Annotated in this window: 48 protein-coding genes and 1 pseudogene (2 of these 49 cut by a window edge); 25 read left to right on the top strand and 24 right to left on the bottom strand. The window is 58.0% G+C overall.

Annotated elements, in window-relative coordinates; genetic code table 11:
* The 4 genes in view from GC165_04750 to GC165_04735 are tightly spaced (each overlapping or abutting the next) and all read right to left on the bottom strand, a layout consistent with a single transcriptional unit that may run on beyond the window.
* A protein-coding gene (locus GC165_04750) for a mechanosensitive ion channel (protein MBI1332172.1) crosses the window boundary here: on the bottom strand, positions 1–418 show its 5' end (the start). 692 nt of this gene lie to the left of the window's left edge; the window shows 418 of its 1,110 coding nt (coding positions 1–418); its start codon is at positions 416–418; the stop codon falls past the left edge of the window.
* Positions 415–1,965, bottom strand: coding sequence for an ABC transporter permease subunit (locus GC165_04745; GenBank protein ID MBI1332171.1), 1,551 nt, complete (start codon positions 1,963–1,965; stop codon positions 415–417). The genes GC165_04750 and GC165_04745 overlap by 4 nt, the downstream gene beginning before the upstream one ends.
* The gene (locus GC165_04740) at positions 1,962–2,747 is read right to left on the bottom strand and encodes an ATP-binding cassette domain-containing protein (GenBank protein MBI1332170.1); all 786 of its coding nucleotides are present in this window, start codon (positions 2,745–2,747) and stop codon (positions 1,962–1,964) included. The genes GC165_04745 and GC165_04740 overlap by 4 nt, the downstream gene beginning before the upstream one ends.
* On the bottom strand, positions 2,731–3,609 hold the full coding sequence (locus GC165_04735) for a methyltransferase domain-containing protein (GenBank protein MBI1332169.1): 879 nt from the start codon (positions 3,607–3,609) through the stop codon (positions 2,731–2,733). Before GC165_04735 ends, GC165_04740 begins: the two co-directional genes overlap by 17 nt.
* 461 nt (positions 3,610–4,070) lie before the next feature.
* Between GC165_04735 and GC165_04730 the strand changes: the two genes are divergently transcribed.
* The 9 genes from GC165_04730 to GC165_04690 all read left to right on the top strand — a co-directional run bounded on the left by GC165_04730 (position 4,071) and on the right by GC165_04690 (position 14,451).
* Positions 4,071–5,000: a PEP-CTERM sorting domain-containing protein gene (locus tag GC165_04730; GenBank protein MBI1332168.1), complete on the top strand. Its 930-nt coding sequence runs from the start codon at positions 4,071–4,073 to the stop codon at positions 4,998–5,000.
* A gap of 65 nt (positions 5,001–5,065) precedes the next feature.
* Complete coding sequence (locus GC165_04725) at positions 5,066–8,113, top strand: tetratricopeptide repeat protein (protein ID MBI1332167.1); 3,048 nt, start codon at positions 5,066–5,068, stop codon at positions 8,111–8,113.
* A gap of 70 nt (positions 8,114–8,183) precedes the next feature.
* Complete coding sequence (locus tag GC165_04720) at positions 8,184–9,002, top strand: prepilin-type N-terminal cleavage/methylation domain-containing protein (GenBank protein MBI1332166.1); 819 nt, start codon at positions 8,184–8,186, stop codon at positions 9,000–9,002.
* Between the two features lie 48 nt (positions 9,003–9,050).
* Positions 9,051–9,305 (top strand): hypothetical protein, encoded by a 255-nt coding sequence (locus GC165_04715; GenBank protein ID MBI1332165.1) that lies wholly within the window; start codon positions 9,051–9,053, stop codon positions 9,303–9,305.
* Positions 9,302–10,348, top strand: coding sequence for a redoxin domain-containing protein (locus tag GC165_04710; protein MBI1332164.1), 1,047 nt, complete (start codon positions 9,302–9,304; stop codon positions 10,346–10,348). Before GC165_04715 ends, GC165_04710 begins: the two co-directional genes overlap by 4 nt.
* Positions 10,349–10,432: 84 nt before the next feature.
* Complete coding sequence (locus GC165_04705; protein ID MBI1332163.1) at positions 10,433–11,374, top strand: sialidase; 942 nt, start codon at positions 10,433–10,435, stop codon at positions 11,372–11,374.
* Complete coding sequence (locus GC165_04700) at positions 11,304–13,007, top strand: hypothetical protein (GenBank protein MBI1332162.1); 1,704 nt, start codon at positions 11,304–11,306, stop codon at positions 13,005–13,007. Before GC165_04705 ends, GC165_04700 begins: the two co-directional genes overlap by 71 nt.
* Before the next feature lie 2 nt (positions 13,008–13,009).
* On the top strand, positions 13,010–13,846 hold the full coding sequence (locus GC165_04695) for a hypothetical protein (GenBank protein MBI1332161.1): 837 nt from the start codon (positions 13,010–13,012) through the stop codon (positions 13,844–13,846).
* Positions 13,847–13,953: 107 nt separating this feature from the next.
* Entirely contained in the window at positions 13,954–14,451 is a 498-nt protein-coding gene (locus GC165_04690; protein ID MBI1332160.1) for a CHRD domain-containing protein, read from the top strand.
* Positions 14,452–14,499: 48 nt separating this feature from the next.
* Here the strand turns inward: GC165_04690 and GC165_04685 are convergent, their stop codons facing one another.
* The 6 genes from GC165_04685 to GC165_04660 form a co-directional block, all read right to left on the bottom strand.
* Positions 14,500–17,814 carry a glycoside hydrolase gene (locus tag GC165_04685; protein ID MBI1332159.1) on the bottom strand — a complete coding sequence of 1,105 codons (3,315 nt, stop codon included), beginning with the start codon at positions 17,812–17,814 and terminating at the stop codon, positions 14,500–14,502.
* A 112-nt stretch (positions 17,815–17,926) separates the two neighbouring features.
* Entirely contained in the window at positions 17,927–19,246 is a 1,320-nt protein-coding gene (locus GC165_04680; protein MBI1332158.1) for a DUF1552 domain-containing protein, read from the bottom strand.
* Positions 19,247–19,257: 11 nt separating this feature from the next.
* Entirely contained in the window at positions 19,258–21,606 is a 2,349-nt protein-coding gene (locus tag GC165_04675; protein ID MBI1332157.1) for a DUF1592 domain-containing protein, read from the bottom strand.
* 44 nt (positions 21,607–21,650) lie between these two features.
* Positions 21,651–21,974 carry a hypothetical protein gene (locus GC165_04670; GenBank protein MBI1332156.1) on the bottom strand — a complete coding sequence of 108 codons (324 nt, stop codon included), beginning with the start codon at positions 21,972–21,974 and terminating at the stop codon, positions 21,651–21,653.
* Positions 21,975–22,041: 67 nt separating this feature from the next.
* Positions 22,042–22,503 carry a winged helix DNA-binding protein gene (locus tag GC165_04665; GenBank protein ID MBI1332155.1) on the bottom strand — a complete coding sequence of 154 codons (462 nt, stop codon included), beginning with the start codon at positions 22,501–22,503 and terminating at the stop codon, positions 22,042–22,044.
* 4 nt (positions 22,504–22,507) lie between these two features.
* Complete coding sequence (locus tag GC165_04660) at positions 22,508–24,100, bottom strand: HlyD family efflux transporter periplasmic adaptor subunit (GenBank protein ID MBI1332154.1); 1,593 nt, start codon at positions 24,098–24,100, stop codon at positions 22,508–22,510.
* 113 nt (positions 24,101–24,213) lie between these two features.
* Here GC165_04660 and GC165_04655 point away from each other — a divergent pair, with 113 nt between their 5' ends.
* Positions 24,214–26,925, top strand: coding sequence for a glycoside hydrolase family 92 protein (locus tag GC165_04655; GenBank protein ID MBI1332153.1), 2,712 nt, complete (start codon positions 24,214–24,216; stop codon positions 26,923–26,925).
* A gap of 31 nt (positions 26,926–26,956) precedes the next feature.
* On the opposite strand, the gene GC165_04650 is transcribed toward GC165_04655, so the two are convergent.
* Genes GC165_04650 through GC165_04640 form a run of 3 tightly spaced genes read right to left on the bottom strand, consistent with a single transcriptional unit; the run spans position 26,957 to position 27,935 of the window.
* Positions 26,957–27,289: a hypothetical protein gene (locus GC165_04650; GenBank protein MBI1332152.1), complete on the bottom strand. Its 333-nt coding sequence runs from the start codon at positions 27,287–27,289 to the stop codon at positions 26,957–26,959.
* Positions 27,268–27,579, bottom strand: coding sequence for a hypothetical protein (locus GC165_04645; protein MBI1332151.1), 312 nt, complete (start codon positions 27,577–27,579; stop codon positions 27,268–27,270). The genes GC165_04650 and GC165_04645 overlap by 22 nt, the downstream gene beginning before the upstream one ends.
* The gene (locus tag GC165_04640; protein ID MBI1332150.1) at positions 27,576–27,935 is read right to left on the bottom strand and encodes a hypothetical protein; all 360 of its coding nucleotides are present in this window, start codon (positions 27,933–27,935) and stop codon (positions 27,576–27,578) included. The genes GC165_04645 and GC165_04640 overlap by 4 nt, the downstream gene beginning before the upstream one ends.
* 122 nt (positions 27,936–28,057) lie before the next feature.
* On the opposite strand from GC165_04640, the gene GC165_04635 reads away from it, so the two are divergent.
* The 7 genes from GC165_04635 to GC165_04605 are packed head-to-tail and all read left to right on the top strand — an operon-like array spanning position 28,058 to position 35,073.
* The gene (locus tag GC165_04635) at positions 28,058–28,705 is read left to right on the top strand and encodes a hypothetical protein (GenBank protein MBI1332149.1); all 648 of its coding nucleotides are present in this window, start codon (positions 28,058–28,060) and stop codon (positions 28,703–28,705) included.
* 9 nt (positions 28,706–28,714) lie between these two features.
* Positions 28,715–30,271, top strand: a complete 1,557-nt coding sequence (locus GC165_04630; GenBank protein MBI1332148.1) for a hypothetical protein — start codon at positions 28,715–28,717, stop codon at positions 30,269–30,271.
* Positions 30,268–31,449: an HDOD domain-containing protein gene (locus GC165_04625; GenBank protein ID MBI1332147.1), complete on the top strand. Its 1,182-nt coding sequence runs from the start codon at positions 30,268–30,270 to the stop codon at positions 31,447–31,449. The genes GC165_04630 and GC165_04625 overlap by 4 nt, the downstream gene beginning before the upstream one ends.
* An 8-nt stretch (positions 31,450–31,457) precedes the next feature.
* Positions 31,458–32,600 carry a response regulator gene (locus GC165_04620; GenBank protein MBI1332146.1) on the top strand — a complete coding sequence of 381 codons (1,143 nt, stop codon included), beginning with the start codon at positions 31,458–31,460 and terminating at the stop codon, positions 32,598–32,600.
* A gap of 56 nt (positions 32,601–32,656) precedes the next feature.
* Positions 32,657–33,187 (top strand): hypothetical protein, encoded by a 531-nt coding sequence (locus GC165_04615; GenBank protein ID MBI1332145.1) that lies wholly within the window; start codon positions 32,657–32,659, stop codon positions 33,185–33,187.
* A gap of 24 nt (positions 33,188–33,211) precedes the next feature.
* Positions 33,212–34,243 carry a UDP-glucose--hexose-1-phosphate uridylyltransferase gene (locus GC165_04610; protein ID MBI1332144.1) on the top strand — a complete coding sequence of 344 codons (1,032 nt, stop codon included), beginning with the start codon at positions 33,212–33,214 and terminating at the stop codon, positions 34,241–34,243.
* A complete protein-coding gene (locus GC165_04605; GenBank protein MBI1332143.1) occupies positions 34,240–35,073 on the top strand; it encodes a hypothetical protein in 834 nt (277 codons plus the stop codon). Before GC165_04610 ends, GC165_04605 begins: the two co-directional genes overlap by 4 nt.
* Here the strand turns inward: GC165_04605 and GC165_04600 are convergent.
* Positions 35,070–35,645, bottom strand: coding sequence for a TetR family transcriptional regulator (locus GC165_04600; GenBank protein ID MBI1332142.1), 576 nt, complete (start codon positions 35,643–35,645; stop codon positions 35,070–35,072). The genes GC165_04605 and GC165_04600 overlap by 4 nt on opposite strands.
* A 149-nt stretch (positions 35,646–35,794) precedes the next feature.
* Here GC165_04600 and GC165_04595 point away from each other — a divergent pair, with 149 nt between their 5' ends.
* The 4 genes from GC165_04595 to GC165_04580 all read left to right on the top strand — a co-directional run bounded on the left by GC165_04595 (position 35,795) and on the right by GC165_04580 (position 40,620).
* On the top strand, positions 35,795–36,409 hold the full coding sequence (locus tag GC165_04595; protein MBI1332141.1) for an FMN-dependent NADH-azoreductase: 615 nt from the start codon (positions 35,795–35,797) through the stop codon (positions 36,407–36,409).
* A gap of 343 nt (positions 36,410–36,752) precedes the next feature.
* Positions 36,753–38,471, top strand: coding sequence for a hypothetical protein (locus GC165_04590; GenBank protein MBI1332140.1), 1,719 nt, complete (start codon positions 36,753–36,755; stop codon positions 38,469–38,471).
* Positions 38,472–39,032: 561 nt separating this feature from the next.
* Positions 39,033–39,779, top strand: a complete 747-nt coding sequence (locus tag GC165_04585; GenBank protein MBI1332139.1) for a hypothetical protein — start codon at positions 39,033–39,035, stop codon at positions 39,777–39,779.
* 1 nt (position 39,780) lies between these two features.
* Complete coding sequence (locus GC165_04580) at positions 39,781–40,620, top strand: twin-arginine translocation pathway signal protein (GenBank protein ID MBI1332138.1); 840 nt, start codon at positions 39,781–39,783, stop codon at positions 40,618–40,620.
* A 72-nt stretch (positions 40,621–40,692) separates the two neighbouring features.
* Here the strand turns inward: GC165_04580 and GC165_04575 are convergent, their stop codons facing one another.
* The 6 genes and pseudogenes from GC165_04575 to GC165_04550 all read right to left on the bottom strand — a co-directional run bounded on the left by GC165_04575 (position 40,693) and on the right by GC165_04550 (position 49,117).
* Positions 40,693–41,718, bottom strand: a complete 1,026-nt coding sequence (locus GC165_04575; GenBank protein MBI1332137.1) for an HAD-IC family P-type ATPase — start codon at positions 41,716–41,718, stop codon at positions 40,693–40,695.
* On the bottom strand, positions 41,573–43,174 hold the full coding sequence (locus GC165_04570) for an HAD-IC family P-type ATPase (GenBank protein ID MBI1332136.1): 1,602 nt from the start codon (positions 43,172–43,174) through the stop codon (positions 41,573–41,575). Before GC165_04570 ends, GC165_04575 begins: the two co-directional genes overlap by 146 nt.
* Before the next feature lie 72 nt (positions 43,175–43,246).
* Positions 43,247–44,551, bottom strand: coding sequence for an HDOD domain-containing protein (locus GC165_04565; GenBank protein ID MBI1332135.1), 1,305 nt, complete (start codon positions 44,549–44,551; stop codon positions 43,247–43,249).
* Positions 44,552–45,557: 1,006 nt separating this feature from the next.
* Positions 45,558–45,761 (bottom strand): annotated as a pseudogene (locus tag GC165_04560) (prepilin-type N-terminal cleavage/methylation domain-containing protein).
* A gap of 212 nt (positions 45,762–45,973) precedes the next feature.
* Complete coding sequence (locus tag GC165_04555) at positions 45,974–47,926, bottom strand: hypothetical protein (GenBank protein ID MBI1332134.1); 1,953 nt, start codon at positions 47,924–47,926, stop codon at positions 45,974–45,976.
* Positions 47,927–47,941: 15 nt separating this feature from the next.
* Complete coding sequence (locus GC165_04550; GenBank protein ID MBI1332133.1) at positions 47,942–49,117, bottom strand: hypothetical protein; 1,176 nt, start codon at positions 49,115–49,117, stop codon at positions 47,942–47,944.
* A gap of 470 nt (positions 49,118–49,587) precedes the next feature.
* Here GC165_04550 and GC165_04545 point away from each other — a divergent pair, with 470 nt between their 5' ends.
* Positions 49,588–50,772 (top strand): HDOD domain-containing protein, encoded by a 1,185-nt coding sequence (locus GC165_04545; protein MBI1332132.1) that lies wholly within the window; start codon positions 49,588–49,590, stop codon positions 50,770–50,772.
* A 157-nt stretch (positions 50,773–50,929) separates the two neighbouring features.
* Here GC165_04545 and GC165_04540 read toward each other — a convergent pair whose 3' ends face one another.
* Positions 50,930–51,151, bottom strand: coding sequence for a hypothetical protein (locus GC165_04540; GenBank protein ID MBI1332131.1), 222 nt, complete (start codon positions 51,149–51,151; stop codon positions 50,930–50,932).
* An 81-nt stretch (positions 51,152–51,232) separates the two neighbouring features.
* Between GC165_04540 and GC165_04535 the strand changes: the two genes are divergently transcribed.
* Complete coding sequence (locus tag GC165_04535) at positions 51,233–52,021, top strand: NAD(P)H-binding protein (protein ID MBI1332130.1); 789 nt, start codon at positions 51,233–51,235, stop codon at positions 52,019–52,021.
* A gap of 9 nt (positions 52,022–52,030) precedes the next feature.
* On the opposite strand, the gene GC165_04530 is transcribed toward GC165_04535, so the two are convergent.
* The 3 genes from GC165_04530 to GC165_04520 all read right to left on the bottom strand — a co-directional run bounded on the left by GC165_04530 (position 52,031) and on the right by GC165_04520 (position 55,147).
* Complete coding sequence (locus GC165_04530) at positions 52,031–52,906, bottom strand: hypothetical protein (protein MBI1332129.1); 876 nt, start codon at positions 52,904–52,906, stop codon at positions 52,031–52,033.
* A gap of 232 nt (positions 52,907–53,138) precedes the next feature.
* A complete protein-coding gene (locus GC165_04525) occupies positions 53,139–54,473 on the bottom strand; it encodes a sorbosone dehydrogenase family protein (GenBank protein ID MBI1332128.1) in 1,335 nt (444 codons plus the stop codon).
* Between the two features lie 131 nt (positions 54,474–54,604).
* The gene (locus GC165_04520) at positions 54,605–55,147 is read right to left on the bottom strand and encodes a PEP-CTERM sorting domain-containing protein (protein MBI1332127.1); all 543 of its coding nucleotides are present in this window, start codon (positions 55,145–55,147) and stop codon (positions 54,605–54,607) included.
* Between the two features lie 200 nt (positions 55,148–55,347).
* On the opposite strand from GC165_04520, the gene GC165_04515 reads away from it, so the two are divergent.
* Positions 55,348–56,406 (top strand): TIGR03118 family protein, encoded by a 1,059-nt coding sequence (locus GC165_04515; GenBank protein ID MBI1332126.1) that lies wholly within the window; start codon positions 55,348–55,350, stop codon positions 56,404–56,406.
* A gap of 133 nt (positions 56,407–56,539) precedes the next feature.
* Positions 56,540–57,671, top strand: partial view of a glycosyl hydrolase gene (locus GC165_04510; protein MBI1332125.1) — the beginning only. Its footprint extends 1,217 nt past the window's final position; only the first 1,132 of its 2,349 coding nucleotides appear in the window; its start codon is at positions 56,540–56,542; the stop codon falls past the right edge of the window.

Raw genomic sequence — 57,671 nt, 5'->3', positions numbered from 1 at the left:
GGACTCGGGTGGCTACGTCGCGAAGCGAGTCGGCATGGACCTCCAGCGTCTGCTCGATCTTCCATTGCGAGTAAGCATTGAAAATTCGGATCGCGGAGGCGATGGCCAGGATGATCCAGGCGATCGTGAAACCCCGTCCGATCATCGTCCAAATCGTCGTCTCCGGTTCGGCGGCCGAGACTTCGCGGAAGGCGAAGAACGCGCCCGCGATGATGACCGCCCACTGGGCAAGCCCATGAAGGGCCGAAAGGATGATGTCGTCCAGTTGGGAATTAGTCTTGGCGACCAGTTTCTTGAAGATCTTCTTGCCGATGACGGCGATGATCAGCCACCCGAGGAGGAACGCGAGCATGATGCCTCCGGCGCGGAGCCATTCCTGCTTTACAACGAGGGTTGCCACGGTGAACGTCGGTATCATTTGTCGATTAAGCCTTGTTTGACCAGGAACTCGCGAGCGACGTCCCGGGGCTGGCGCTTATCTCGGTCCACGGCCAGGTTTAGCTTCTGCATCGTGGCCTCATCGAGCTTTCCCGACAGCTTTTCAAGGATATCCCGAACCTCGGGGTGTTTTTCGAGCAGAGCATGCCGAACCACGATGGCGGCGTCGTAAGGTGGGAAGAAATGCCGATTGTCCTCAAGAAGTTTCAGATTGTAGGCGGCGATTCGCCCATCGGTTGAAAAGGCGGAAACGATGTCCACCTTCTTGAGGTGAACCGCGTCGTACATCAGCCCGGGATCGACATCGACGGTGGACCCAAACTTGAATCCGTACCGCTTGCTGAGGCCCGGATAGCCATCATCACGCTCCAAGAATTCGGCGGTGAAACCTGCCTTGAGTTTGCCTGCCTGGGGCTGAAGATCGGAAACGGTCTCCCAATTGTTCTTCTCCGCTTGCTCTGATCGTACGGCCAGCGCATACGTGTTAGCAAAACCCAATTTGGGGAGCCAGTCGAGGTTGAACTTCTTCGAGTATTCCTCCTGAACGACCTTCCAAGCCTCGTCGGCGTCCGATGGAGCGTCGACTTTAAGGACCGACAGGAGCGCGGTGCCGGTGTATTCCGGATACATGTCGATGCCGCCATCGACCAGAGCCTGCTGGCAAACTGCCGTCCCGGCGAGGTTGAGCTTTCGTTCAACACGCAGGTTGGATTTGTCTTCCAGCAGAATCGCCATCATGTGTCCAAGAATCAATTGTTCGGTGAAGTTTTTCGAACCAACGACGACCTTGTCGCCCGTGTTCATGGCCGCCAGTTTGGGCTTGGTCAGTGAATGTAGTCCGACAACCGTGAACAGAGCGAGAAAAGCGAGCACACCGGACTGGATGCCAAGCGGAAGCTTTTTGGGTAGCGGCTTAAGATAGCCCTCGGCGGTGGCCAGGCAGAAGTCGATATACAGGGCCAGCAGACCGGCCGGAACTGCGCCGAATAGTACGAGATCGGTGTTGTTGATGGCGAGTCCACGGTTGATGAACACGCCGAGCCCACCGGCACCGATAAAGGCCGAAAGGGTGGCGATGCCAACGCTGACGACCGCCGCGGTGCGAATGCCTGCGATGATGAACGGCAGGGCAAAGCGGGCCTCGATCCAAAACAGTTTTTGCGTTCCCGAAAGGCCGAGCGCGTTCGCCATCTCGATCATCGCGGGCGGTGCCTGGCTGAGACCTGCATAGGTGTTCCGCACGATGGGCAGGAGGGCGTAAAGCGTCAGCGCCACGATGGCTGGCGTGGTGCCAATGCCCAGAAAGGGAAGCAGAAAGGTGAGAAGCGCAAGGCTAGGGATCGTCTGCAGGATGCTGGCGACGCCGAGAACGGTGTCGCGCAGATGCTTCGACCGGACGGCGAGGTAGCCCAGCGAGACTCCGACTACGACGGCGATCCCTGTCGCCGTCAAGGCGAGTTTGAGATGTTCTACCAGGCGAAGACTGAGCTCATCGGCTCGGCTGTGGAGCAGGTCGAAGAGCTTCATTGGCGGTTCCCCAGAGTCTGAAGTTGCTGAAGTGGCTTCTCGAATAGCTTGCGGACAAAGTCCGTTGCCGGATTCGCCATGATCTCCGCCGGACGACCGATCTGCTCTAGCACGCCTTCGTGCATGACGCCGATTCGATCGGCGATGGTGAGTGCCTCAAAAAGGTCGTGGGTCACGAAGAGAACAGTCACGTTTCGCTCCGTCTTTAGGCGCACGACCTCTTCCTGCAAAGACTCTCGAGTCACTGCGTCGAGAGCACCGAAGGGTTCATCCATCAGCAGAAGATCGGCCCCCGCCAAGAGCGCGCGCGCTACGCCTACGCGCTGCTGCTGACCACCAGAAAGTTGTTGAGGCATGCGGTCGGCGAGTTCGGGAGCGAGACTCACCCAGGACATCGCCTCGATCGCGCGCGACCGCCGTTCGGCTTTGCCCACATTCTTCAGCCGCAACGGCAACCCGAGGTTTTCCCAGACGGGAAGGAAAGGGAAGAGGGCGATGCCTTGGGCGACGTACCCGATCGAGCGCCGCAGCTCGACCGTGGAGACATTCGCCGTATCCTGACCACGGATCACGACCTCCCCCGAAGTCGGATAGACCAAACGGTTGATGGTCTTTAGTACGGTGCTCTTGCCACTGCCGGAAGAGCCGAGAAGCACCAGCGCTTCTCCCCGTTCGATGTCGAAACTGACATCCTTCACCGCAAAGGTCTGACCGTCGTCGTAAGACTTGCTAACGTTGCGAAGACTTACGACGGGTTCGCCCTGATCAGGCAATTGAGACATAGTCCGTTTCCGGAATGTCCCCTCGCTTGCGGCCCACGATTCCGTAGTAGCTCAGCGGTTCGCCATCGATGGAGAATCGGTGGCGGTAGCGAATCATCCGGTGGATTTCGATCGCTTCGTTCAGCATCATTCGCCTTATGAGCGTGGAAAATCCGGTTTGGTCCGCCTCACTCATAAAGGAAGTCTTGATGTTGAAGCACACCCAGCCTCCATCGCGCACCAAGTTGTAGCAGTTGATGAACGCGGCAGGCGGAATATCGCCAAAGCCAAGGGCGGCGATGGTGGTCAGGCAGTCAAATTCCCACTCTTCCAACTCGGACTGGAGTTTGGTGCCGGGCGCCGTAAGGTCGGCAACGTAATACGTGTCGTAGACTCCCGCACGGTCGCGATCGGCCGCCAGTTTGGCTTCGGGCAGAATGTCCACACCGACGATTCTTGCCACGCCATAAGCCTGCAGCGCTTCGGCCATCATGCCGTTGCCTGCTCCGAGGTCAAGCACGCGCATGGTCTGCATCGGCTCGCCTGCTTCGATGCACGCTTTCGAGAGCCATTCCGCCATTCGCTTAGGCGACGAGCACTTCAACCGACTGTAGAAGAGCTGTTCGTACAAGCCCTTGCGTCGGTAAATTTCTCCATAGTCGTGGAAGCGGATCCGCTTGCGTTCGCCATCCTCGACGAGATAGAAGTACGCCTCGTCCTGGTCCAGGCGATGATTGTCCGTTCGTGGGAACTGGACGGCGTGTCGCCGACCTGGGGTTGGAAGTGGACCATCGAGCAGAAGTTCGCCCGAAAATGGCTTATGACTGGTGTTGTTATGCGGCAACACCGAACCGCCTATCGATCGGTCCTGATTTGTTTGCATTTAACCTCCCGGTTTTTAGTCGTGAGGTACAAAGGGACGAGATTTCGCCTCAGCTGCACCTATATGATCGCCTACGAGGTTAGCTGTCGGGTTTGGACTGAGTGCTGTCCTACGCATCAAACTGCGATACACCCCAAGAAATTCGGTTCGGTTCCCCCGTTCGGCCCTTCGGGACCGATTCGGCATTGAGGAACAGTATATCAGATTTTGAATCTGAACGAGCCTGTAGATAGCCTTGTCGACCCGAAGACGGGGCTAAATGAGACGCATCTTTTTGTCTCTAAATCTCCACACCAGTGCGGCATTTTCTTCTCGCGTTTTGAAGCCGAATTGGGAGGGATTCACCAGCAAAATTGCGAGTTCGTGTCAAGATTTTCTGGTCAATTCGGTGGAGAAAAGGTTTTTCTGCGGAAAAAATCCATCCTCGCATTTATACTGAGGTTTTGAGGGGTTAAAAACTCATGAAAAGACTGCTTTATGCATTTCCTTTGTTCGTGGTGGTTCCAATGGCGCATGCGCAAACCATCGACCCGTATTTTGCGGGTTCCTACAGCTACACGGACTTGGGGTCCATCGACGGCGTTCCCGCCAATTACGGCGGCCTGACTTTGTTGGCGGGCGACAACAATACGCTTCTCATCGGTGGGGCCGCAAACGGCTCGGCCGGAATGCTCTACTCGGTGGGAGTGACCCGCGATGTGAATGGACACATCAACGGCTTCACGGGCACTGCATCGACGTATGCTGAGGCTCCTTACAACGACGGTGGCGTTTGCTATGGACCCGGAGGCGTGCTCTTTGCATCCCAGTGGCCAGTGAACATGCTCAGCGAATACCTTCCCGGAAGCACATCTCCCGATAAGGTGATCGACATGGGCGCTCTCGGCGCGGCCAGTTCGCACAGCGCGGTCAATTTCGGACCTGCCGGTCGGACATTTGCCGGACGAATGAAGGTCTCCAGTTGGAGCGGCGGCCAGTTCTATGATGCCACCTATTCTCCCGATGGGATGGGGCTCTTCGACATTACGGCGCTCACGCAGACCGCGACTCTGTCGGGTGGCCCTGAGGGCTTCGTCTATGTTCCGCTTGGATCGGCTCTGTTTGGCGATTCGATGCTCGTGTCTGAGTATTCGGCGGGCGTGGTCAGCACCTACGACGTCGATGCGAATGGCGATCCGATCGAAGCGTCGCGTAAGGTCTTCATGAATGGCCTGAGCGGAGCAGAGGGCGCGTTCATCGATCCGGTAACCGGTGACTTCCTGTTCTCGACTTTCGGCGGTGGCAACCGTGTGGTGGTCGTACAGGGCTTCGCAACACCGGCTCCCGAGCCAGCCAGCTTTGCAGTTCTCGGCCTTGGCCTTCTCGCCTTGGCTCGACGCCGAAGAAAGTAACCTCGTTGGGATCAGCTTAAAGGGGACCTTTGTCGTCCCCTTTGAGCCCTGTCGTATACTTGGCTATGGGTGCAATGTGGCGGGTCGAGATGCTCGGCACGTACCAGCTTCGGAGCCAAGGGCGAGTCACTGACCGCTTTCGGACTCGTCGCGTCGCCGCCTTGCTTGCCTTTCTCACCCTCAGTCGCAATCATCTGCATTCGCGCGACGAGGTAGCGGAGTTGCTCTGGCCAGACCTCGACCCTGGCGTCGCTCGCCGCAACCTTCGTCAGGCTCTGTTCTCGCTCCGACAAGTCATTGAGCCGCCTGAAGTACCGGCGGGGTCGATCCTCAGAATCAATCAGGCCATGCTTTCGTTGAACCCGGAAGCGATTGTCACGGACGTCGCCGAGTTCGAGCGATTGGCAAACCGTGCCCGTGATGAACGAGAGCCGTCCGCCAAATTTGAACTCCTGCGAGAAGCCATCGCGCTGTATCGCGGACCTCTGATGCCAGGCTTCGATGACGACTGGCTGTTTGGATTCCGATTTGAATTGGAGGACCTGTACCTATCGCTCCTGGGCACAATGATTGAGTCTTGCGAAGCCATGGGGAGGTCTGAGGACGCCATCCATTACCTGCGCCTCGCCCTCGCCAAGGAGCCGCTGAACGAGGATTGGCATGTGGACCTTATGCGGCATTATCTGCAGGTCAATCGGCCGACTAGCGCGGTCCAGCAGTACGAGGAGTTGGTGCGCATCCTACGGCAAGAGTTAGACTGCGAGCCGGACGATCCGGCCCAGGGGCTCGTTCGCCGGGCTCGTGCGATGACTACTCGGAGCGCCCAACCGGCTACCGAGTTGGGGCCCGTGGTGGAAACCGAGCCGGAAGCGAAGGAGCCAAGTTGGGCCGAGCCGAGCCTTCCTGTCCAAATCACACGCTTTTTCGGGCGCGAAGCCGAAATCGACATGGTGGCTAACCACTTTCGAGGCGAAGGAACCCGCCTTCTCACTCTCCTTGGGCCCGCCGGGACCGGCAAAACCCGCCTCTCTATCGAGGTAGGGCGCGCTTTGATGCGTGACCCAAGCTGGAAGGTTTGGTTCGTTTCCCTGGCGGAGATCGAGAACGCCAACCAGATTCTCGACCGCGTCCTCAGCACTTTGGCTCCGCGAGCCCGGGTGCGCCAGAACCCCATCGTCCAAATTCGAGAAGCGGTCAAGGACGGTCGCGCGCTGGTCATCCTCGACAACTTCGAGCACCTGGTCGACGATGGCGCGCTCGTGGTGGCGGACCTGCTCCACAAAGCCCCGGAGTTTCGTTGCATCGTCACCTCGCGACAAGTTCTGGGCATCGAAGGCGAGAGTCAGGTCCCTCTCGCGCCGCTTCCTGTGCCCGACGACAAGCGGACCTACAAGACACGAGAAGAGGTTGCCCACCTTGCTGAATTGCCCAGTATACAGATGATGCTCGACCGATGTCAGGCGATCCGGCCGGACGTCCAACTGACCCTCAATAACGCCCGGCATTTCGCCGCGATCTGCCATAAGCTGGAAGGAATTCCGCTGGCTATCGAAATTGCGGCCGGACTCTCGAGTTCCGCCACTCCGGCCCAGATTGTTCGCCAACTCGATAACCGACTGGCCGCTCTCACGAGCCGCCGCCGCGATGTCACGCCGCGCCATCGGAGCCTGCGCGCCGCCATCGACTATGGCTATGAGTGTCTTTCGCCGAAGTACCGGCGACTCTTCGCGTCGCTTTCGATCTTTCGAGGTGGGTTCAGCATCGAGTCGTCGTTCGCCGTGTGTGCTCCCTTTCTGGACCACGAGGAGCCTCCCGCGTTCGAAGCGTGGCGAGACATGGTTCTCGACCTGCAAGAGCGATCGCTAGTGGCAACCGACGAATGCCCGATCGTTGACGAGATGCGATTTCGAATGCTCGAAACGCTTCGCGAGTACGGCGAGGAGGTTTTGTCCAGCGATGAAGCGGCGCAGTTGCGGGCAAGCCACGCCCAACACTTTCTCCAAGTCGCGACCAAGGACGATGTCTATCGAGATGCCGAGGCACGAGGCCGCCTTACGGCGGAAATCGAGTGCGACTACCAAAACTTCTTTGCCGCCCTCGACTGGCTGGCCCAGGATCGCCAACTCGAATCTGCGATTCGCCTCCTGGTTTCGCTCTCCACCGTTTGGGATGGGCGCGGCACTAAGGCCAGCGAGGAGTACTGCATCCGCCACCTCGCGCAATTGGCTGAATTTCACCCGGTCGAGCCCAAGGCCCAAATGTCTTTGCTTCGGATGCTGGGCACGACCCACCTGAGGAAGTCCGAATTTCGAGCCGCGTATCAGGCGTGCAAGCGGTCGCTGGAGGTGGCGTTGGCGACCGACGATCGCGACCAAATCGCTGCTGGCTACTTCGGCATGGCCCTGTGCGCCGGCTACCTTGGCGAGGTCGCGCACTGCGTCGACCTCTGTGAGAAGACCTTAGAGTATGCCTCCGCGACGAATGGCGTGGTGCAAGAGCGGACCTATGTGAATATCGGAAGCGCCCTCTGGGTCCAGGATCGACTCGACGAGGCGGAAGCGGCTTTTGGTAAGGCGCGGGAGGTCTCGGAGAGATTTCGTGACGGCGAAGCCGATCCGCTGATCCTGGTTCACATTGCCGGTCTCTATCTCGATCAAGGTCGGTTTGACGAAGCGATGACCCTAGCGGGCGAAGCGATTCGGGCCAGTCAGCGGCACCATAACGCCATCAGCCTTGCGGCTGGTCTTGTGGTGGTGGCTCGTTACCATCGCCTGAAAGGCAACCTTGATGCGGCGATCGCCACCAGTCGCGAAGCGCTTCAAAAGGTCCGGGACGTCGCCATTTCTGTGATGTGCATGGAGGTGGTGCGCTGTCATTCGCTGATTCTCGCCGAGAGCGGCGCGGGCGAAATCGCCGTGACCCTCATCGCCGCCACCCAAGGTTTGAGCTCGATGGAGAAGCAAGTGGACCGCCGCGAGTCTGCCCGGGCTCTCGAAAAGGTGCGAAGCGAAATCTCCTCGGCCAAGTTTGAAGCCGCGTGGGCGGCGGGCTTGGCAATGGACATCGATGCGGCGATGGACCTCGCTCTGGGCAGCCTCCCAATCGCGTGTTGACGCTCGGTTGACACCTCGCTTGTAAGGTTATCTGGTGCCTATTAGGCATGAAATCATCCGGGGTTTCATCATGAAACGAATCATCCGAGCCTTCACACTCATCGAACTTTTGGTTGTGATCGCCATTATCGCGATCTTGGCCGCCATTCTTTTCCCCGTTTTTGCCCAGGCCAAAGCGGCGGCGAAGAAGGCCTCTTGTCTCTCCAATATGAAGCAGGCGGGCACCGCCTCATTCATGTACAACGGCGACTACGACGACGTCGCTCCGCTGACCGTCCTTGCCACCTTCAACGGCCCCGTCATGAGCCAAAGCTACTGGTTTGGCGGCTTCCAGGTGGACTTTAGCTCGCTCACCGCCACCTTCCGATCCGACTTCGGTCTCCTGTATCCATACATGAAGAACCAGGCGATCACCGGATGCCCGTCATCCACCAACCTGACACTCGCCGGTTCGGGCCTGTGGCCCAACCCGCCGTTCAACTTGGTGAACTTCCAAAACGTTCCGCTCGGCTACGCCTCCAACACCAACGTGTGGAAGGCCAGTGGGCAGGCCGTAAACATGAGCCAAGTCGACTCGGTCGCCGAGACGATTCTCTTGGTCGATGCCGCCACGGTGGATTACACCGGCAAGCTCAACATGGCCATCGGAATCGGCGGCGTCGACTATTACCAGCCGAGCACCTACGGCGTCCACGCCGACAAAGCCAACGTTGCATGGGTCGACGGCCACGCCAAGAACATGCCGGTTTCCAAACGCCCCGCCGACCACTACGGCAGTTCGCAGATTCAGCAATGGTCTGAAGCCAATCATCTTGGCGACATCATCAACGGCCAATACCCCTATGGCAGCGCTTGGGAGAATTACTACTACCGCATCGATAAACCCTGAGTGATCCGACGTCGGGGCTCGCTTGCCGAGCCCGGCGTCCCACCGTCTATGAAAACGAACCTTCTTTTGATCATTGCCACTCTGACCGTTGCTTGGTGCTCGTACGGATGCGGAACCAAGCCGGCGGAGACTACAGCTTCGGGTGTGCAGAGCACGACTCCCGAAAAGAACGAGCTTTCGGCCAAACTAAAGTCCATGAGCCCCGAAGAGCGCGCCCGATACGTCCAGGAGCATCCAGACGAGATTAAGGGCACCTTTGGCGGAGTCTCTGGACCGCAGGCTGGAGCCCAAAACCAACGATGAAACCAATTCTTGCTTCCATATTTGCGCTTGCCGCGGCTTGCTCGATGGCTTCGGCTTCCGATTCGTACATCACCATCGGCGACCCCGCCCCCTCTCTCAAAACCGCTACCTGGATCAAGGGTGGATCGGTCCCCGAATTCGAAAAAGGCAAACTCTACGTCGTCGAATTCTGGGCGACCTGGTGCCATCCGTGCCGCGAAAACATCCCTCACCTGACTAAGCTGGCCAAGCAGTACGATGGCAAAGTGACGTTCGTAGGCGTGAGCGTTTGGGAGTCGCTGGCCGACAACAAGGACGCCACCGAGAAGGTGAAGGAATTCGTGAAATCCGAGGGTGACCAAATGGATTACCACGTCGCTGCCGATAGCCCGAAGAATGTGATCGCCGACGCGTGGATGAAGCGCGCCAGCGAAGGTGGATTGCCCACCAGCTTCATCATCGACGGCGACGGAAAGATCGCGTGGATTGGCGGCTTAACCCAGCTCGATTCCGTGCTCGAAAAGGTCGTCGAAGGAAAGTTCGATGTTGCCTCCGCCCGCGAACAGCGAGAGGTGCAGGTGAGCGTGCTTCGGCCCATCGACGAGGCGGTCCAGAAGAAGGACTACAAGAGCGCGGTGAAGGCCATCGACTCCGCCGTCCAGCTTCGCCCGAAGCTGGAGTACACGCTGACCTACCCCTTACTGCTGTCGCTGTACCATTGCGACTTTGCCCGGGGCAAAAGCCTGTCTGCCAAGATTCTCAAGGATTCTGATGGTGCCATCGGCGCTTATCAAATGATGTCCTCGATCTTCGCCACGCAAAAGGACCTCTCGCCCGAGGCTTACCGATTTTCACTTGGCCTCATCGATGATGCCCTGAAGCAGAATCAGAACGCGTTCATGTTCAAGGCGATGAAAGCGGAAGTCTTCTTCTCCCTGAACCAAAAGAACGATGCGATCACCTGGGCCAAGGATGCCATTGCGATGGCTGAAAAGGAACCCTATGCGAGTGACGAGATCAAAGAGCTGATGCGCAAGAATCTGGCGAAGTACGAGAAAAAGTAGACCCCGCACGGGAAGCATAATAAAGGCGTGATCCTGCCCACATTGATTGTTGTCGCGGCAGGATTGCGACCGCCGGAGCCGACCGTGACCCTCGTTCGATCGTCGTTCATCTACCAGTCCGCGCCGTTCCCGTCGTGCCACGCCGCGACCATCGCCCAAACTCACAGCGGAAAGATCGTCGCCGCCTGGTTTGGCGGCACCGCCGAAAGTAACCCCGACGTCAAAATCTACTTCTCCGAACTTGATGGCCAGACCTGGAGCCCGCCGCGAGAAGTGGCAAAAGGCCTCTCGCCAGAGGGCGAACCCCGAGCCTGCTACAACCCCGTGCTGTTCCAGCCCAAGCACGGCCCTTTGCTCCTGTTTTACAAGGCGGGAACCGGGCCGCAAACGTGGTGGGGCTTGCTAACCGAGTCCAGGGATGACGGCAAGACATGGTTAGCCTCGATGCGCTTGCCTGACGGAATCCTTGGGCCGATCAAGAATAAGCCGTACGAGCTTCCAGACGGGACGCTCCTTTGCCCATCGAGCGCCGAGGACCACGGTTGGCAGGTTCATTTCGAGTCCACGAAAGATAACGGGAAGTCCTGGACCAAGACCGAACCGCTGAACGACGGCAAGACGATCGGAGCCATCCAGCCATCGATTCTCCACCTGAGCGGGACGCATTTGCGAGCCGTCGGTCGAACCCGCCAGGGCGAACTGTTTACCATCGACTCGCCCGATAATGGTCGGATATGGGGTCCGATGTCGTTGACCGATGTTCCGAATCCTAACTCTGGCACCGATGCGATCACCCTCCATGATGGTCGCCACCTGCTGGTCTACAACGATAGCAAGACCCAGCGCACACCGCTCTGCGTCGCCATCTCGACCGATGCCACGCATTGGAAGAAGGTGCTGACCCTGGAGGACATTCCCGGCGAGTTCTCCTACCCGTCGCTGGTTCAGGCCCGGGATGGACTCGTGCATATCGTCTACACCTGGAACCGTCGCCGCATCTGCCACGCCATTTTGCGAATCGACTAAAAATCCCTGGAACCGCCGACAAAATTGCGGGGTTGTCCTCAAACAAGGTGTAGCCATGAAGCGAATCATCTCCGGGGTTTTGATCTCGTCCATCTGCTTGTCGGCTTTTGCTCAACAAATCGAACAAGTCTACGACCGCGACACGCACGAATCTTTCAAGCTGAAATCGCACCACACGGACACGGTGGTGAAGGGGCCGATGGTCAAGCAGAAGAGCTTGTTCATCTACGACAATCCGGCCAAGAAGCTGACCGAGGCGTCCTACTGGTTCTCGCTCCCCGCGCCGTCGGTCCTCAGCGGGTTCGCCTATTGGTACAAGAACGAATTCGTGCCGGGAACCCTGATGGACAAGAACAAGGCTTGGTTCATCTACACTGCCATCACAAGCCGGAACGAGGACCCGGGCATCATGGTCCAGACCTCGCCATCCAGCTACCACGCGCAGATTTTCCCGTTGGCCCAAGGGTATGACCTGAAGGTCGAACTGACTAGCGTCGGCTTCCTCGAATACAGTCCCGAAGGGCTCCTAATTCCGGAGCCGGACGTCGAGAGCCTGGACGGACGCCTGGAAAACTTCACGAGTACGGTGTCGGTTCCAAAGTCTCAGACGACCAAGAAGGTGACGGTCGATGGCGCAAGTCGAACCGCGATCGGCAACCCTTCGACCGATCCGACCTGGGTTCAGTACTATGCCCAGCGTCACAAGGACGGCCACACGTACGTGGTCGGCATGATCCACACGAACCGCCCCAACGATCCGTTCGAGATTCGGGGTCTCACCAACGTCTATTGGGCGCGACCCGAAAACGGTCCGCAAGACGGCACCGTCAAGCTATTCATGGGTCGCCGCGACGGCGCGGGCAAATTCGAAGTGGTGAGCGACCTGCCCCACAGCACCGAAATCCTCAAAGGCGTGGTCCGAGCGAATGAACGCGGGGACGACACCGCCAAGCTGTGGGCCAATCAAAAGCTTGTCCACATGGAATACGCCCGGCCCAAGGACATTCTGAAGTTCAGCATGAAGTATCAGATTCCATCGTCGGAAACCGCCCTCCTGGCGGTGCCGCAGGAAGAGATGAAGCTGTTCCGCGAAAAGGCAGCCGAGTACCAGCGCCAACAGCGCGAAGAGGCTCGCCAGAAGCGTGAGTGGGAAAAGAATCGAAGGCTCAACTGGAACAACTCGACCGGCGGCGACCCCGAAATTCGAATCCAAATGCCCGATGCGATTTCGGTCAAGGCGATTCTGCCCGATGGTCGCGAGTTTGATCTGAAGAAGGACGCCAAAGGGTTCTGGGGCGGAAATTTCGATATCCCTGCCAGCGCCGCCGAAGGTGATTACACGGTGCGGATCGTAGGGACCAAAGCCGACGGCTCGAACTTCGAAGAGACGCTGAACTACACAGTGGATCGAACCGCGCCGACCGGCGAGATATCAGTCGAAAAGGGCTTTTACTACCTCAAGCCGAGCGAGACTTTGGCTCGTGCGGTGGCCGTGTTTGGCAGTGGGGAAGAGACCGACTTCATTCCCACCGACGACGGGCGACTGGAGCTTCCGGCCAAGAAAGGGCGGATCGTCAAGGTCATGCTGATCGACCAAGCCCACAACATTGGCGAAATGAAATGCTCGCCATAGGGATGCTTCTCGCACTGGGAGCCGGACGGGCTCCCAGCCTCGTCACTGAGATTCCTACCTCCCAATTTCCGTGCGAACGGGTTGCGGGCCTCTCCATCTCCGGTCGAAAGTGGCTTGCGGGTGGTATGCGGGGCCTCTATATCGGAGAACCGAATGGGCAGTGGAAACTGGTCAGCGATCAGGCCGTGCGACAGGTTGCGACGAACGCCGATGGAACCTGGATTCTGTACGGAAACGGGTCGGTCGATAAGGTCGTGGTTCCCCAAGATCGCCTTTATTACGACGTCTTCCACGGCGCGGTTAAGCGGCCGTGGGTTTCGTCGATGTCGTCGGTCGGCAAGGGATTGACCTTCGGCAGCCACGGCGGCTGGTTCGATCGGACGTCGGACAAGCCGCTCCAGGAGTCCTATCCTCCGGCGATGAGTAAGCAGGAAGTCACCTGCCAACTGGTCCTCGATGGCACCCGCCATGTCGGCACTCAAGATGGTCTGTTCGTATTCGCAAAGGGCGGCGAGAAGCGGCTCGGCTTTGGCAACGGTTTGGGCGATACCTGGATCACCTCCATGGCCTTGGTTGGCAGCAAAGTCTTTGTCGGAACCTACACGAGTGGCCTCTATGAGCTTGCCGACGGAGTCGCCAAGTCAGTTCAGTCGCCCAGTAAGCGCGTACGTAGTCTGACTCAATGGCAAGGAAACCTCGTCCTGGGATCGCTCGATGGCACCTGGATGCTGGCCGGGGGTGAATGGAAGCCGCTCGGAGATGGTGAAACGACCTTCTTGACTGACGCAAATGGCCAACTGGTCGTCGGCTCCGTAAAGTCGGTGCGCTTCTTCCGCTAGGGCGGTTAAGACATGTTTAAGCCAATCTGACCGTTTGTGCGGATTGGGCTGGTAGACCTTTCGATGCGTCTATAAAGGGCGTATCATGCCGGTGAGGTTTGAATCTCATGAAGAAAACTGTGATTTTGTTTGGCATTGGAATGGGTCTGAGCGCGTCCTCATTCGCGAGCTTGTGGGCGGTCACGTCGACTCTTGACGGAATTTCGGAGGTGCCGCCCAACGCCTCTCCAGCCGTCGGAGTCGTCGCGGGCATCTACGACGATGTGACGAATACGTTGACAATGGACACGAGTGCGTCGGGGTTACTTGGCCCCTCGACGGCGGCGCATATCCACACTGGAGCCCCTGGAACTTCGGGTGCAGTGCTCTTTCCCCTGACGGGAACGGTCGGTAGCACCACCTATCTCAGCCACGACATGTTCGTGTTGACCGACGCCAGTGAGCTCGATTTGCTTGGCGGAATGCTGTACGTCAACGTTCATTCCACCGTTTTTCCGGGCGGTGAAATTCGCGGTCAACTGGCGGCTAGTACTGTCCCCGAACCAGCGTCGTTGGCGGTGTTAGGGTTCGGCGCGCTGGCCATGTTGAAGCGACGAAAAAGGTAACAGGTTTGTCCCCTCTCACTTTTTTTGGGTGAGAGGGGACGTTGAACCTTAGCCTCGGTGGGCCGTGACGGTCTTTGGAGCCGGGATCGGCTTTGTGTTGGACTTCGCCAACACCGCGTTGAATGCCGGGAGGTCCTTCGCCAGAAACGCCTGCCATCGTGCCATCGTGTCCTTCAGTTCATCCGCGATGGTCTTACAGGCGCTCACTACTGGCTGGTTTGGAGCCATATCGCCCGAGTCGAGCGTTCCAAGCTCGCGAACGAAGCTACTGCTGACGCCAGCAAATGTCGGTGCGGGAGCCGGTCCGCCTGGTCGCTGGAATCCGCCGAAACGTCGTCCGCCTCCGCTTGTTCCCCCAATCGCCGTCAGCTTCGACTCAAAGTCTTCAGCCGCGGTCGCGAGGTCAGCGGACGGTTCAGAGTCAAGGATGTTGGTGACCGCCTTTCGCATCTCGGCAACTTGGTTGTAGAGATCGAAGGATTGCTTGGCTCCTTCATACAGCTTCATCTGGAGGTCATGTTGGGCTCGAAGATTGCTCATCGACGCCGGTGATCGAGGATCGTTCTTGACCGTGACCTTTTGAACGTACTGCTTTCCATCGACCGTTAGAGTCAGGGTGTAAACCCCGGGAAGAACCAGCGGCCCCTCGGGCGACGCCGGAGTCTCGCCCGGATTCGCGTTGATCTCGTAGCTATGGGACTGCGACGGAGGATTGTCGTATCGCAAATCCCAATGGATACGGTTCGTGCCAACCTCGGTCGGCATCGGCTCCGGCTTTTCGATCCAAAAGTCGGGCACCGGGGGAAGCGGATCGTCCGAAGGTGGAATCTCCGCGCTGGACATATGCCGAACCGGCTTGCCGTTCGCGTCTGTGACATCGAGGGTGACTATGCCGTTCGGCTTGGAGCCCAGATAGTAGTAGATGAGGGCGCCGACGGGTGGGTTCACTGCATGCGGGATTTCCGGCGGGAACGGCGTGTCCCCGTTGACGTTTCGCCGAACTCGGACGGCATCGCCCGGAGCGAACAGGTGGGCCGGTTCGCTCTTCATCGACGCCTCGATTTGTCGAAGCGGCGTAATGTCGTCCAGCACCCAGAAGCTTCGCCCGTAGGTTCCGACCACGAGGTCGTTACCGTTGATGGCGATGTCGCGATACGACGTGTTGGGCAGGTTCAGCATCAGCGACTGCCAAGTGTCGCCGTCGTTGAACGACACGTACATCGAACTCTCGGTTCCAGCAAACAGCAGGTTTGCCTTCTTTGTGTCGGCCCGGATCACCCGCGCAAAGCTTCCGCTTGGCTGGTCGTCTGGCAAGCCCGTGACGATCTTGGTCCAAGTCTTGCCGAAGTCGTGGGTTCGGTAGAAGTACGGCTTGTAGTCGGCCAGAGAATGGTAATCGATGGCGACGTAAGCGGTCCCCGGGTCGGTGTGCGAGGCGTCGATGCACGAGATATCCGCCCGAGTTGGATTCTCTAACTTCGGAATCGTGACATCTTCCCACGTCTTCCCGTGGTCCTTGGTCAACTTGATCAGACCGTTGCTCGTGCCGACCCAGATGATGCGTCCATCGACGCTCGACGGCGAGAACGACTCGATGGAGCCTCCGCCGTTCGGGCCGAACTGTTCCGTCGGCTCCTCATCCTCGTCGATGTCATCCATGTCGTTATCGACGTTGCCTCCGCTCTTGGCGGCAGGCGGCGTTGTCGGCTTGGCTTCCGGTTTGGGCGGAACGTAGCCTTTTGGAAAACCGAGGTCGGGGCTGAGCGCCTTCCAATGCATGCCGCCGTCGGTGGTGGACATCAGGCATTGGAATCCGGCAAACAGTTCGTGCGGGTTCGTCGGCGAGAACATGAGCGGCTGATTGCCGACCTTTCGCAGATTCGCTTTCGAGTCGAGATTCGGGCTGACGTTGATCCACTGCCCGCTGGGGTTTGTCACCTTGACGATGCCACCGCCGGGACCACCGGCATAGCTAATCTTGGGATTGAGTGGATCGGCCACGATATAACCAAACTCGTAGCCAGGATGGGGCGACCAGTCCAGTGCGGTCACCGCGCCGAGGTTGCCTCGACTGCTGGTGGCAATGCACCCGCTGTCCTGCTGAGTGGCGTAAACCCAAAACGGATATTGGTTGTCGGTGGAGATGTGATAGACCTGGCCGGTCGGCTGGTTATACCACGAGCTCCAGTTCAGTCCGCCGTCCAGCGAGATTGTCGCACCTTGGTCCGAGCCGAGGAAGATTCTTTTTCCGTCGGTCGGGTCGAACCAAAACTGCTGAGGATCATCTCCGCCCGGAGCCCCCTTGAATCCGGTAAAGGTCTTGCCGCCGTCGTGGGAGATGTAGCTACAAGTGTTGACGACGTAGACCGTGTCGGGGTCCTTCGGATTGACGTAGACCCCGCAATTATATCCGCCCTGTCCGTTGGCCACTCGCCGATCTTCCGAGTCCATCTGCTTCCACTTCTGCCCTCCGTCATCGGATCGATAGAGGCCAAAGTTGCCCACGATGAACATTCGCTGTGAATTGGTGCCCATCGCCACCGCAATACTGGTTCGACCAGAAAGGGCTGGGAGCCCGCCGCCCTTGACCTCTTTCCAGGTCAAGCCTTCATCGGTGGATTTGTAGAGAGCGGTGCCCGAAGGTCCGGTTTGACGGCCCGCGCCGGGCACTCCTCTTGGGGCCCTCGCGGCCGTCGGATCGCTATAGTGCCGAACCGTCGTGGCGAGCATGACCTTGGGGTTGTCTGGCGCCCATGCGATCTTCTGAATTCCGGTCTCGTCGTCGATGTAGAGGGTCTTGGTCCACGTTTTGCCGCCGTCGGTGCTTCGATAAAGCCCTCGAGTGTCGGACTTAACGTGCATGTTGCCTTGCGCCGCAATCATCACGAGGTTGGGATCGTGAGGATCGACGAGAATCGACGGAATCTGCTTGGTCTCATCGAGGCCGAGGTGAATCCAGGTCTTGCCTGCGTCGGTCGACTTGTATACGCCATTGCCTTCGTTGATGCCCCCGCCGGTGATGAGGTCACCCATGCCGACGTAGATCACATTCGGATCGCTGGGCGCGACTTCGATCGAGCCGACCGACGAAGCTTCCTTGACCGAATCCATGATCGGGTACCAGGTTACGCCTGCGCTCGTGGTCTTCCAAACCCCACCGAGCGGCATGCCCATGTAGAATGTGCCCGGCTGCCCAATGACGCCGGTGACCGCCGCAACACGCCCGCCACGGAACGGTCCGATGTTGCGCCAAACCATACCTTGGTAGAGGGATGGATCGGGGGCCTGGGCTTGGCTCGCCGCCGATAGAAGCAGTGCCGCGCCTCCTACGAGCAGTGGACGAAGAAAAAACGGCCGAATCATGATGACTTCCCCTTGACCGGGCACCCAAGTGCCCTGGTTTCATCATCTTACGCTACCCTGCCAAGCAAGGATAACTTTTGTACTTTGTGATTTTTTCCGGTCGATAAGACGGCTAAGTCAGACGATCCAGAGCGCCCGCACCGCAGAAGTTCGGATCGCCGAACTTGTCGATGTGGTGTCCAAAGCCTCCGGCCAGGGCCATTAGCAGTCGGTTATGGGGTACATGGTTGTACTTCAGCGACCTTCCCATATGGAAGTCCAAACCGTTGCCGACCAGCACGAAGGGGATGTCTTCCAAGGTGTGCGAATTGCCTTTGCCAAGCTCGTTCGTCCAGAGGATCAAGGTGTTGTCCAGCAGCGAACCGGAGCCGTCCGGCTCCTTGGTCTCGGCCAATCGCTTGGCAAGGTAGGCAAGCTGGGTGCAGTACCACTCGTTGATGCGCGTCAGCTTATCTGCGGCTTCGGCGTTCGAATCCGGCTCATGCGAAAGGTCATGCTGACCTTCTTTGATGCCGAGCCAAGTGAACCGCGCTTGTCCTACCGAGTTGGTGTACTGGAGAGTCGCGACTCGGGCCGAATCGGCGACGAATGCGCTCACCATCAGGTCGATCTGAAGCTTGCTGATCTTCGGAATGTTGTCGTTGACCTTCCGCACGCCGGGCTCGATCACTGGCACCGCATGCCCAACATTATTGGTGCGTGCAGCCAGGATTTCTCGCTCCATTTCCCGAACCAGCGTCGTATGTTCGTCGAGGATTTGCCGATCCTGGGTTCCGACTTCCGCGCGTACCTTGGCGATGTCGTCCTTCAGGTCGTCCAGCACGCTCTTCAGGGACTCCTGATCCTTTAGTTGACCGTAGAGCTTGTTGAACATCTGGTACGGATCATCGATCGGCGCGACCGGCTTGTTCGGCCCCGCGTAGGACATGCGGGTCCACGTGTCGGCCCGCTCGGGAACCATGACGCCAAACTCCAGCGAACCGAATCGCGTTCTCGTTGCGGCTTGCGACTGCAGGTAGTTGGCGATCTCCTGGTCGATCGAGATTCCGCTGGACCACCCCGCCGGTGTGTCCGAGCCACCCTGTACGTTTCCGGGAAAGAGCTCGGTTCCCGTTAGCAGACACCCGATGCCCCGCATATGGTTGTCGCCATCGCCACGCACCCGGTCGGAAACTCCCTTCAAAACCAGGGTTCGATTCTTGAACTCTTCCAACGGAGAAAGGCTTCGCTTGAAAGCAAAGTTTGCACCTTCGGCGTCTGGCCAAAAAGTTTCGGGAATGACGCCGTCCGGGCTGAAGATGATCACTAGACGTTGCCGTCGTTGGTTGCGCGGCGGCACCAGGAAGCTCGGGAGGTTATTGACGAACGGCATCATGGCCGCTCCAAGACCGAGATTCCTGAGAAATTCCCGACGAGACTTTTCGACGTGCATTGTGTGGCTCCTTACTTGTCCGGGGTGCGACCGACGTCGCGGGCAGTGGTTGCGACCATGATCTCAACCATCAGTTTACGAATGCTAAAGCTATTTTGGGCAAAGGATTGCTCCAATGTCGGCAAGGTCTTTGGTCCATACGCCAGTACGGGTTGCTTCACGAGATGGAGGAAGAGCTTCTCGATGAACGCGTCGTGGCACTCGTCGCTGTCCGCCAAGTACTTGGCCAGATCGGCCGAGCCGGAGAACTTGACCATGTTACCGGTGCGATTTCGGTAGTAGCCGCTATCATCAACCGGCTTGCCGTTCTCTTTGTCGCGCCAGCGTCCGATGGCGTCGTAGTTTTCGAGGGTGAAGCCGATCGGGTTGATGATGCCGTGGCAGTTGTTGCACATCTCCGGCTTCGTCTGGAGCGCGACCCGCTCGCGGGTCGTCAGGTTCGGGTGCAGACTCACCGGATCAGGTGCAAATGCCGACGGAGGCGGATTCAGTGTTTTGCCCAACAGATTTCTGACGATCAGTACGCCTCGGTGGATGGGCGAACTCGTTTCCAAATAGGCAAATCGTGACAGGATGTAGGGTTGGGTGATAAGGCCGGTCCGCTTACCGCTATCCATCTGCACGGCTTGGAAGGGTGCATCGGCGGGAAGGTTCACGCCATATAGCTTGGCGAGTTCGCCATTGAGGTAGACCGTCGGGCTCATCATCATCTGGCGATAGTCAGACGCCTCGCTCCAGGCCGTGTTTTCCAGGAAAAGCTCCAGCGACGACCGCAGGTCGTCGGTCGTATTGGCATCAAACGCAGGAAACAGCTTGGGGCTCTTGACGATCTCGGGCACGTCGTCGACCTTCAGCCAGAGGAGAAGGAATTCCTTTAGCTTCACCCAGGCTCGCGGGTCCCGTACCATGCGCTCGGCTTGCTTGGTGATCTGCTCGCTGGTCGTGAGCGCGCCGTTGGCGGCCGCTCGCTCTAACTCGGGGTCGGGCAGGGTGTCCCACAGTCCGAATGAGAGGTCGGCGGCGATGCGGTAGGCGTCTTTCTGGCCGGTGCCGATCTCGCGATACAGGAACCGAGGCGACATCAGCGTGAGCATGACCGACCGCTTGACGGCAGTCTCTAGGTTCGGCGCGGAGTCGAATTGCTTCTTGACGTAAAGCCGTTCTGTCCCCGCGTCGATGGGACTGCGGAAGGCCCGGGTCACAAACCGGTCGCAGTATTGGGTCAACTTGTCCTTGACCTGCGGGTCGTCTTCCTTCGTGCCGGAAAGCTCAAATCGATGGTCGGCGACGTAGTTGGCTGTCTCGATTGCGGCGGAGGTCACGGCGTCGTCCCACGATTTCGAAACAGCGTTGCCGCGCTCGTACCCCATGCTTCGGTCGTCGGGCGGGAAAGGCGTTGTAACTACGAAGCCGTTCGGGCTCCACTGGTTGTATAGGAAGCGGGTGGGAACGACCTCCAGCGCCTGCTTGGGTCGCCGCCACATGAGGGTTATCTCCGCGTGGCCAGGCGGTCGCTCGTTTTCCTTCTTTTCGTCCTTAACGCCCTGGGTCGCCTTTGAGAATTCCAGCCGCATGTAGTAGGCGCGCCCCCCGAGCAGGGTGATGGTGCCGTGGAATTCTTTCTGATTGCCCGAGCGGATGAAACCGTCGATGATCGGCTGTCCACCGTTCACAAAGAGTCGAACTGCCTGGTCGCTTTTGAGCACAAATTCATACTCGCCAGTGTCGGGAGCAAGGATGCTTCCGTCCCACATGATCGAGAAATTGCGGGCATCGAACTTGGCCGGATCGGGGCCCTGATTGCCAAAGTCGAACTTGATTTCCGGGTCGACGCGGTCGATGAGTTTGGTCTTTTGGTCGAAGTTGCGGGCGTTGAAGTACTGCGCATGCAATCCGACTGGCGCTTGCGAAGGCGAGGCGGCGTGGTAGTTGCCCACCAGGTCTGCGACGGCGTTTCGATACTGTCGCACGGTCAGCCGGGCGAGCGCGATGCGGGCTGGCTTGTTGCGCTCCTGGGCGATCGGCGAATAGAAGGCGTCGAACATGAACTGCGCGACTTTGTCGGCTTCGTCGGCTGGGCACTTCTTGGTGCCGGGCGGCATCGACTTCTTAATGAAGTTCGCGAGTTCGGGGGCGGAAAGCTTGCCGATCAGCGGTTTGGAATATCCGTCGCCGCCCTGCCCTTTGTCGCCATGGCATCCCGCACAGCGGTTTTTGAAGACGGCGGCTCCGTCGATGGTTTTGGGTTTCGACTTCTGGTGCGCGTCCACCGGTAAGGCAAGACCGAGGGTCATCAGCATGGCTGACGCGACCATAAACCCGATAGGACGAGGGGAAAGGTTCGACAGCACCGGCGACACCCGCTGTCAGTATAACGCGATTCAAGCCGAAAGGTTTGCCAGGTTTAGCGTCCGCAGCGCGGGCAGACCTTGAGATGCGCGCCGTAGACCTGGTTGCAGTACATGCAATAGATGTCCGCATCTTCTGGAATGTCGGGCACGTTTTCTTCGTCGAACGTCCCTTCGATGACCATTTCCCGCAGTACATTGAGGTCGTACTTGTCCCGCTCGCGGATCTTTCGAATTCCGGCTCCGATGGCCAACACGAGGCATGCCCCCGAAAAGAAGATAAAGGTGCGACTGATGACCGGCACGCTCCACGTTCCGCCCGCAATCATCAGGAGGATGAGGGCGGCGGCCACGAGTTGGAACCAGGTCTGACGGATCACCAAGGTCTCAGGATAGCACTGTTTTTGAAGGGCAAGGGCCTGTCAACTGCCGACTGCTAACTGCAAACTATTTGTCCCCACACCCGCGAGCGCCCATGTGGTTCTCGTTCAGCCGATGAAGCAACCCGGTCAGTTGCTTCACGTCGTCGCCCAAGGGCGAGAAGAACTCATCCGCAGCAGGGCGGATGACGCCTCGGACCTCGTCCAACAGCTTCTCGCCCGACTCCGTGAGCCCGAGCACGTGCCCGCGACCGTCAGTCGGGTGCGGATGACGCACCACCAATCCCTTATTGATCAGAGTCTTCACGACCTGAGAGGTCATGTTTTCGTCGATGGCGGCAAAGCGGTGCACCGCCACCTGCGTCGGCAGCTTGCCTTCGTTCTCCAGCAGGTTGACCGACGCCATGATCACAAACTGGCAGTGGGTGATCTCGAACGGCTCTAGAATTTTGCGGACGGCCCGTTGCCAGGTGTTCGTGACCAGCCAAAGCTGGTAGGCGGGACTGGCGGATTTGTCGATGTACTTCAATCGGTTAGCCTCGAAGCGAAACAGATACTTTGGTAGAGAGCCCCGCGCGCAGTTTGTCGAGGTTCGGTTGGTCCTCGTCCAGCACGATCTTCACCGGCACTCTTTGTACCACTTTCGTGAAGTTTCCGGTTGCATTGTCGGGCGGAAGAAGCGCAAATGTCGATCCTGTTCCACGGGCGATCGAATCCACGCGACCTTTGAACGAGTATCCGGGCAAGGCGTCGACTTCGATCTCCACCGGTAAGCCTGGACGAATTTCGGCGAGCTGAGTTTCCTTAAAGTTAGCCACAATCCACGGTTCTTCAACCGGAATGATCGCCATCATCTCTTGTCCAGGGGCCAACTGCTGGCCAATCTGAACTGTCTTCATGCTCACGGTTCCTGACACCAGCGAACGAATCTTCGTGCTGTCGAGGTTGATGCGGGCCGTTTCCAAAGCCGCCGCCGCTTGCTTAATCTTGGCCAGAGCGCTTTCACGCGAGTTCTGGCTGATGTTCACTTTCTTCAGCGATGCTTGGGTCTCCAGGAGCTTCGCCTGCGACTGGGCTCGACGGATCGAAGCGGCCGACACGGCTTCCTTTGCGGCGGTCAGTGAGCTGCTTGCTTCGACCGCCTGAGCCTCGCTAGCCTTCTTGGAATTGACGACCGATGCGAGTTGGGCTTGCGCCTGAACCACTCCGGCATCGGCTTCCTTCACCGCCTCTTGGGCGGTGGCGAGGTCGGCCTGACGTTGGGCGACCAGCGCCTTGGCGGCGTCCACCTGCTGGCGAGCAGCCTCGACGGATGCCTTTGCGGTCGTGGCCGCGGTTTGCCGAGCATCGGCGGTTGCGGCAGCAGTCGCGCCTTCTTCCTTCAGCGAAGTGGCTCGCTCAGCGTCGCGGTTTGCATTTGAGGCGATGGCTTGCGCACTGACCAAATTAGCCTGTGCAGCCTTGAGGCTTGCTTGCGCACTGGTGATCTGAGCCTTCAGCGAAGTGAGCTGTTCGCGCGAGCGACGAGCCGTCGACTTTCGAGCATCGACGATAGCATTTGCGGCCTGAATGTCCGAACCAGCCTTGTCGATGTTGGCTCTCGCGGTCGCGACGTTGGAAGCGGCTTTGACGGCGTTGGCCTGGGCGACCGCGATGTCGGATGCACTTAGGGTCACGGCCTGCTGAGCTTGGCTAACTTGCGCGTATCCAGTCTGCTCGGCCAACTGAACGTCGGCGTCGGCACCGCCGGCGGCAGCTTTGGCGGCGGCAAGATTGGCTTCGGCTTGGTCCACATCGGCTTGTCGGGAATCCGAGTCGAGCTCGACGAGCATATCGCCGACGTTGACATGTTGGTTGTCGGAAACGTAGACCTTTTTGACCGAACCCGAAATCGTCGAGTTGACAGGAACAAGATCAGAGGTCAGAAAAGCGTCATCCGTCGAAGCGTGCACCGAGTTGTACTGCCAGGTGCGGAACCCATAGGCGAGGCCAGCAATGGCGATCACGCTGAGCGCAACAAGGCGAAACGGGTTCTTCTTCTTAACCGGAGAAGTGGGCGTGGATGGAGTCTCCCCGAGAGCATCGGCGGTTTTGGGGGTATTCGATTCTTGATTCTCTTGGGACATCGTGAATATTTTACTATACGCACATAGTAATTTGTGTGATGCATTTTTCTTTCCGGCATTTCCACTAACCTTCTAATGGGGCTCTGACTGGGTCCGTAGGTAGACTGCCACCGATGGCCGCGATCCTAGGCACGTTATTTGCAGCTTGCTCGCTCCTCTCCGGGGCACCCGCTCACTCCCCGATCGAATATGTGAATCCGATGGTGGGTTCTGACGGTCACGGACACACTTTTCCAGGCCCGACAGTGCCGTTCGGTATGGTTCAACTCAGCCCTGACACCCGTACCGGAACCTGGGACGGATCGTCTGGCTACCACTACAGCGACAAGAAGATTCTTGGCTTCAGCCACACGCACCTTTCCGGCACCGGCGTCGGATGCCTGGGCGACATCATGCTCATGCCGACGGTGGGCGATGGTCCGACCGAGTCGCGATTCGAGCACAAGAACGAAATCGCGAAGCCGGGCTACTACAAGGTCTTCCTCGATGACCCCAAGGTCACGGTTGAACTGACGGCGACGGCTCGGGCCGGACTGCACAAGTACACGTTCCCGAAGAGCGATCAGGCTCACGTCTTCATCGACCTCATTCACGGCATTTCCAACGATCCTCGCCGGATGACGATCAAGGTGGAAGGGAAGAACCGAATCTCTGGCTCGCGAACCTCTAGCGGCTGGGGCGGCGAGCGAACGGTCTACTTCGTGGCCGAGTTTTCCAAGCCGTTCGACAGCGTGACGATCGAGAAGGACGGTAACAAGGAATCGGATCTGACCGAAGCAAGCGGCCGCATCCGCGCTTGGGCGAACTTCTCAACCGGCAACCAGGAGAGCGTTCTGGTGAAGGTCGGCATCTCGTCGACCAGCGTCGAGGGCGCAGCCAAGAACCTTCACACCGAAATTCCTGCGTGGGACTTCGCCGGTGTCCGCAAGAGCGCCGAGAAGCAGTGGAACGATGCCTTGGGCGCGATCACCGTTCAGTCGAAGGACCCGTCGGTCACTCGCACGTTCTACTCCAACGCGTACCTCTGCTACATCGCGCCGAGCCTGTTCAACGACGTCGATGGTTCGTACTACGGCATGGACCACAAGGTCCACCAAAACGCGAAGTTCAACAACTATACGACGTTTTCGCTGTGGGACACCTACCGTGCTCTGCATCCGCTCCTGACCATCACTCAGCCGAAGCGAGTGCCGGACCTCACGCGGTCGCTGATCTCTGAATACGGCGAGAACGGGTTGAAAACCACCCCGATTTGGCCGCTGTGCGGTAACGAAACCTGGTGCATGATCGGCTACCACACGGCTCCGGTGATCGTGGACGCCTATTTTAAGGGTCTCCTGGGACCAGATGCTGAGACTGCCTATCAGGCGCTGAAGGCGACGGCGATGGGCGATCACAACGGTCTGACTTCGTATCGCGAACTTGGCTACGTGGCCTCGCAGGGTGGCGCGCAGGCGGCTTCGAAGACCGTGGAGTACTCGGTCGACGACTGGTGCATCGCCACCATGGCGAAGGCCCTGGGGCACACCGAAGACGCCAAGATGTTCTTTAAGCGGTCGTCGAACTATCGGAATCTATTCGATCGCACGTCGATGTTCATCCGCGGTCGCAAGGCAAATGGCGACTGGCGAGCCCCGTTCGACACCCTCGGCCAGGTTGGCGACGAGTACACCGAGGCTTGCGCCTGGCAGTACGCGTTTGCCGCTCAGCACGATATTCCCGGAATTATCGACCTGTATGGCGGTGACGCCAAATTCAGCGCACGAATGGACGAAATGTTCGCCAACGACGCCAAGATTCACACCGGCATCCCGGATATCACGGGCATGATCGGGCAGTACGCGCAAGGCAACGAGCAGTGCCACCACCAGGCCTACCTGTACGACTTCTCGGGTCAGCCATGGAAGACGCAGATGCGCGTTCGCCAAGTGATGTCGGCGTTCTACGACGACAAAGCGGACGGTCAAATCGGCAACAACGACTGTGGCCAGATGTCGGCATGGTATGTGTTCAGCGCGGTCGGCTTCTACCCCGTTAACCCGGCGAATGGCGTGTACGTCCTCGGCAGTCCGGCGGTCGATCATGCGCAGTTCAATCTTGCCAACGGCAAGAAGTTTGTGGTCGACGCGGTTGGTAACTCAGCCAAGAACATCTACATTCAATCGGCGACGCTGAACGGCGTGAAGATGAATCGCGATTGGATCACCCACAAGGAACTCTTGGCGGGCGGAACGCTTCGACTCGTAATGGGTCCGAACCCGAACATTAAGTGGGGCTCCAAGCCGGCCGATCGACCGGCGGCCACGATGCCGAAGGGCTTCGATTATGCGCCGTTGCCGGAACCGGCCACCAACAAGCCGGTTGTCCTTTCTCTCCCGATCCGCGTGGTCTGCGGTGAAGACGATCCGGTCGGCAACTTTGTTCCCGATCCCAACATGCTCGAAGGTTCGACGAACCGAGCGCAGGTCCGCGTGGACACTACCGCGCCGAATTCGGCCCCAGCGCGGGTCTACGCGAGCGAGCGATACGGCGACGACTTCACTTACCGGTTCCCGGTACCAAAGGATCGAACCTACACGGTTCGCCTCCACTTCGCCGAAATCTTCGATGGGAATGCGGGAATGCGGGTCGAGAAGATTTCGATCAATGGCAAAGTTGTGTTGCCGAACTTCGACATTTTCGCGATCGCAGGCATGAATAAGGCGGTCGTGCGGGAGTTCAAGGATGTGAAGCCGAATGCCGACGGCACGATTACAATTCGGATTCAAGCCGCCGACGGCAGCCCGGATCAGAACGCGAAGATCAGCGGAATCGAAATCTTCTAGCTGATCTTCTTGAAGGGCTGAGGATGCTTCCTCAGCCCTTTTGTTTTGTCTTCGCGACGATCTCTTCCAGAAGGTCGTTGTGAACTCGCAGGCCAGATATCAGGGCTTCGGACGCTTCCTGGTTGACCTTGCCTTGTTCTAGAATGGCTTCCCGCTTTGTCGGCCAACGATCAACGGCCTTTTGCTGTTCGGACATGGCGTTTGCGATCTGTTCCTTCATCGTCTCGAAGGACTCCATAATTCGACCGACAGTTTGTTGTCGGCGGGCCGTACGCTCGGGGTCTTGGTCCTTCGACTGACTGATGATCTCTTCTAGCTTGCGCTTGAGGGCTTCGGGGTCCACTAGCTCAATGCCTCCAGCCATGCCTTGAGGAGGTCGGTTCGCCGCTGGAAAAGAGCAAGACCCTCTTGAATTTTCGCTTCGGCTTCCTTTTCTCGCTCATCCATCTTCGCTAGCGATTCCTCAAGCTTGATCGTCGATTGCCGCACCCTTGCCTCGGGACCAGCAAGCAATCCGGGAATGTTCTCATTATTAAAGGTCGTAAAGGCAGACATCACCGACGACATCATTTGGCCGGTCGTACGCCGACGCTCTATCCTCGCAACCTGCTCGCGAAGCATCTTGTTTTGCGCCAGGAGCTGTTCTTCGGTCATCCGAGTTTCTCGCTGATTTGGCGGAGAAGGGAAGTTTGCTCATCGAGAATTCGAAGGAGCTCATCCTTGTATTGTCGATCCTTGGCAAGGATGGCTTCCGTCCTTTCGCGGGTCTGTTGTTGGGCATCTTTCATTCGCTTTTCCCAGTCCTCTTCAGAACCCTGAGCGGCTTCTTTCGATGCCCCTATTTCAGCGAGTTTTGCGTTCATCTCAGACTCTCGACGAGACTTCATTTCGGCCATTCGACCATCAAAATCGGACTTTGCTTTCTCGGCTTCGCTCTTCTGCTCAGCATGGAAATCCAGAAGCTGCTGCATGAGTCGATTGTTCTCGGCGAGTAGGTCGGCGTGGTCCATTCGATGTATTGTAGCAAAGGATTCTCAATCAGAAGTACAAGGAAATGGGGCTAGCAAGAATGCCGTATGTGATAAATCATTCTCTCATCTTCCCGCGCAGGCAATGAGGAAACGCTTTAGGCGTGCCGACAATTTTTGGTAGCGCTAAGGGGCTTTTTGGGGTGCACAAGCAACACGCCTGGCGCATGGCCATGACGTATTTTTCGAAGTATTCGGTTCCGATGTTGTCGGCAGTTTGGTTTGTCTTCGCAGTTGCCGGCTTCGCCCGCATGAGCGCATACTCCCAGACTCCAGCGCCGGTCGGTACCTTGTCTAGCCAATGGCCGTCCCAATCGAAGATTCAGGCTGCATGTGGGATGCCGACTTTTCTGATCTTTATGCACCCGCACTGCCCTTGTTCCGACGCAAGCTTTGATGTCGTCAAGGATCAGATCGCCAAACACCCAAAGGCAAAGTTTTATGCCGTCTTCGTCCGACCTGCAGGGGTTGAAGCTAAGTGGGAAGAGACCCGCCTTTATCAAAACTGCAAAGCCGAACCCAGGCTCACGACATTGGTGGATCAGGACGGAGTGGAGGCCAAGCAGTTTGGCGCGAAGACTTCCGGCCAGGCTTTCATCTACAGTGCAACCGGGCAACTCGTGTATTCAGGCGGTGTCACTCCCGGTCGGGGAGCGACGTGGACCGGGCGAGAGCGAGAACTTATCGAAAACGCGCTGAACGGCGCAACGTCTTTGCAGAAGGCACCAGTCTTCGGGTGCTCACTTCTTTAGGATTGGTCGATGAAGTTTTCCTCCCTACGATCCGACTTCAAACGAACCAGCCTTGGGCGGGCCATTCTCAAGTCGAATTTGAGCGAGCTTTACCGGGATACCGATCGCATCTTCGTGTACGTCTTGGTGGCCGAGTGGGTGCTCGCCATTGTCCTAGCTGCCTTCGTTTCACCTTACACGTGGTCTGGTCATCAGCGAAGCCTTAATTTTCATCTGGAGACGGCCATTGTTCTTGGGGGCACACTCACTCTCTTTCCTGTCTGGCTGCTCCGAAAGCACGGCAACAACGCGACCACGCGCTACGTGGTGACCATTGCGCAAGCATTCTGGTCAATTCTGCTCATCCATTTGACCGGCGGGCGGATCGAAACACACTTCCACGTTTTCGGATCATTGGCCTTCATTTCGTTCTATCGAAATTGGAAGCTGTTGATACCGGCGACTGTCATTATCGCGGTTGTCCACTTTGCCGGAATCTACATTTTTTCCGAGTCAATCTACGGCGTGTCGCGCCCGGAATGGTGGCGTTTTTTGGAACACTCGGCGTGGGTGGTATTCGAAGATATCTTCTTGGTGATGGCATGTCTTCGCGGCTTCCGAGAACTAGAAGTCGGCGCGGAGCGCCAAGCCGAACTTGAGTCGATCCAAGACAAGATTCAGGAAGAAGTTGAGACCAAGACGGCCGAACTGCTCGAATCGAGCACAATGCGCGAAAAGCTGCAGCTTGAACTCCTACAGGCTCAAAAGCTGGAGTCGGTTGGACGACTAGCCTCTGGTATCGCCCATGAGATCAACACGCCAATCCAGTACGTGACGGACAGCGTGCATTTTGCGCGAGAAGGAGTCTCCGATCTTTTGGGTTTGGTCGAAAAGCTAGAGACGAATACACCAGAGGGAGTAACCGAAGAAGAAGGCGCACGCCTACTTGAGTGGGTTCATCAAATGGTGGCCGAATCTGAAGTCGGATACCTCCGCGAGAATCTACCCCAGGCGTTGGAACGCTCGACGGACGGTCTTAACCGAGTGGCTAAGATTGTTCGTTCGATGAAGTCGTTTGCTTATCCAGATCGGCAAGAAATGGTTCCGACTGACTTGAATGAGGCGATTCGAACGACCCTCGTCGTCTGCCGCAACGAGTACAAGTACATTGCCAACATTGAGACCGATCTCGGAAATATTCCGTTGGTGACCTGCCATGCAGGCGAGATCAACCAGGTTCTGATCAACCTGATCATCAATGCTGCTCACGCGATCTCCGAGCAGCTCATCGACCCATCGATGATGGGCACTATTACGATTCGCACATACGCTCAGGACGAAAACGTTTTGATCGAGGTTCGGGATACGGGCTGTGGAGTTCCCGAAGAGAACCTTGATCGCATTTTCGAGCCGTTCTTCACTACGAAGGCGGTCGGGCGTGGCACGGGGCAGGGACTAGCGGTGGTCCATGGCGTCGTGGTGCAAAAGCTCGGTGGCACGGTTGCCATCGAGTCCAAAGTTGGGGAAGGGACAAGCTTCCGCCTGACCATCCCCATTGAACGAACCAATCAAGCAGAGGCAGCATGATATCGATTCTTTTTGTAGACGATGAGGTGAATATCCTTGAGGGGATACGAAACTCGCTCCGCAAGCGGACGAGCCAATGGAAGTTGGCGTTCGCTCAGTCAGGCCCCGAGGCCCTGGACGTTTTGTCGAAAGCCAAGTTCGACATTATCGTGTCGGACATGCGGATGCCGGGCATGGATGGCGCCAGCCTCCTGACGAAGATTCAGGAGATGTATCCGTACATGACTCGGTTCATTCTAACGGGCCAAGCGGACCGCGATGCCATTCTGCGCGCGATTCCCGTCACTCACCAGTTTATTTACAAGCCGTGCAGTCCGACCGACCTATTGTCACTGCTGGATCGCACCTGCTCCCTGCATGAGCGAATTCAAAGCGAGGAAGTACGACAGCTTGTCAGTGCCGCTAGGAGCGTGCCCAGTGCCCCCAAGACGGCTCAAAAAATTGGGCAGATCATGGCCTCTAGCCAAACTTCGCTTCGCGAAGTCTCCGAGATCGTCGAGCACGACCCCGGCCTGAGCGCTCGTGTATTGCAGGTGGCAAATTCGGCGGTGATGGGGCGCACAAGGGAGGTCACGAGCATCGCTGAGGCGGTTTCTTGCGTCGGCTTGGAGAGTACTCAGGCTTTGGCCATGGCGAACGACGTCTTTAGCAGCAATGCGTCGATGCATCAGATTTCACGGCTCATCGATAAGACCTACGACGAAGCATTTCATGGTGCGAAGCTGGCCGCCCTCTATATGTCTGAACGGGCTGACTTTTCGGTCGCGATGACATCGGCGCTTTTGAGAGATGTCGGGCTTATCGTTTCCGCAGGGGCTCATGCGTCGATCTACAAAATGGCGTTGGATCCATTTGTCTCGACTGAAGAACTTCTTGATTTGGAGATTCGAAGCCTTGGTGTGACCCATGCCGAAATAGGCGGTCACCTGCTCGCTTTGTGGGGAACGCCGATGACGGTCGTGGAGGCGGTGACCTGCCATCATACGCCCGATGAGGCGACGATCGATCCCTTTGTGATGGCGGCCGTTCATCTGGCCGACGTCGTTGCCGCAAACCCTGGACAGTCTCAGGAAGAAATATTGGCCAAGCTGAATTGGGAGTTCATCGACCTCCACCAGATGGAGACCGTTATCAAGGATTGGCTGGCCATGGATGACACGGACCTTCAGGCCGCTTAAGGAGTGTGATGAAACCAACAATTCTCTGTGTCGACGACGAACCGATGATTTTGGACTCGCTGGCCCTGACTTTGGGTCGGCAATTCGACGTGCTGACAGCGACCTCGGGAGCCGAGGGACTCGAAATCTTGCAACGCAAGCCGGATGTGGCCGTGGTGCTATCGGACATGCGAATGCCGAACATGAACGGAGCCGAATTCCTACAACAGGTCTCGACATCGCATCCGTCAACCGTCCGCATGCTCTTAACCGGTGAGACAGACCTCAATTCGGCCATTCTGGCCGTCAATGAGGGGCATATTTTCCGATTTCTGAAAAAGCCTTGCGCGCCGCCGGAGCTCATAAGTTCCTTTCAGGCGGCTTACCAACAACATCGGTTGATGACGGCGGAAAAGGTTCTGCTAGAGAAGACGCTTCTCGGCAGCATTTCGGCGATGGCAGATGTTATGGGATTGATCAGCCCGAATCTGTTTGGGCGTGCTAATCGCATCAAGAAGACGGTGCGGGACATGGGTGCAAAATTGCACTTGGAAAACCGCTGGCAAGTTGAAATCGCGGCGGTGGTCGCTCAACTTGGGTTGATTACTTTGCCTCACGAACTGATGGATCGAATCTGCCTGGGCAAGGACTTGACCTTTCCCGAGCAAAAGCAGATCGAGCAGCTTCCGCTTGTGGGTGTAAAGCTCATCGAGCATATTCCTCGCTTGGAAGGAATTCGAGAAATCCTCGAATTAAGCCTGCCCTGCCACGACCACCCTATTCCGGGTGCGCCAGGAACCGCCCTTCAACTTGCACAAATCTTGAAGATCGCGACGATGTATGAGCGATTCACGTCGACAGGATCGACGGCTGAGGAAGCCATCCAGCGACTCGGACACTTCGGAAACGAGTTCGATTTGAGTCTTCTGGAGATTCTCGGGCAGGTTTGCCACGACACGGAAGAATCGGGGGATCAAACGGCGCTGCCAGCTTCGAAGCTCCGGGTCGATATGGTGATTCTGGAGGACATCGTACTTCCGAACGGCAGTCTGTTTGCGCCGCGTGGCTACCGCGTCACGGAGAGTCTGGTGGAACGAATCCGCAATTTTGGCGACAGCGCGTTCGCCAAGCCGATTCGAGTTCAAGTCCTGTCAAAATCCGAAGCCGCGTAATCCTGGGGTAGAAAGAGCCCGTGGGGCTCTTTCATTTCAGCGATCGAGGCGATATCTTGAGGTTTTCTCCGCGTCCGCCAGTGCGGCACCCTGGCGCGGAGCCTTTGGTCTATGCCATCGACGAGTGGCATTCGCCGCTCTACCTGTTTCCGCGCGACTGCCCACGGATCGGCCTCTGGCCCACGAACACGACTTCGGCGGCGGATCGAGAAGCGTTTTCGGGTCCTGGCCGGATGCGGCTGCTGATCGACCGGGAGTTTGAGGAGGCTTTGCACCGGGAGACCATCTTCCGATACGAATTCGATCCCGCGCAGGGATTTATCGACTGCCAAGACCATGGAGTGTGGGTGAGCCGTCAGGACGTGGTTCCGACTAGCATTGAGATTATTTTCGACATGCAGGAGGCCCTGCGGCGGCAAGGGATCGAAGTAGAGGTTGTGCCTTCGCTGGCCGAAGCCGCGCGGGAGTTCTTCGACTTCGACAAGAAGCAGTTTCGAACCACTTTGCATGTCTCGATGATTCGGATGTCGCTGTTGCCGGATTGGGAGCATGAAGGTGGCAAGCCAGTGGCCCCTCGGGCTCGGTGATCGCCAGGTACTCTTTCTTCTCGCGTGGCAAACCTCGAAAGCTATCCACATCGCCGGTATAACCCATTGCTCGACGAATGGGTTTTGGTGTCGCCCCACCGCACTCAGCGGCCATGGCAGGGGCAACGGGAAGCAGGGGTGGAGGATCGGCCTTCGTACGATCCGACTTGCTATCTGTGTCCTGGAAACACGCGGGCGAATGGGGAAACGAATCCGGCTTACGACTCCACGTTTGTTTTTCAGAACGACTATTCGGCCCTGCTGAGTGAGTCGGCGACGGTTGAGCCGGGCGGTCATCCGCTATTTCATGCTGAGCCGGTGACGGGTGAGTGTCGGGTGATCTGTTTTTCGCCGCGTCACGACTTGACATTGGCGGAGATGTCGACGGAAGAAATTTCAAGCGTGGTTTCGGTTTGGTGCGACCAGTATCGAGAGCTCTCGGCGAAGTACGAATGGGTGCAGATTTTCGAGAACAAGGGGGCGGTGATGGGCTGTTCGAATCCGCATCCGCACGGACAGATTTGGGCCAGCGATGTTGCGCCAACTTTGGCACAAAATGAAACGAAATCCCAGCTTCAGTACTTCCAAAAACATGGAATTCCGATGCTTCAGTCGGTTATTGACGAAGAACTTGCCAGACGTGAGCGAGTTGTGGTAGAGACGGAGCATTGGGCCGCACTGGTCCCGTTTTGGGCGGTTTGGCCGTTTGAAATTCTCCTGTTGCCGAAGCGGTCGGTGCCGACGCTGCTGGATATGTCGGACGCCGTTCGAGCCGACTTGCCGAATGTGATGTCGCAGTTATTGATTCGGTACGACAACCTCTTTGAGACGAGCTTTCCGTACAGCATGGGCTGGCACAACGCACCGAAAAGCATCGACCAGCCGCAGGCGTGGACTCTGCATGCGCACTTCTATCCGCCGCTCCTGCGGTCGGCATCGGTGAAGAAGTTCATGGTGGGATACGAGATGATGGCGGAGCCACAGCGCGATCTGACGGCTGAGCAGGCGGCGTCGCGGCTGCGCGACGTATCGTCCGTTCACTACAAGCAAGCATGAAGATCGCGATCGCTACTTGCACGACGATCCCCGAGGTCGATCACGACGAGGAGATTACACTTGAGGCGTTTCGACGCCGCGGCCACGAGGTGAAGATGGAGCCGTGGGAGGCTCCAAGTCGAGACCTATCGGAGTACGACGGCGTGATCGTTCGATCAACCTGGAACTACCCGGACGTGGTTGAGGACTTCGCCACGTGGATTCGCGAAACGGGAAATAAGACTCGCCTCTTGAATCCGCCGGACATCATGCTAGGCAACCTAAACAAGCGGTACCTGGCAGATATGGAGGCACGCGGAGTTCCGGTCGTGCCGAGCGTATGGATTTGGCCCTCGGAGGCAGGACGCTTAGCCGAGATGCTTACCGAGAAGTCCGTGATCAAGCCGACGATTGGGGTCGGCTCGATGGATACACGGGTGTTTGAACCGGCGGATATCGAATCGGCGATCGCGTGGTTGGGGTCGCAGAACCCGGAGCGAGAGTTCATGATTCAGCCGTTCGTTGCCTCGGTGGAGACAGTGGGCGAGCAATCGATCATCATGATCGGAGGCGAGCCGAGCCATCGCATCCACAAGCATCCTCGATATGCGGACGGTGAGGAGAATGTCGAGGGACCATTTGAAGTATCGGCCGAGTTCGCCGAACTGGCGAAGCGAATCGTCGAGCCGGTTCGAGACCGAGTTCTGTACGCCCGCGTGGACCTGATGATGGACGCTGACGGGAAGTGGGTTTTATCGGAGTTGGAGATGATCGAGCCCTCGTTGTTCTTTCGCCAGAAGCCGGACGCACTTGATGTCTTTGTGCGACGTGCGGAAGCTCTCTTGTCCTAAGCCGCTTCGCGAAAGATCAGATCAAGAAGGCCAGAAGCGTGCTTTTCGGCGGTCGTTTTGCGGTCGCTTTGTGCCCATTGGGACGCGCCACCAAAGATGCTCCAACTCAGAACGGTCGCCAGGGATTCGACGGTGTAGCCATCAGGAATGCCGACGGGCGGATGATGCTTGGACCAGTACATCATCATGTCGAAAACGGTTTCCTGCACGGCGCTCGATAGCGGGCCTGTGATTTCACGGGCGGTAGCGGGGCAGTTGGACCGAAGCGAGTAGAGGAACTTGTAGACCACGATGGCGACCTTGAGGACGTTGGCGCGGTTGAAGTCCGGGCACTCGGGAAACTGGGCTTGAAAGGCTTGGTGCAGGTCGTCCCTGAGCACGCTAGTCATGATAGCCTGTTTGTCGTCGAAGTGGGCGTAAAACGTCGCGCGATTGACGGTGGCGCGTTCGGCGATGTCGAGCACCGAGATATCGGAAATGGCTCGCTCGCGAAGCAAGTCCCGCAGGGCATTTTGGAGCAGAGCGCGGGTTCTTTTCACGCGGGGATCGGTTGTTTGATTGGGACATTCCATCTTTTTTCGCGACAGTTGGTCGATTGTGTTGCTTAGGCGACAGACGGGCCAATGTGATGGTCAGAGTTTTGTCGTGCCTATCGTAGTTATACGACATCTGTTGCTTAACCATCGCCTGACGGAAATGGTAGGCAGCGGAACCAGCGACTATGAAGAAAATCCTTTTCCTTACCTCGAGCCCGCGCGGAGAGCTCTCCCACTCGAAGCGCGTGGCTCTTCAACTTGTCGATAATCTGCGATCGGCGCATTCCGACGTGTCGATTACAACTCGCGATTTGGCGGCGGAGCCCGTTCCACACATCGACGGATCGTTTGTGGCGGCGGCATTTACACCGGAGTCCGACCGAACGGACGAGCAGCGGACGAGGCTGGCGCTTTCGGACCAGTTGGTCGACGAACTTTTGTGGGCCGACGTGGTCGTGGTCGCGAGTGGGATGATCAATTTTGGCGTCCCCTCGACGCTGAAGGCGTGGACGGACCATGTTGCGAGGGTCGGCCGGACATTTGGGTACTCGGAGGCGGGTCCGATGGGCTTGATCGGCCCGAAGCAAGTGTTCATCGTTTCGTCGTCGGGAGGCGTGTACTCGTCAGGGCCGATGGCAGCGTTCAACCACAACGGAGCCTATCTGCGGTCGGTGTTTACCTTCCTTGGGGCGGACCAGATAGAGGAGATTGTGGTCGAAGGGGTTTCGATGGGTCCAGAGGCCTTGGAGAGTACGTTGAATGGGGCTTTGGCGCGAGCTGGAGAATTGGCCCTGGTTTAGGGGAGGAGTGCATTCGGACCATCCACCTCGTCGCTTCGCGACACCCCTCCAATCTTTGGAGGGGAAAAGATGCCGTACAAAACGGCAGGCCGAATGCAACCCACTTTAGGCGTTTTTGAACCCAATTTCGCTCTATCACGATAAAGTGATAAAACGCTCATAAATATCAGGTTCAAATGAACCTAAATGGAAGGTGTGGAAAACTTGACTTTTCGGGCCAGATAGGGATTTTTAGGTTCAAAATGACGGTGTCATGCCATTTGACCACGTAAATAGATCGGTTTATTAGATGCTGGTATTTTTCGCGAAAGTGTGAGAAGGCTCTCACGGTACTGATGGCACTATGAAGCGATTTTCTTCCGCTGCTTTGCTCCTTCTCCTTGGTTGCGCTTCCTTCGCTCAGACTGCCGATTGGTACGCTGCACGCTTTGGATTCAATGCCCCCGCTCCCGACCTTTTCGACTACCAGTCACCTTCGAGCTACACCAACTACTCGTATAACGACGGCAAGCCTAACGTCCGGTGGAACAACACGACGGGCATCATGTCGGGCACAGCCCTCCTGAAAAGCTTGGACGGGATGACTTGGGACGACCCGAACAACCATCAGTGGGCCGACCTGTATGAGATGACCGATCTGCTGCCGAAGGGCACGTGGGTCCGAGTGACCTCTAACCTTTGGAACCACTACTCGAAGCCTTACAACCCAAACGGGCCCGCCAACCGCGAGCGAAACGTGGATGCGATCATGAAGCGGATTATGTTCCGCGGAACGAGCTTGTCGAACGGCCTGAACATTCTTTGGAATGTGACTCCGGGCGTCTATCCCAACACTTCAGCGACGGACGCATGGTCAACGATCACGACCGACCCGTTCGGCCAGGCTTTGGCGACCCCGATTCAGACCGGCGACCCGGCGCGACGGGACTGGTGGCGTCCGATGGACGAGTATCTGCCGTACCTTCATCAGCACGTGCAGTCGTTCGTATACGACGTCAACAACACGGCGGTCGCGATCGCAAAAACGCGGGTCGCAGGCAGCCTCTCCGAAAACGTTATTAGCCGGTTGGGCTTCCAGATGGGCAATGAACCGGCAGCCGGGCATCCGGGTGGGTCGATCGACGGCGCAGTTGGTTCTTGGACCGGTGTTGGAAAGATCCTTGAGCAGACGATGGCGGATATCGACTTTCATCCGTCTCCGGACGTGATGGCAGCGAACAAGATTCTCAGCCGCTTCGGATCGAACCAGGTGACGATGCCCGCGTTTTCGATGCTCTCAGAAAATGTCGACTCGTACCGAATCAACACGGTCAAGGGTCAGTTGCGCAACATCCAATGGGGCGGCAACTATGCTCCGTTTCTGAACGAACTAGGCACCTATGGGGCCGAAATGAACGGGATGGCTTGGCAGACGAAGTGCAAGACGCGGGCCATGCACTTTAACTCGCCGGTGTACCGCTGGAAGTTCAACGCGACGTCGGCGTACATGTCGAACAAGCCGAACGACCTGCTGGCGAGCTCGCTGATTGATCCAGCGCTGGGGCGATGGGAGACTCCTCAGGAGTACGCCAAGCGATGGGTCGACGACCTGGAACGAGAGGTGAACATCATTGCAAACCAGCCGATGCCAGGCAGCGCGAAGATCGTCGATGTGACGGAATGCTACTTCGGAGGCGGTCAGTCGGGCGCGATTTCGTTCGATTCGTCGATGAAGAAGCCGGACGGTACGACGGTGAACTTTGGTTCGATGACGTTTGACCAGGTTCGAGCTTTGGCGCGATCGACCAAGAATGTTGGTGGCACACTGCAGACCCTTCCTCAGCAGCCGGCGAGCCGAGAAAGTCTGCTGGCCGCGATTCGAGCCGAGTTGTACAGCCGCGACATGGCGGGAACGCTGACCCAGAATCTTGGACGAATCTACTGGTGGGGCGGCTACTACAGCGACCCGCGAAATGAGACCGGCCTTGGGGCGGATGCCACCAACATGGTGAACAGTTATAACCCGTGGGGCGACTATCGTCTGACGCTGAGCGAAATCAAAGCATTGTGGAATGTGGGTTAGGCTTCAGGCTCCCGGCTTGAGGGTTCAGAGATTGGGGCAGGACTTTAGAGGTCCTGCCCCTTTTGGGGCTTGAAGCCATTAGCTGTCTGCAAAGTTCTTAGGGGCTGCCGTCTATCCCTCGGTTCGCTTACTGCTCACCGATCCCTTCGCCAAGGGATAGCTTTGTTTTGGCGAGTGCGAGTGCACGCTGAGTTGCAGTGAACAAGGGGCAGGACTTCTAAAGTCCTGCCCTTTTTTCTTTTAGGTGGTCGCCTATCCCTCGGTTCGCCTACTGCTCACCGATCCCTTCGCCAAGGGATAGCTTTGTTTTGTCGAGTGCGAGAGCACGCTGAGTTGCAGTGAACAAGGGGCGGGACTTCTAAAGTCCTGCCCCTATCGTTTCCTGGCCACGGATTTCTTCGCCAAGGGATAGCTTTGTTTTGGCGAGGGCGAGCGTTGGGCTACTTGACCTTGAACGTCCCATTTGTGGAAATCCGCCCGATTCCTTTCTGGCTTCCAAATAATTTCCAAACAACTCATCGTTAGAGTTTGGGATATCCGTTTCGACGATATTCCGAGCGGATGGATCTGCCAAAGGATGCGTCTGGTCGACGGGCCAGCGCATCCCGAAGGCTATCAGTTCTTCTCGTCAGGGCTCGCGAGAAGCGAAGGAGGACTATGAAAAACCTACTTGTTCCCATCTCGGCCCTTTTGTCCGCCGTTTCGACGGCCCAGACCTATCACGGCGCGGGCTTCTCGCTTGTGGACGCGACCTCGTCAAGTGTCGGTTATGCATCCAGCTCAATCGTAACCAGCGGAACTGGGGCGACCCTTACGTCGATCGATTCGATCACTCTAACGAATCTAACCCATACTTGGATGGGCGACCTGGAAATCGACCTATACAACCCGGACCTGGGAGTCTACGTCGATCTGGTGTCACCGCCCGATTTGGACTCTTCGAACTTTAATGGGACGTATACCTTTGTGCCAAGCAGCATCCTCTCGACGGTGGATGAGGCGACGGTCGGGCAGGGAACGAGCTACGACTTGCCTTCAGGTAGCTATGCGATGAGCACCTACGGCGGCGGGTCGGCCAATGGCAGCCGTACCGACTTTAGCGACTTTGCCGGTCAGAGCTTGGACGGAACCTGGACTCTGGAAGTTTGGGACTATGCGGCTCAAGACACAGGGGCATGCGGGTCCTGGTCGATGACGGTCACGACCCCTGTTCCCGAACCAGCGGGTGTGACGGCGGTTGGTCTTGGCGTTCTGCTATTGGTGCGCAAGAAACGCCGGAACGGACGAGTTTTGACGGGGGTGGCGTAGGGTGAACGACCCGCGCATCGATCATCTGTTGTCAAACCCGGCCTTTGCCGCTGAATCGGACAACGACGACGAGATGGTCGGGACGATCCTCACCCGACGAGAGGCCCTAGCCCAGGCAGGGAAAGCGGGACTTTGCGCCGTGCTGTCGAGCACTCTGGCCGGTTTGGCGACGACGTCGGCGGCGAGTCCGCCTCAGCGAGGGACGCGCACGATCTCGCTCTTGGCGACGCCGCAGGTGACGGAAGGACCGTTCTTTGTTGATGAAAAGCTGTTTCGGTCCGACTTGGTGTCGGGTTCGAGTCGAACGTCTGTGACTAGTGGCCTACCGCTGATCCTCAATTTGGCGGTGTACAAACTGGTGAACAACCAGTTCGTCCCTTATCCAGGTCTGTACTTCGACGTCTGGCACGCGGATGCGCACGGCATTTATTCGGACGAGCCCCAGGGCCTGAATGCGGAAAACACGCAAGGTCAGACGTTCCTGCGCGGATATCAGATTACGGATAGCAAGGGTACGGTCACGTTCCAGACGATCTGGCCGGGTTGGTACATCGGCCGAACTCCGCATATCCACTTCAAGATCCGGGCGTACAACGCTTCGGGTAACGCCACCAGTACCTTTACGTCGCAGTTCTTCTTCGACGACTCGACGAGCGACTCGATCTTCCAGTCGTCGCCTTACTACGTTCGAAATTCGAACGGGGTCTACAACACTAACGACAACGTATACAGCGCGCGTCAGGCTGACGGAACGATGGTCGGTTCGCACCTCATGCTGAATATTTCGGCCAACCCGCGTGGGACGGGAGCAGTTGGAACCTTCGCCATCGGATTGACTTAATCCCGCCATTTGGTTGCTGCATTTTGGGTCCTGCCACATAAAGGGGCGGCGGGGCCCAACTTTTTTGAGCAGTTAGTGTGCTTTGCCCACCGTTCGGTAGAAGACGTGTTTCGTAAGTTCGGCGCTGGCGAAGTAAGCCAAGACGATGGCGGCGACAAGGGCGCAGATCTTTGGCGTCAGGGCGTGGAGGCCGAGCGGGGAAGCGAGGGGCGAAAGGGGAAGCAGGAGCACGACGCCGATGATGGCGACGGTGGCGATGAGGAGCGGCTGACCGGGGCGGGTCTTGAAGATCGAGCGGCGTGAGCGAATGACGAGGACGATGAGGGCGGCGGAGACGATCGACTCGATGAACCAGCCGGTGCGGAAGATGCTTTCGGGGGCTTTGAGGGCGAGCAGGGCTCCGAATGTGGCGAAGTCGAAGGCGGAGCTAAGGATGCCGAAGACGATCATGAAGGTACGCAGGAAGGCGAGATTCCAGCGTTGCGGCTTTTGGAGTTGTTCCTCGTCGACGGTGTCGCTGGCGATGAACATTTCGGGGATGTCGGTTAAGAGGTTCATCATCAGAACCTGCTTGGGGAGGAGGGGCAGGAACGGGACGAGGAGCGACGCGCCGGCGAGGCTGAACATGTTGCCGAAGTTGGCGCTGGTAGCCATGAAGATGTACTTCATAGTGTTGGCAAAGGTACGGCGGCCCTCGATGATGGCGTTGACGATGACATCGAGGCCAGGCTTTAGCATGACGAAATCGGCGGCTTCCTTGGCGACATCGACGGCGTTAGCGACCGAGATTCCGGCGTCGGCGGTGTGGAGCGCGCTGCCGTCGTTGATGCCATCGCCGATGTAGCCGACGACCTTTCCACCATGCTTTAGGGCGGCGATGAGGCGAGCTTTCTGGTTCGGCTCGATCTCGGCGAAGACCTGGTGGTCGGCGGCTTGGCGAACCAGGGCGGCGTCACTGAGAGTTTGAATTTCTTTGCCAGTGAGCGGCGTGGGGTCGGCGAAGCCGAGGCGTTCGCCAAGGGTTTGGGCGACGAGATGATTGTCGCCGGTGATCACTTTGAGCTCGACCGCCAAGGGAGGAAATGTGGGCGACGGTATCGGCGATTTCGGGACGAAGAGGGTCTTCCAGGACGATCATTCCCGCGAGGGTGAGACCAGCCTCGTCTTGGGTGGTGACGGTCGTGGTGCCCGCGGGAAGCGGTTTGGTAGCGACGCCAAGAACGCGATAGCCCTGGCGGCTGAAGGATTGGAATAGAGCTTGGACTCCGTCGTCGGAGTGGCTTTGGGCTTGAGTGCAGACGGCGCGGATCGGATCGAGCGCACCCTTGGAGATGAGGATGGGTTCGCCGTCTTGAACGAGGACACTGAGGCGCTTGCGAACGAAATCGTAGGGGATTTCGGCGAGGACGGGCGTGTTTTTGGTGAGACCATCGGGGGCGGAAGCAGCGAGGGCCCCATCGATTGGGTTTCGATAGCCGGACTGAAGCAGGGCGTTGATTTGGGCGAGGCGCAGGACCTCGGCAGACTCTTTGCCATCGAGGTCGTAGGCACCGTGGACGCGAACCTCGCCGAGGGTGAGGGTGCCGGTTTTGTCGGAGCAGAGGACGTCCATGCTCCCGATGCTTTCGATGGCGGAGAGGCGCTTGACGATGACCTGGCGCTTGGCCATTTCGACGGCGCCGCGGGAAAGATTGACGCTGATGATAGCAGGGAGGAGCTGGGGTGTGAGTCCGACCGCGAGGGCAAGGGCAAAAAGGAAGGAGTCGAGGATGGACCGCCCAAGGAAGGCATTGATGGCAAAGACTCCGAGGGTAAGGAGGATGGTGAGGTTGACCAAAAGGAGCCCGAATCGGCGGATGCCGCGTTCGAAATCGGGCTCCGGGCGGGGGTTGGTCAGGCCTTTGGCAATGCGGCCGATTTCGGTCTGAGGTCCGACTTGGACAGCGAGAAACCGTCCGGCTCCGCTGGCGACGTGGCTACTCGAGAAGAGGACATTCTTCCGCTCGGAGATAGCGTCGTCGGGTTTGGAGGTGCCGGTCACCTTCTCGACCGGGAAGGTCTCGCCGGTGAGGGCGGCTTCATCGGTGAAGAGGTTCGTCGAGGCGATGAGAAGTCCGTCGGCGGGGATGATGCTTCCGGCATCGACGAGGATGACGTCGCCGGGGACCACGGAAGCGCTGGGAATTTCGACCGTCTGACCGTTTTGGAGGATTTTGACCTTGGTCTCGACTAGCTTCATCAGGTTCTTGACGGCCTGGTCGGCGTGGTATTCGTGCTGGAAGCTGATGACGGCACTCCCAAGGATGATGAGGAGGACGACGGTGCCATCGACAGGCTGTCCGAGGGAGAACGAGAGGCAGGCTGCGGCGACGAGCAATAGCTGGATGGGGCTTTTGAATTGGGCGAGAAAAGCGCGGACGGCGGGGTGGCCGGGCTTGACCCTGGCGGTGGACTGGGCGAGACGCTCGGCGCGGGCGTCGGGAGTTAGACCCTGGGCAAGATCAACCCCCAAGGTCTTGGCGACCTCGTCGGGCGTCTGGGTCCAGTAGTCCACATCGTTATCGTAGCATTTTAGTACTCAATGCGCAGTGCAAAGAGCTAAGTGCGGAGTGCCGAGGCTGTGAACCTACGACGCCAACGAGCGTTCTTGTTCGCGGGCCCACTCGACTGCTTCGGGATAGGCGTTTGCGGGGACGTCGCGGAAGGCAACATTGGTTCGCTCCCACGCGCCATGCTCGACCTGGAGCACGTACTGAAGCGAGTCCTTGCAGAGGTTCGGTTCTCCATCACCGCGCAGAGCGTCGATGACGTCGGGTGCAAGCGGAAGTTCGCCCAGGATATCGTTCATCGGCGTGTCCGTGAGCGCATCGAGGACGGAAAAGAGTCCGACGGTGAAATGCTTTTCGGGATCGTTGAACCGGGCATATCGGGCGGCGGCTTCGCAGAATTTGGCGCGGATCATTGCCAGGCGATACAGCTCGGACGGCTTGCCGGGGATACTGGTGATGACGGCGAGCGAGGCCATCGTTCGAATTTTGGCGGTGCCGAGGAACATCAGCGCCTGTTGGATAGAATCCACACGCTTGGTGAGGCCGTTAGCTACGCAGTTGACCAGACGAAGCACCTTGTGGCCGAGGGCGACGTTGCTGACGATGAGGTTTTCGAGCTCATGCATCGTCGTGTTCGGGTCCTGAATTTTCGCGAGGAGCGAGATGGACATCGACTGGTTGGTGCGGACGCCGGTACCGCGAATGGTTTTCGGCTTGGCGAAGAAGTAGCCCTGGAAGAGGTTGAATCCCATCGCGAGGCATTTTTGGAACTGGGCGTGGGTCTCGACCTTTTCGGCGAGGAACTGTTGACCCGGGCGGCGGAGCTTAAGGATCGATGATTGAATATCGAGCCCTGGCGGTACGCCGAGCATATCGACCTTGACGAGGTCGACGAGCTTGAGAAACTGCTGGTGACGGGATTCGAAGACGTAGTCGTCGAGCGCGACCTGGTAGCCGAGGGCCTTGAGATCCTTGATTTGCGCCTCGACTTCCTCAGTCCAGACCGTGTTTTCGAGGATTTCGAGGGTGACGCGCTTGGGCGGCAGAAGGCGAAGGGCTTCGCTTGAGAGAAGGCTCTGCGGGACGTTGACGAAGGCTCGGGTTTTGCCAACGAGGCGATCTAGGCCGACCTCGATGAGGACGTTTGCGAGAGCGGCGACTTCGTCGTCAGACGAGAATTCGGGTGGGGTGACGGCGTTTCCACGTCGGTAGAGGAGCTCGTAGGCGACGAGTTGCATGTTCCGATCGTAAATCGGCTGCCGCGCCATGTAGAATGCGCTGTCCTCTTGAAAGTGTGGCTGAACCATCGAAAAGCAAAAATCCCCATTAGTTATTTCGGCTGTTTGGCGGGGTGGGATTAGGTTCGATTTTGCACAGGGCATGCTTTGCTGGGGCGGGGCAGGTAATGAGTGCGGAGAGCACAGAGCACAGAGCACAGAACGCAGGGCGCAGGGCTCGCCTCATCCGGTTCACTGTCTTCGACACCTCACCGACTTCTCCACCAGAATGGTGCCACAAAGGCACCATTCTGGTGGACCCAATCCAGAGAAATATCTTGGTTGAGCTGAAGCTTCCTGCTCCCTCTGGTTCGCCTATGGCCTGCTCACCGCTCCCTCGGCCAGCGAGGGAGAATTGGGCGCAGAGCACGCTTCGCCGGGGCGACCCGACTCTGCCTATTATTGCTTAGTAGTTCGACGGGCGAACGTAGTCTGGATCGGTCGTTTCGGGATAGGTGTACAGGCCACGCTTTTGGTAAGCAAGCATGATCTGGGCTTGGGTTTTGTTGCCACCGGCTCCGTTCAAGATCGAGTCATCCTTGAAGTACTTGGCGTGGCCGTCACAGTACGAGAAGTTTCGGCCGCCTTGGTGACGCATGCCTTTGAGCCATCGCCCGGCGGCGTCGTAGCCAGGAGCGATGTACCAACCGGAGAAGTAGTTTCCGTTCGCGGGGTTGATGGTCGAACCGGCGTCGGCGGAGAAGAACACGTTGGCCGGATAGATGATCGAACTCATGTTGAACATCTTCGCGGAGTTGCGGGCAGATCGAGGGCCAGCGATGGAGACCGCGTAGGTCTGGCTGAGGAAGTAGTTACCGGCGTAGGACATCGGCAGAACCTTCATCATGGCGTTGACGTCATTGCGCATGCCGGGGTAGGCGCCGGGGACGCCGCCTTGGATCAATTGCTGTTCGTAACACATCGAACCGAGCTTGTTGAAAACGGCGGGGGCATCGTCAGCCGGGCACTTCAGGATGTCGCGGTTCTTCATGTACGGGGCTTCGGCGATAGGGAAGGAAAAGACGCCGCTGAAGTAGGCGTCGCCGACGGCGTAATAGCCGTTCGAGCCGGGGGTTGGCGAGGAGCAGGGACCGTCCCACCCGGTCTCGGGCAGGTAGTCGTCGTAGTCGTTGGCATACATCACGGCACCGAGGCCGATTTGCTTTTGGTTGCTGAGGCTTGCGATCTTCTTGGCGGCAGCTTTGGCTTGGGCGAAGACGGGAAAGAGGATCGCGGCGAGGATGGCGATGATCGCGATGACGACGAGCAGTTCGATGAGGGTGAAGCCCTTATGATTTCGCATGAAACACCTCATTTGAGTCTGCGGGACCATGGTTAAGGGGCGGCTATCGGGGGGTTAAGGTTGTATTAGGCTTCAGGCTTGAGGATTCAGAGCACAGAGCACAGAGCACAGAGCACAGAGCACGGGGCACAGCAAGCGAAACGTTCATCCGCTTATCGAAAATGAGGTCCCTGCCAAACAAAAAAAGGCCCGGCTCGGGTGAGCCGGGCAAGAGGAGTGTTCCTTTATGCTGCGATTGGTTCGTCGGCTTCGACTTCGAAAGTCGGGGCCGAGGTTTTGAACATGCTAATCGAGCCTTGCAAGGAGTCGGACAGCGAGGCGAGACGCTGGGCGACCTGGGCAACTTCGTCGGACGTGGCACTGAGCTCTTCCGACGCGGCGGCAGTGTCTTGGCTGACGGCGGCGACCTCTTGTATCGCGCCACCGACGACCTTGGATTCGCTGATCAGCGAGTCCTTCAGTTCGACGGTTTGAGCCGTGGCCTTGTCGGCATCGGTCATGGCCGACTCGACGTTGAGCGATGCCTCGCGCAGGGCGGAGATTCGCTCTTCGACACTCGTCGAGGAGTCGAGAATCGACTTCAGCGAGGTACCAGCGGACTGGCTCTGCTTGGTCCCGTCCAGAACCTGCTCTTGGGTGGCGAGGATGGTCTTGACCGCCTCATCCACACTGGATCGGATGCTTTCGATAAGGTCGCTGATCTCGCGAGTGGCTTCACCGGATTTTTCGGCCAGCTTTCGCACTTCGGTCGCGACGACGGCAAAGCCTCGTCCATGCTCTCCGGCTCGGGCCGCTTCGATGGCGGCGTTGAGGGCGAGAAGGTTGGTCTGCTCAGCGATGGCTTCGATCGTGGAAACAATCTGGCCGATCTGCTGACCCTTCTGGTCGAGGTCGCGGATTCGCTCGGCGGAGATTCCAACTTCGGACTTGATCTTCTCCATCGCCTTGATGGTGATGGTGACGGCCTCGCTTCCGGTGCGGGCGGCTTCGTTCATCTCGTCGGCGGCGTGAGCCACATCGTTGAGGATGGTCGTGGCCTCCTGCAGGTTGTAAGAAGCGGTTTCGATCGCCTCGGCCTGAACCTCGGTCTGGTGGGTAATGCGGTCGATCATCTGACCGAATCGCGTCATGGCTTGCGATGCCTCGTCGGCCTTACCGGCAAGAACCGTGCTACCACGAGCGATATCGACGGTGGCGAGACCGACGTGGTCGGTGTTGTTGGCGACCGACGAACTGTAGGTAGCCACATCGTTGGCACCTTCGCTAACCGTGCCGATGAGCGAGGTGAGAGCGGCGCGGGCTTCGTTGTAGCCAGCGATGGCGACGCGGAAGTCGGCCTGGACACCTTCGAGATCGCGGACGACCTTGGCGAGTTCATCCTTGCCTTCAATGGAAATCTCGGTCGTATTGATTTCGATTTCATGGGTCAGATCGGCGTTCGCGAGCTTATCGAGGGCGGTGCGAAGCGGCTTGATCTGATTCTCGCGAATCTGTCCGAGGCCGCGCATGACGACCTTCACGGAATTACGGATACCAGCCACGATGAAGCCGAAGAATGTGAGACCGGATAGAATGGCCAAGAAGCTAAACATCATGAGCTTCGTCTCGGTCGCGTCCTCGATGCTCTTTCGCGTGGTTTCGGCGGCCAGAGCCTCCTTCACCTTTTCGTCACCTGCCTTTTCGATGAGCGGAATGAACTTATCGACGAAGGTTTCTCGCGATGTCTTTTCGAGAAGCGTTATGACGCCCTTGGTATCGCCGGCGGCAAACAAGCCAGGAATCTGCTTGTCGTAGTCGGCGTACTTCGCCCACAGGTCGGCCAGCTCTTTTGCGGTCTGCTTTTCGCTGTCCGTCGTCGCGTGCTGATCAAAATCCTGGATGGCGGCGGCGGTGTTGGCCACATTTTCGGAAACGTCTTTGTAGAGCTTCTTGCGCTTGTCTTCGTTGGCGGCGACTAACTCACGGTACTCGCGAGTTCGAGCCTGACGAGCTTCGACGCTCGCGGTCATCAGTCGCTGGAGCTGGGGCACCTGACGCTTGGTCATGTTGCCGACGGTGCCGGAAAGCTGAGCCGTGCCCGACATCCCGGCGATAGCCACTACGCCAACAGCGGCCGAGAATACGAAAGCTCCGGTCCACAGCTTGGCGGCGATGGACATGTTCTTTAGTACTTGCATTGCTTGGAATTCCTCTTAAAACTTGGTCGAGTATTGGACATAGCCCCAATACTGGTTGCGACTGGAGCCGGCGACGTTCTTGATGAACGTGCCCGGCGCGAACATGGCGAGTCCGGCGCTGATCGAGTCCTTGTGCTTGGTCTTGAAGTTGAACTCGAGGTCGTACTCTTCGCCGACGTGACGGCCAGAAGAGCCGGTTGCATCGATGAGAGACGTGCTGCCGCTCTTGTTGAGCGAGCCGGAAGTGCCATACCAGCCGTCGCTGACAACGCGCAGGTCGTTGGATGCGCCCCGGAAGGAAAGATCGACCGACTTATTGATATCGTGCTTGAAGCCGATGGCAATCTGGTTCATGTTCTTCCAACCTTGAACATCCATCAGGCCATAGACTCCGTGGGTGGACGGGGTGAGCACATCGAAGCCTCGATTAGTGGTCGCGGTCGAGCCGCCGCTGGCGGAGTTGATCTCGAAGTAGCCGGAGTCCTTTTTGCCAAATTTGTTGCTCAGCTTGAGGTGAACCGCCCAGGCATTCTGGTCCTTGCCCGCATTTCGACCAACTTGGTAAGCGCCTTCGGCTTCGGCCTTGGCTTTACCTAGGTTAGATTCGTAAACGTGATCCAGCGTGTAGTGGTCGATGCGGCCGCCGGTCGCGGTGTCGTGCTTGTAGATGAGGGCGGTGGTGCCGAGCTTATTCTCCATGCCGACTGCTGCATAGCGAGCCGAACTGGATGCCTTTTGCACCGCGCCATAACGGGCCACGACGACATCGAGGGTCTTGTACTGGTAGCGAACGGCGTCGTACGACTTGCCGGTGTTGCCCCAATCGGGCGAACCGATTAACCGGGTCGAACCAAAACTGATTCGCTGTCGGCCAACGGTCACTTTCTTGTCGCCGTCCGTCTTGGTGACATAGCCCTGGAAAAGGTCGCTGTTGTCGGTCGAATTGTTGCCGGACTGCGCCCACTGTAATTGGTGAGCGTACTGATACTGCAAGAGGCCTGACCAAGTTTTGCCGTACTTCCAACTGAGGCTTGGACGTACACGCTGATAAAGGTAGCTCTTATTGTCGTTGGCGGCAGCGTTGAAATCGCCGTCGGTCCGTCTCTCATACCGCGCACGGTATTCGATGGTCGTTTTGAATTTTAGTTGATTGGTTTCAGGCTTCAGTGGTAGCGCAGGAATGAAAATCAATTAGACCCTCCCAGGTTCACAAATGAGATTTTTGGAAGAACGTTTACCGATTCTCAGGGATTGGTCTGATAAATGAACGATTGTGGACGATTGGGTTTGGTGTGCAATGGGCGTTCCGCAAAAGCACGCGTTGCTAGGGCTGTAGTGCAGAGTGCAGCAATCTCTTTACTCTTTAAAACTTCCAAGAAGCCTTCGGCTACTACAGAAATTAGGTGAAACGATGTCCTCCAATCCTATTGCACCCAAGAGCCCTGAATTGGATTTTATAGAGTCTGCCCGTAATCTTAGTAGTATCTGATAAATAGTTTAATTTGATCTGTAGGATCGGCTTTGGGAGCACCAACAATGAAACTATTAATTGGGTTCTTTCGTGTCTTCTAAGCCTCGACGCGGAAGACCCGGAACTGCGAGGGCTGCCGCCGGATCAGTGAGATGATGGTGGTGGGTAGCCGGGCGCGGGTCGGGTTATTATGATTTCGATTCTTTTCGTAGACGACGAACTTGATATCCTGGAAGGACTCCGGGACGCTTTGCATCGGCGAGCGTCCGACTGGAACATGGCCTTCGCCCAAACAGGCGAAGGTGCGTTGGAAATTCTTTCGCGTGGGAAATTTGACATTGTTGTGTCCGACATGCAGATGCCGCAAATGGATGGCGTCACGCTTCTCGGATACATTCAGGAGCGGTATCCGCACATTATTCGGTTCCTGCTGACCGGCCAGGCCGACCGCGAATCCATCGTGCGCATGGCTCCGGTGACTCACCAGTTTCTGTACAAACCATTTAATCCGAGCGACCTGATCGCCCTGCTGGACCGAACCGTCGATTTGCACGACCGGATCGAAAATGAGATCGTACGCCGCCTGATTGGATCGGCGCGATGCGTCCCCAGCGCGCCAAAGACGGCTCTGAAGCTGCGACAACTCGCTGCGAGTCAGGAGGTCGACATGCGTGAGGTTGGGCTTCTGATTGAGCACGACCCAGGACTTGGGGCCCGGGTTCTCCAGATTGCAAATTCGGCGGTCATGGGGAGATCGAAGCATGTGGATAGCATTGCGGAGGCGGTGATGTTTATCGGTTTCGAATGCGCCCAGGCGCTTGCGGTGGCTAACGAGGTTTTCCGCGTTACGTTGGAGAGCCAGCCATTTGCGCGCTTGATCGACGCGACCTGCGATAAGGCGTTTAAGGGAGCGGCGATGGTTTCGCAGTTCCTGGTTGGCCATCCATTGCGGGCGATGGGAATGACAGCGGCTCTGTTGCGTGACTGTGGCATGCTGGCGGCGGCGAGTTCAAACGGGCAGATTTACCGCGTTGCTCTGGACCGGACGGGAAAGGCAGAGACCCTCTGCGAAGTGGAGCGAACGTGCTTCGGAGTGACCCATGCCGAACTTGGCGGGCACTTGCTGGCGACATGGGGTATTCCCATGCCGATCGTCGAAGCGGTTACGTGCCACCACAATATCGAGGAGTCGACCTTGGACCCGGTCGTGATGGCGGCGGTTCACGTCGCCGACGTTGTGTGCGATCATCCGTCGCTCGATCGGACCGGGATCATCGAGAAGCTGAATTGGCTCTTCATTGAGCAGCACTTCTTGGAGCCCGAAGTCGCCGGTTGGCTGGATTTCTGCGTCAAGCCGACACAGTCGGCGGCGTAGGTTGACGGTCGGGCCCTTAGTCCCCGTTCGGAACGGCGTCGTCGCAGTGCCAGTCTGTAGAGCATAGGCTGCTGAAATCGCATTTCGCGACAAAAACGATTTAGCTCCTCTGACACTCCCAACAGGCCCCCATCTCCTAAAAGGGGGCTCCTTTCTTTCAGGCGTAAATATCCAGCTTCTGATGGCGCGACTCGATGGACGACGCGAGAGAGTCGAGCTGGGTTTGCAGGCGGCCAACGATCGCCTTCTTGGTTTGAGGATCGGTAGTTGGGCACTCGGCCCAGTCCTTCATCTTGGCCTCCAGGGCCTTGACCTGTGGGTCCAGACTGGCAGGCGAATTACTCCGCACCGGCTGATAGGAAACGGCCGAAATCGTCATGGTCCCTTTGTTGTTATCGGTTTTCGTCGATGACTTGATGGCCGGTAATTGTTCGGGCTTTGCGTTGGTAAGATTGAGGCGATGACGATGGTGACAGGAGCCTCGGGGTACGTTGGCGGAGCAGTGGTGCGCAGCTTGGTACCCGATGAGGTTGTCGCCCTGGTGCGGGAGCCAACGCGGGCACCGGCAGGTATCCAGTTTCGGGTTGGCGATTACGACGATCTGGATTCTTTGGTGAAGGCGTTCGAAGGTATTCGAACGCTGATCTTCGTTCCGAGCGACGGGTTCGCCGAGGACATCGCGCGGCACTGCGAGAACGTGATCGAGGCGGCCCGTATATCTTCGATTCGGACTTTTGTGTTCCTGAGTATTGTGGACGTGGACGAAGGTTCGCCGTTCTACTACGCGCCGGTCTATCGGCGGGCAGAAGTAAGACTACGCGAGTCGGGAATGACTTTCGTGGTTCTGCGGAGCGGTCTGTATTCGGACTTTGTACTGAAGTCGCTTCCGAATGCGGCCGGGGAATTTTGGGTTCCGGCGGGCGACGCACGCATTGCGCTGATTTATCGAGACGATGTCGCAGCGGCTTTGGCGGCTGTGGCACGCGAGCCCTCTGGGTTTAGCGGTAGGACCTTTCAGTTGACCGGCGATCGGGCGATGACGTTTGGCGAGATCGCCGCATGGGCAGGGGCGGTTTTTCGTGATTGCGGCATCGAGGAATATACGACTTGGTTAAGGACGGTTTGGGACGCCCCTTGGCCGGAAGCTTTTTCGACGCTATTTGCCTCGATCCGCGAGGGACGCTTTGGCGGGGTTTCCAACGATTTCGAGGCCCTGGTTGGGCGTTCTCCTCGGGCTTTGGACGGATAGAATCTTGGTTTACGGTCGGATGACCAGGACTGAGTACGGCTCAGCGACGATCTGGTGCATCGAGGTGCTGCCCAGCATGACGCGATGCATAAATCCGTGGCCCTGTGCGCCGATGATGAGAAGGTCGGCTTTGGTTTGATCCATGACCTGGCTGATGGCGTCGTTGACGGTAAGGTTGACGACCTCGCCGGTGGCCGAGTAGCCCGCGCCGGCGAGGCGATTGACAACGGCGTCGGTTTTGGTGGCGGCTTCACTCAAGAGATCGCGCTGAATCTGGGTGTGGAGATCGGCGAGTTCGGGGTGGGTGCCAAGGGAGGAAATGTGCAGGGCGGTCAGGACGTGGGTGCGGCGGATGCCTTTCGGGTTCATTTCGAGGAAACGGTCGAGAGCGTGGTTGGCATACTCCGAATGGTCGGTGGCGAAGACGGCGATGAGGTCACCTGCGGCTGCGAACTCCCCTTTTGAGATCAGGAGCGAGTGGTGGGCTCCAATGGCTACCCCTCGGCAGACGCTACCGAGGAAGAGGGAACCGAGTGCGCTCTTGCGTTCGGAATGAACGCAAATGAGGTCGGCGTTGAGGTCGTCGGCCACTTTGGTGAGCAGGGCGGTGGCGCTTCCGGTCAGGAGTTTGCCCTCGCAATCCAAGCCGAGGCCCTTGGCGGTCTTTTCGGCTTCGTCGACAGCCTCCTGGCCAATTTTGCTGGCTTGGGCATAGTAGTCGTACGCCATCGGCGCTTCTGAGATGACGCTATAGCCTCCGAAGGCCATCGAGGTGTCGACGACATGGGCCAAGGTGTACTTGGGAGCTTCAAAGCGAAGCCGGTTGGCAAGGTGGAGGGTCGACACGTAGTCGCGCCCGAGGTCGATTCCGACGAGAATTCTCATAGCGGTCACCTACCTTTAGTGTGCCCGATCTTTGGGGCGGAATGGAGTCGGACTTAAGAACGACACGCGGGTGCAGATTTGGGAAGGGCGGTGACAATCGTCTAGGCTCTGCATCCAACAGAAGAATGCCTTTGTGGCATTCCTCTGCCGGACCCTCTCTCCGAGGTCGAAACGCAAGGGCTGGACTTCGTTTGTCGAGCAGTCTATAGATGACTTTCGAATCTGCGAACCGTTATTTCTCGTGTTGGATGCGCCAGATTGTGCCAGAGCCGTCGTCGGAGACCATCATCGCACCATCGGGAGCGACGGCCACGCCGACTGGGCGGCCCCATACGTTTCCATCTTCGGTCACGAAGCCGGTCATGAAGTCTTCGAAGACTCCGGTGGGCGCGCCGTCTTTGGTGACCACGCGAATGACTTTGTAGCCCACCCGCTTGGCACGATTCCACGAGCCGTGCTCGGCGGCAAACGGCTCAAGATCGTACTCCTTGGGGAAGCTGGATCCCGTGTAGAAAGTCATGCAGAGGGAAGCTTGGTGCGAGCCGACGAGGACCTCGGGCACGAGCACCTTATCCTTGAGTTCGGGGTGCTCGCCGGGATGGCGCGGGTCTTGGTGGTTTCCGATGTAGAACCATGGCCACCCATAGAAGCCGCCTTCCTTCACTCGCGTGATGTAATCGGGCGGGAGGTCGTCGCCGAGGCCGTCGCGTTCATTGATGGAACACCAGAGTTCGTGGGTTTTGGGGTGGATTCCCAGGCCGACGGCGTTCCGGATTCCGTAGGCGTAAATGCGCTCGTTCTTGCCGTCGGGATCGAATTCGAGGATGTCGGCACGGTGGGTTTCTTCGCCTCGCCCGCCCTCGTGATCGTTGGTGAGGGAGCCGACAGAGACGTACATCTTTTTGCCGTCGGCGCGGAATCGCACGTCGCGGCTCCAGTGACCACCGCCGCGTAGGCGACCGCCACCGGGCAGGTCGGCAATGTGCTCCATTTCGCCTGTGGCATGGAGATCGCCGTTATGGTAAGCGTATCGTACGACGGCGTCGGTGTCGCCGATGTAGACGTACTGTGGATTCGGCCCGGGAGGGTAGAAAGCGATGCCGAAAGGCTGGTGGAGGCCGGATGCAAAGACCTCGTTGGTGGTCGGTCGCCCGTCGGTACCCCGGCCACGTAGGATGCGGATTCGTCCCGGACCGCTTTCGGCGATGAAGAGGTCGCCGTTGGGCGCGGTGACGATTTCGCGCGGATTGTTGAGGCCCGTCATGTATTCGGTGACTTTGAAGCCTTCAGGGACCTTCGGCCATGCGCCTTCGGGGCGGCGAACCATATGGGGGCCATTATCGACGCTTCGCGTCGAGTAGGGTTCAGGTAGGTCGGCGACGGTGATCTTGCGGCGAACTCCCGGAGCATCGCCGGTCCAGTCGTCGAGCGCGGCCTGACCAGTGCGCACGCCCTGTGTTTGTCCGGCGGACGCGTGCCCAGGTATGGCGCATGCGGTGGTTGTTCCAACAACGGCGACGGTCGTTGCCGACGCGGCAATCAAGCCGAAAACAAATCTACGATCCATTCAAGTCTCCTTTCCTGCGAGTCCCGAGTATAACCTACGAGTCTCAAGCCGCCAACTGCGGCAAAAGGAGGTGGGTGAGGCCGTAAGAGAAGGTCGTCGGGTGATCCGATCGGATCACCCGACTGTTGGCCCTAAGCCTTTTGTCGTCGTCGTCGGACGAGCCCTAAGGCGCCTAGGCCCAGGACGGCTAGTGAAGCAGGCTCGGGAACGGGGTTGACGACCGCCGTGTAGATGGTGTTGCTTCCATCGATTCGGACGTGGACGCCGTATCCTTCGACGCTTCCCGACAGGCTGTCGAAGTGGAAGGTCTGCGAACCGCCCTGCGTGATACCGGTATTCGGGTTCGTTTTGAATCCCACGATTCCGCCGGTGCCAGAGTAGTTTGCGTCGAACGACCAAGGATCCATTGGAGAGCCGGTGGCGGTTAGATCGTCGTCGTCGTCGAGAGCCCAGAATCCGAAGATATCGGTGATTTGACCGCTCATGCCGCTGATATTGATGGTTGCTCCAGTCGCAAGCGAAACATTGAAATCGGTGTTGTTGAGACGGTCGACGCTAACGCCCGACAGAGAGGTTGGAATCTGGAAAGAACTCCTGGACTGCGCGTTGGCGGCCACGGCCAGAAGAACTGAGCTCGCGATCGTAAGTGCTCGGAAAGTTTGTGAATGATTCATGTGGTGCCTCGCCGGCGAGCCTGGAGTTCAGATTCGCCCATACCTGTCGAGGCAATTTATGTGCCAACCAAGGCTTTGGTGTTGATAACCTGGAATGAGTTCCGGCCAGCAAATTGGGACCATGGTCCTTGATTTGAGAATTGGGCGCTCGACGCCAAACTTTTGTCCCTTGTCGCGACGACTTAGGAGTTATGCACACCATGCCCCGGAACTTCCTTCGCCGATCACAGGCGATCTTCATTGCCGCCATCGCGATCGCGGTGGGCGGCTGTGGCGGCTCCAGCGTTTCCGTTGGCGGCGCGAACCAGTTCGTCGTGACCAATCTCGTTGCCGACACCGCCGGCCCGGCGAGCCATACCGACCCGAACCTGGTCAATGCGTGGGGGATGGCGGCTAGCCCGACCGGTCCGTGGTGGATCAGCGACAACGGTACGGGAAAAACGACCCTCTACAGTGGGGACGGAACCGTCAACGCCCTTGTCGTCAATGTGCCTGGAGTTGGTGTTGCAAATGGGCCCGTTACAGGTCAGGTCTACAATCCGACGTCGAACTTTCTGATTTCGGGTGTCCTCACGACCAGGTTTATTTTTGTGACCGAGGACGGCGTTCTTTCTGCGTGGAATTCTGGAACTTCAGCCGTGGCCGTCAACGATCTATCGGGAACGGGAGCGATCTACAAGGGCTTGGCGATGTCCTCGTCGGGGACCTCTCTCTATGCAACCAACTTCCATTCGGGAATGGTGGACGTCTTCGACGGATCGTTCGCGCTGGTGAATTCGTTCACCGATCCAAGCATCCCGGCCGGTTACGGTCCGTTCGGCATCCAGGCCATCGGCAGTCTGATCTACGTCAGCTACGCCAAGCAAGACGCCAATAAGGTGGATGACGTCAAAGGCGCAGGGTTTGGCTATGTCGATGTCTTTAACGAGGACGGGACGCTGAACAAGCGTCTGGTCAGCAATGGAGCGCTCAATGCTCCGTGGGGCTTGGCGAAGGCGCCTTCGTCGTTTGGAGCGGCATCGAACGCTCTTTTGGTCGGCAACTTTGGCGACGGCAAAATCAACGCCTACGATGCGACCACCGGGAATCTTATCGCGACCTTGCACGATGCGGGAGGAAACCCCATCGTGATCGACGGTCTTTGGGGTCTGTCGTTTGGCAATGGGGCCAGTGCGGGGTCAACGACGACCTTGTTCTTTACCGCTGGTCCCAATGACGAATCCAGCGGGCTGTTTGGCTCGGTTGCGGTCGCGCCGTAGTTCGTTGCCGACCAACTCTCATCAGGGTTGGTCGGCCTTCAGAGGAAGTCGCTCGCTTAAATGGGTGGCGAATCGCAAGCGGAGAAGGTTCCATTCTAAGCACGTAGGGTAAACCACTCATAGGCAACCCGCTATGGTTATAATCGCCCTAACTGCAATGATGCTTTCCCACGGCTCGCTCCCGACTCCGGCACAGATGTTTCCGCTCAGCGCGGTTCGGCTTTTGCCGAGCCCGTTCACCAAGGCGGTTGAGGCGAACCGAAAGTATGTGCTGGCGTTGGATGCGGACCGTTTGCTGGCACCGTTTCGACGCGAGGCTGGTTTGAAACCGCGAAAGGAGTCCTACGGAAACTGGGAGAGCATGGGCCTGGACGGACACACTGGCGGGCACTACCTTTCGGCCCTGGCGGACATGATCGCTAGCGGCGAAGACACGAAGGACCACGAAATGAAGCGTCGCCTGGACTACATGGTGGACGAGCTTGCCGAGTGTCAGAAGGCGTCGGGGGATGGGTACATCGGCGGCGTTCCGGGCAGTAAGGAACTGTGGGCGAAGGTGGCGGCGGGGCACGTCGAGGCGGTTTTCGACAAATGGGTGCCTTGGTACAACCTGCACAAGACGTTTGCCGGTCTGCGGGACGCCTACGAGGTGGCGGGGAACCAGAAGGCGCGGGACGTGCTGGTGAAATACGCCGACTGGGCGTGCAAGGAAATCTCCGGCCTCAGCGACGAGCAGATGCAACGGATGATGACGCAGGAGCACGGCGGCATGAACGAGGTTTTGGCCGATGTTTATGCCATCACCGGCGACGAGAGGTATCTGACGGCGGCGAAGAAGTTTTCGCACGAGGCGATCCTCGATCCGCTGGAGAATCACCAGGACAAACTGACCGGCTTGCATGCCAATACTCAGATTCCCAAGGTGATCGGCTTCGAGAAGATCGCGTCGTTGGACGGGGACGAGCGGGAGGACAGCGGGGCACGGTTCTTTTGGGATCGCGTGACCCAGCATCGAAGCGTGGCGTTCGGCGGGAATAGCGTGTCGGAGCACTTCAACGATCCGAAGGACTTCCAGGGGATGCTGGAGCACCGGGAGGGGCCGGAGACTTGCAACACCTACAACATGCTTCGGCTGACGGAGGGGTTATTTGCCACCGATCCGGTCGCGAAGTACGCCGACTTTTACGAACGGGCGCTGTACAACCACATCTTGGCGTCGATCGACCCGGAGCATCCGGGCTACGTGTACTTTACGCCGATCCGGC

The sequence above is a fragment of the Armatimonadota bacterium genome (assembly GCA_016125185.1).
Lineage (GTDB): Bacteria > Armatimonadota > Fimbriimonadia > Fimbriimonadales > Fimbriimonadaceae > Fimbriimonas.
This window is presented reverse-complemented; position numbering and strand designations above follow the sequence as displayed.

Excerpts from the sequence above, each read along its gene's own strand:
- GC165_04745 (MBI1332171.1), bottom strand. The coding sequence starts at position 1,965 with ATGAAGCTCTTCGACCTGCTCCACAGCCGAGCCGATGAGCTCAGTCTT.
- GC165_04740 (MBI1332170.1), bottom strand. The coding sequence starts at position 2,747 with ATGTCTCAATTGCCTGATCAGGGCGAACCCGTCGTAAGTCTTCGCAAC.
- GC165_04735 (MBI1332169.1), bottom strand. The coding sequence starts at position 3,609 with ATGCAAACAAATCAGGACCGATCGATAGGCGGTTCGGTGTTGCCGCAT.
- GC165_04730 (MBI1332168.1), top strand. The coding sequence starts at position 4,071 with ATGAAAAGACTGCTTTATGCATTTCCTTTGTTCGTGGTGGTTCCAATG.
- GC165_04725 (MBI1332167.1), top strand. The coding sequence starts at position 5,066 with ATGGGTGCAATGTGGCGGGTCGAGATGCTCGGCACGTACCAGCTTCGG.
- GC165_04720 (MBI1332166.1), top strand. The coding sequence starts at position 8,184 with ATGAAACGAATCATCCGAGCCTTCACACTCATCGAACTTTTGGTTGTG.
- GC165_04715 (MBI1332165.1), top strand. The coding sequence starts at position 9,051 with ATGAAAACGAACCTTCTTTTGATCATTGCCACTCTGACCGTTGCTTGG.
- GC165_04710 (MBI1332164.1), top strand. The coding sequence starts at position 9,302 with ATGAAACCAATTCTTGCTTCCATATTTGCGCTTGCCGCGGCTTGCTCG.
- GC165_04700 (MBI1332162.1), top strand. The coding sequence starts at position 11,304 with ATGGACTCGTGCATATCGTCTACACCTGGAACCGTCGCCGCATCTGCC.
- GC165_04695 (MBI1332161.1), top strand. The coding sequence starts at position 13,010 with ATGCTTCTCGCACTGGGAGCCGGACGGGCTCCCAGCCTCGTCACTGAG.
- GC165_04690 (MBI1332160.1), top strand. The coding sequence starts at position 13,954 with ATGAAGAAAACTGTGATTTTGTTTGGCATTGGAATGGGTCTGAGCGCG.
- GC165_04685 (MBI1332159.1), bottom strand. The coding sequence starts at position 17,814 with ATGATTCGGCCGTTTTTTCTTCGTCCACTGCTCGTAGGAGGCGCGGCA.
- GC165_04680 (MBI1332158.1), bottom strand. The coding sequence starts at position 19,246 with ATGCACGTCGAAAAGTCTCGTCGGGAATTTCTCAGGAATCTCGGTCTT.
- GC165_04660 (MBI1332154.1), bottom strand. The coding sequence starts at position 24,100 with ATGTCCCAAGAGAATCAAGAATCGAATACCCCCAAAACCGCCGATGCT.
- GC165_04655 (MBI1332153.1), top strand. The coding sequence starts at position 24,214 with ATGGCCGCGATCCTAGGCACGTTATTTGCAGCTTGCTCGCTCCTCTCC.
- GC165_04650 (MBI1332152.1), bottom strand. The coding sequence starts at position 27,289 with ATGGCTGGAGGCATTGAGCTAGTGGACCCCGAAGCCCTCAAGCGCAAG.
- GC165_04645 (MBI1332151.1), bottom strand. The coding sequence starts at position 27,579 with ATGACCGAAGAACAGCTCCTGGCGCAAAACAAGATGCTTCGCGAGCAG.
- GC165_04640 (MBI1332150.1), bottom strand. The coding sequence starts at position 27,935 with ATGGACCACGCCGACCTACTCGCCGAGAACAATCGACTCATGCAGCAG.
- GC165_04630 (MBI1332148.1), top strand. The coding sequence starts at position 28,715 with ATGAAGTTTTCCTCCCTACGATCCGACTTCAAACGAACCAGCCTTGGG.
- GC165_04625 (MBI1332147.1), top strand. The coding sequence starts at position 30,268 with ATGATATCGATTCTTTTTGTAGACGATGAGGTGAATATCCTTGAGGGG.
- GC165_04620 (MBI1332146.1), top strand. The coding sequence starts at position 31,458 with ATGAAACCAACAATTCTCTGTGTCGACGACGAACCGATGATTTTGGAC.
- GC165_04605 (MBI1332143.1), top strand. The coding sequence starts at position 34,240 with ATGAAGATCGCGATCGCTACTTGCACGACGATCCCCGAGGTCGATCAC.
- GC165_04600 (MBI1332142.1), bottom strand. The coding sequence starts at position 35,645 with ATGGAATGTCCCAATCAAACAACCGATCCCCGCGTGAAAAGAACCCGC.
- GC165_04595 (MBI1332141.1), top strand. The coding sequence starts at position 35,795 with ATGAAGAAAATCCTTTTCCTTACCTCGAGCCCGCGCGGAGAGCTCTCC.
- GC165_04590 (MBI1332140.1), top strand. The coding sequence starts at position 36,753 with ATGAAGCGATTTTCTTCCGCTGCTTTGCTCCTTCTCCTTGGTTGCGCT.
- GC165_04585 (MBI1332139.1), top strand. The coding sequence starts at position 39,033 with ATGGATCTGCCAAAGGATGCGTCTGGTCGACGGGCCAGCGCATCCCGA.
- GC165_04565 (MBI1332135.1), bottom strand. The coding sequence starts at position 44,551 with ATGCCCTGTGCAAAATCGAACCTAATCCCACCCCGCCAAACAGCCGAA.
- GC165_04555 (MBI1332134.1), bottom strand. The coding sequence starts at position 47,926 with ATGCAAGTACTAAAGAACATGTCCATCGCCGCCAAGCTGTGGACCGGA.
- GC165_04545 (MBI1332132.1), top strand. The coding sequence starts at position 49,588 with ATGATTTCGATTCTTTTCGTAGACGACGAACTTGATATCCTGGAAGGA.
- GC165_04540 (MBI1332131.1), bottom strand. The coding sequence starts at position 51,151 with ATGACGATTTCGGCCGTTTCCTATCAGCCGGTGCGGAGTAATTCGCCT.
- GC165_04535 (MBI1332130.1), top strand. The coding sequence starts at position 51,233 with ATGACGATGGTGACAGGAGCCTCGGGGTACGTTGGCGGAGCAGTGGTG.
- GC165_04530 (MBI1332129.1), bottom strand. The coding sequence starts at position 52,906 with ATGAGAATTCTCGTCGGAATCGACCTCGGGCGCGACTACGTGTCGACC.
- GC165_04525 (MBI1332128.1), bottom strand. The coding sequence starts at position 54,473 with ATGGATCGTAGATTTGTTTTCGGCTTGATTGCCGCGTCGGCAACGACC.
- GC165_04520 (MBI1332127.1), bottom strand. The coding sequence starts at position 55,147 with ATGAATCATTCACAAACTTTCCGAGCACTTACGATCGCGAGCTCAGTT.
- GC165_04515 (MBI1332126.1), top strand. The coding sequence starts at position 55,348 with ATGCCCCGGAACTTCCTTCGCCGATCACAGGCGATCTTCATTGCCGCC.